The sequence below is a fragment of the Actinomyces bowdenii genome, from assembly GCF_017592395.1.
Lineage (GTDB): Bacteria > Actinomycetota > Actinomycetes > Actinomycetales > Actinomycetaceae > Actinomyces > Actinomyces bowdenii.
The window spans coordinates 57,083-105,660 of record NZ_JAGFOU010000009.1 but is presented as its reverse complement, the minus strand read 5'-3'; the positions used below and the strand labels follow the sequence as shown (position 1 = coordinate 105,660).

The 48,578-nt window shown below is 72.4% G+C and carries 35 protein-coding genes and 4 tRNA genes (1 of these 39 cut by a window edge); 26 read left to right on the top strand and 13 right to left on the bottom strand.

Annotation, left to right across the window (positions count from 1 at the left end; all coding sequences use genetic code 11):
- Positions 1–132, top strand: a 132-nt coding sequence (locus J5X07_RS05790) for an integrase core domain-containing protein (RefSeq protein ID WP_208478972.1), incomplete at its 5' end; no start/stop codon positions are given.
- On the opposite strand, the gene J5X07_RS05785 is transcribed toward J5X07_RS05790, so the two are convergent.
- Positions 129–2,816 (bottom strand): DEAD/DEAH box helicase, encoded by a 2,688-nt coding sequence (locus J5X07_RS05785; protein WP_208478960.1) that lies wholly within the window; start codon positions 2,814–2,816, stop codon positions 129–131. The two genes, J5X07_RS05790 and J5X07_RS05785, sit on opposite strands and share 4 nt — an antisense overlap.
- A gap of 104 nt (positions 2,817–2,920) precedes the next feature.
- On the opposite strand from J5X07_RS05785, the gene J5X07_RS05780 reads away from it, so the two are divergent.
- From J5X07_RS05780 to J5X07_RS05765, 4 genes are all read left to right on the top strand, one after another.
- Positions 2,921–4,411 carry an alanine/glycine:cation symporter family protein gene (locus J5X07_RS05780; RefSeq protein ID WP_124933442.1) on the top strand — a complete coding sequence of 497 codons (1,491 nt, stop codon included), beginning with the start codon at positions 2,921–2,923 and terminating at the stop codon, positions 4,409–4,411.
- Entirely contained in the window at positions 4,408–5,895 is a 1,488-nt protein-coding gene (locus J5X07_RS05775) for an alanine/glycine:cation symporter family protein (RefSeq protein ID WP_208478959.1), read from the top strand. Before J5X07_RS05780 ends, J5X07_RS05775 begins: the two co-directional genes overlap by 4 nt.
- Positions 5,896–5,949: 54 nt before the next feature.
- Positions 5,950–7,443 (top strand): alanine/glycine:cation symporter family protein, encoded by a 1,494-nt coding sequence (locus tag J5X07_RS05770; protein WP_208478958.1) that lies wholly within the window; start codon positions 5,950–5,952, stop codon positions 7,441–7,443.
- A 257-nt stretch (positions 7,444–7,700) separates the two neighbouring features.
- A complete protein-coding gene (locus J5X07_RS05765; protein WP_208478957.1) occupies positions 7,701–9,323 on the top strand; it encodes an alanine/glycine:cation symporter family protein in 1,623 nt (540 codons plus the stop codon).
- A gap of 442 nt (positions 9,324–9,765) precedes the next feature.
- Here the strand turns inward: J5X07_RS05765 and J5X07_RS05760 are convergent, their stop codons facing one another.
- Positions 9,766–10,455 (bottom strand): hypothetical protein, encoded by a 690-nt coding sequence (locus J5X07_RS05760; protein ID WP_208478956.1) that lies wholly within the window; start codon positions 10,453–10,455, stop codon positions 9,766–9,768.
- 444 nt (positions 10,456–10,899) lie between these two features.
- Here J5X07_RS05760 and J5X07_RS05755 point away from each other — a divergent pair, with 444 nt between their 5' ends.
- Both J5X07_RS05755 and J5X07_RS05750 read left to right on the top strand, forming a co-directional pair.
- On the top strand, positions 10,900–11,103 hold the full coding sequence (locus J5X07_RS05755) for a hypothetical protein (protein ID WP_208478955.1): 204 nt from the start codon (positions 10,900–10,902) through the stop codon (positions 11,101–11,103).
- A gap of 250 nt (positions 11,104–11,353) precedes the next feature.
- A complete protein-coding gene (locus J5X07_RS05750; protein ID WP_208478954.1) occupies positions 11,354–12,274 on the top strand; it encodes a fumarylacetoacetate hydrolase family protein in 921 nt (306 codons plus the stop codon).
- Positions 12,275–12,305: 31 nt separating this feature from the next.
- On the opposite strand, the gene J5X07_RS05745 is transcribed toward J5X07_RS05750, so the two are convergent.
- Together J5X07_RS05745 and J5X07_RS05740 are read right to left on the bottom strand one after the other, a co-directional pair.
- Positions 12,306–13,574 carry a MalY/PatB family protein gene (locus J5X07_RS05745; protein ID WP_208478953.1) on the bottom strand — a complete coding sequence of 423 codons (1,269 nt, stop codon included), beginning with the start codon at positions 13,572–13,574 and terminating at the stop codon, positions 12,306–12,308.
- A 79-nt stretch (positions 13,575–13,653) separates the two neighbouring features.
- Positions 13,654–14,448, bottom strand: coding sequence for a hypothetical protein (locus J5X07_RS05740; protein ID WP_208478952.1), 795 nt, complete (start codon positions 14,446–14,448; stop codon positions 13,654–13,656).
- Between the two features lie 143 nt (positions 14,449–14,591).
- Here J5X07_RS05740 and gltX point away from each other — a divergent pair, with 143 nt between their 5' ends.
- The gene (gene gltX, locus J5X07_RS05735; RefSeq protein ID WP_208478951.1) at positions 14,592–16,190 is read left to right on the top strand and encodes a glutamate--tRNA ligase; all 1,599 of its coding nucleotides are present in this window, start codon (positions 14,592–14,594) and stop codon (positions 16,188–16,190) included.
- Between the two features lie 57 nt (positions 16,191–16,247).
- Here gltX and J5X07_RS05730 read toward each other — a convergent pair whose 3' ends face one another.
- Positions 16,248–17,096, bottom strand: coding sequence for a hypothetical protein (locus J5X07_RS05730; RefSeq protein WP_208478950.1), 849 nt, complete (start codon positions 17,094–17,096; stop codon positions 16,248–16,250).
- Positions 17,097–17,302: 206 nt separating this feature from the next.
- Here J5X07_RS05730 and J5X07_RS05725 point away from each other — a divergent pair.
- From J5X07_RS05725 to J5X07_RS05695, 7 genes are all read left to right on the top strand, one after another.
- A tRNA-Gln gene (locus J5X07_RS05725) sits at positions 17,303–17,374 on the top strand.
- A gap of 24 nt (positions 17,375–17,398) precedes the next feature.
- A tRNA-Glu gene (locus tag J5X07_RS05720) sits at positions 17,399–17,471 on the top strand.
- Positions 17,472–17,512: 41 nt separating this feature from the next.
- Positions 17,513–17,585 (top strand) — tRNA-Glu (locus tag J5X07_RS05715).
- A 64-nt stretch (positions 17,586–17,649) separates the two neighbouring features.
- A tRNA-Glu gene (locus tag J5X07_RS05710) sits at positions 17,650–17,725 on the top strand.
- A 202-nt stretch (positions 17,726–17,927) separates the two neighbouring features.
- Positions 17,928–19,562: a ribonuclease J gene (locus J5X07_RS05705; protein ID WP_124933517.1), complete on the top strand. Its 1,635-nt coding sequence runs from the start codon at positions 17,928–17,930 to the stop codon at positions 19,560–19,562.
- Between the two features lie 13 nt (positions 19,563–19,575).
- Positions 19,576–20,502, top strand: coding sequence for a PfkB family carbohydrate kinase (locus J5X07_RS05700; RefSeq protein ID WP_208478949.1), 927 nt, complete (start codon positions 19,576–19,578; stop codon positions 20,500–20,502).
- 101 nt (positions 20,503–20,603) lie between these two features.
- Positions 20,604–23,483, top strand: a complete 2,880-nt coding sequence (locus J5X07_RS05695) for a DNA translocase FtsK (protein WP_208478948.1) — start codon at positions 20,604–20,606, stop codon at positions 23,481–23,483.
- 71 nt (positions 23,484–23,554) lie between these two features.
- On the opposite strand, the gene J5X07_RS05690 is transcribed toward J5X07_RS05695, so the two are convergent.
- Complete coding sequence (locus J5X07_RS05690; protein ID WP_341769417.1) at positions 23,555–25,000, bottom strand: CapA family protein; 1,446 nt, start codon at positions 24,998–25,000, stop codon at positions 23,555–23,557.
- Between the two features lie 134 nt (positions 25,001–25,134).
- Here J5X07_RS05690 and pgsA point away from each other — a divergent pair, with 134 nt between their 5' ends.
- The 7 genes from pgsA (at position 25,135) to J5X07_RS05655 (ending at position 31,156) form a co-directional block, all read left to right on the top strand.
- On the top strand, positions 25,135–25,746 hold the full coding sequence (pgsA, locus tag J5X07_RS05685) for a CDP-diacylglycerol--glycerol-3-phosphate 3-phosphatidyltransferase (protein ID WP_124933428.1): 612 nt from the start codon (positions 25,135–25,137) through the stop codon (positions 25,744–25,746).
- Between the two features lie 62 nt (positions 25,747–25,808).
- Complete coding sequence (locus J5X07_RS05680; protein WP_341769416.1) at positions 25,809–26,315, top strand: CinA family protein; 507 nt, start codon at positions 25,809–25,811, stop codon at positions 26,313–26,315.
- Between the two features lie 206 nt (positions 26,316–26,521).
- Positions 26,522–26,929 carry a helix-turn-helix domain-containing protein gene (locus J5X07_RS05675; protein ID WP_179899411.1) on the top strand — a complete coding sequence of 136 codons (408 nt, stop codon included), beginning with the start codon at positions 26,522–26,524 and terminating at the stop codon, positions 26,927–26,929.
- A gap of 155 nt (positions 26,930–27,084) precedes the next feature.
- Entirely contained in the window at positions 27,085–27,315 is a 231-nt protein-coding gene (locus J5X07_RS05670) for a DUF3046 domain-containing protein (protein ID WP_341769415.1), read from the top strand.
- A gap of 320 nt (positions 27,316–27,635) precedes the next feature.
- A complete protein-coding gene (recA, locus tag J5X07_RS05665) occupies positions 27,636–28,865 on the top strand; it encodes a recombinase RecA (RefSeq protein WP_124933424.1) in 1,230 nt (409 codons plus the stop codon).
- Positions 28,865–29,359, top strand: coding sequence for a regulatory protein RecX (locus J5X07_RS05660; RefSeq protein WP_208478944.1), 495 nt, complete (start codon positions 28,865–28,867; stop codon positions 29,357–29,359). The genes recA and J5X07_RS05660 overlap by 1 nt, the downstream gene beginning before the upstream one ends.
- A gap of 57 nt (positions 29,360–29,416) precedes the next feature.
- Positions 29,417–31,156: a formate--tetrahydrofolate ligase gene (locus J5X07_RS05655; RefSeq protein ID WP_208478943.1), complete on the top strand. Its 1,740-nt coding sequence runs from the start codon at positions 29,417–29,419 to the stop codon at positions 31,154–31,156.
- A 376-nt stretch (positions 31,157–31,532) separates the two neighbouring features.
- Here the strand turns inward: J5X07_RS05655 and J5X07_RS05650 are convergent, their stop codons facing one another.
- The 4 genes from J5X07_RS05650 to J5X07_RS05635 all read right to left on the bottom strand — a co-directional run bounded on the left by J5X07_RS05650 (position 31,533) and on the right by J5X07_RS05635 (position 37,182).
- Entirely contained in the window at positions 31,533–33,014 is a 1,482-nt protein-coding gene (locus J5X07_RS05650) for an ABC transporter substrate-binding protein (RefSeq protein ID WP_208478942.1), read from the bottom strand.
- A gap of 11 nt (positions 33,015–33,025) precedes the next feature.
- Entirely contained in the window at positions 33,026–33,979 is a 954-nt protein-coding gene (locus tag J5X07_RS05645) for a carbohydrate ABC transporter permease (RefSeq protein ID WP_208478941.1), read from the bottom strand.
- 12 nt (positions 33,980–33,991) lie between these two features.
- Positions 33,992–34,900, bottom strand: a complete 909-nt coding sequence (locus J5X07_RS05640) for a carbohydrate ABC transporter permease (protein ID WP_208478940.1) — start codon at positions 34,898–34,900, stop codon at positions 33,992–33,994.
- A gap of 83 nt (positions 34,901–34,983) precedes the next feature.
- Positions 34,984–37,182 (bottom strand): alpha-galactosidase, encoded by a 2,199-nt coding sequence (locus J5X07_RS05635; RefSeq protein ID WP_208478939.1) that lies wholly within the window; start codon positions 37,180–37,182, stop codon positions 34,984–34,986.
- Between the two features lie 258 nt (positions 37,183–37,440).
- Between J5X07_RS05635 and J5X07_RS05630 the strand changes: the two genes are divergently transcribed.
- Both J5X07_RS05630 and J5X07_RS05625 read left to right on the top strand, forming a co-directional pair.
- Complete coding sequence (locus J5X07_RS05630; RefSeq protein WP_280527795.1) at positions 37,441–38,601, top strand: ROK family protein; 1,161 nt, start codon at positions 37,441–37,443, stop codon at positions 38,599–38,601.
- 198 nt (positions 38,602–38,799) lie between these two features.
- The gene (locus tag J5X07_RS05625; protein WP_208478937.1) at positions 38,800–40,308 is read left to right on the top strand and encodes an NAD(P)/FAD-dependent oxidoreductase; all 1,509 of its coding nucleotides are present in this window, start codon (positions 38,800–38,802) and stop codon (positions 40,306–40,308) included.
- A 339-nt stretch (positions 40,309–40,647) separates the two neighbouring features.
- Here the strand turns inward: J5X07_RS05625 and gcvH are convergent, their stop codons facing one another.
- From gcvH to gcvP, 3 genes are all read right to left on the bottom strand, one after another.
- Positions 40,648–41,040: a glycine cleavage system protein GcvH gene (gcvH, locus tag J5X07_RS05620; protein WP_124933415.1), complete on the bottom strand. Its 393-nt coding sequence runs from the start codon at positions 41,038–41,040 to the stop codon at positions 40,648–40,650.
- 75 nt (positions 41,041–41,115) lie between these two features.
- A complete protein-coding gene (locus J5X07_RS05615; RefSeq protein WP_124933414.1) occupies positions 41,116–42,393 on the bottom strand; it encodes a glycine cleavage system aminomethyltransferase GcvT in 1,278 nt (425 codons plus the stop codon).
- Positions 42,394–42,401: 8 nt separating this feature from the next.
- Positions 42,402–45,470, bottom strand: coding sequence for an aminomethyl-transferring glycine dehydrogenase (gene gcvP / locus J5X07_RS05610; RefSeq protein ID WP_243896509.1), 3,069 nt, complete (start codon positions 45,468–45,470; stop codon positions 42,402–42,404).
- Positions 45,471–45,649: 179 nt separating this feature from the next.
- Here gcvP and miaB point away from each other — a divergent pair, with 179 nt between their 5' ends.
- Together miaB and nhaA are read left to right on the top strand one after the other, a co-directional pair.
- The gene (gene miaB, locus J5X07_RS05605) at positions 45,650–47,368 is read left to right on the top strand and encodes a tRNA (N6-isopentenyl adenosine(37)-C2)-methylthiotransferase MiaB (protein ID WP_208478936.1); all 1,719 of its coding nucleotides are present in this window, start codon (positions 45,650–45,652) and stop codon (positions 47,366–47,368) included.
- Between the two features lie 195 nt (positions 47,369–47,563).
- Positions 47,564–48,578 carry the 5' portion of a Na+/H+ antiporter NhaA gene (nhaA, locus tag J5X07_RS05600; protein WP_208478935.1) on the top strand. It continues 851 nt past the right edge of the window, so the window shows 1,015 of its 1,866 coding nt (coding positions 1–1,015); its start codon is at positions 47,564–47,566; its stop codon lies off the right edge, out of view.

Here is a 48,578-nt window from a genome sequence, read left to right as displayed (position 1 = left end):
ACCAGCGAGACCGAACGCGAACAGGCCTACGACCAGTGGCTCCACCACTACAATCACCACCGACCCCACACAGGCATCGCAGGCCAAACCCCCTCACAACGCGTTCACAACCTCACGAGGAAGAACAGCTAGGACTGCGGGCCGACGCTCAGCAGCCGCAGGACGGGCCGGTCCTCGCGATCCGAGGCCTCCAGGTCCACCAGGGCCACCAGCCTCCAGTCATGGTCGCCGTCGGGATCCTCGATGATCTGCGTGGCCAGCCACACCCTCCTGCCCTGGGAGGCCAGGGCCCCGCGCAGGCGCTCGGAGACCCCCGCTGCCGCCAGGGCCTGCTCGTCGGGCTCCTCATCCAGCGGCGCCAGGGAGGCCGCCCGGGCCGCGGTGTCCGTGCCGATCCAGTCGTACTCCTCCCAGTAGTCGCCCAGGGCCCCGTCCCAGCGCTCCTGCCCCCAGCCGGAGGAGGCGTCCAGGCGCCCCAGGGCCTCGACGTCGTCACGGGCCATGAGCTCGACGCGGCGGAACATCTCCCGGCGCACCGCCACCCGGAAGGCGTGCCGGTTGCGGGTCAGGGCCACCCGGCCCTCCTCATCGGCCCCGAAGGCCCGCTCCACGCCCAGGGAGTCGTCGGCGCCCGGGCGGTCGGCCCCCAGCAGCGCCGCACCCTCCTGGGCGCGGCCCGACTGCGCCGCGCCCAGGGCCTCCCACTCATCGAGCAGGGAGGAGTCCACCGCCCGCACCAGGCCACCCAGCCAGTCGATGAGCTCGACCACCTCGGGGGTGCGGTGCTCCTCGGGCACCACCTGGCGCAGCGCCCGGTAGGCGTCGGTGAGGTAGCGCAGGATGACGCCCTCACTGCGCCCCAGCTCATAGCGCGAGACCAGGTCGGAGAAGGTCATGGCGTTCTCCACCATCTCGCGCACCACTGACTTCGGGCTCAGCTCGTAGTCGGCCACCCAGGGGTTGGACTGCCGGTACATCTCCAGGGCCGGGGCCAGCAGCTCGGCCAGCGGCCGGGGCCAGGTGACCTCCTCCAGGGCCGCCATGCGCTCCTCGTAGTCCATGCCCTCGGCCTTCATCACGGCCACCGCCTCACCGCGCGCCGCCCTCTGCTGGGCGTAGAGCACCGGGCGCGGATCATCCAAGGTGGCCTCCACCACGCTGACCACATCGACGGTGTGCTCGGGGGAGTCCACGCCCAGCAGGTCCATGGCCGCCAGGGCGAAGGGCGCCAGCGGCTGGTTGAGGGCGAAGTCGTCGGGCAGGTCCACGGCCAGGCGCAGGCGGGGGCGGCCATCGGCGGCCGCGACGGCGGAGGAGACGTGCTCGACCACCCCCGCCGTGCGCAGGGAGCGGTAGATCTCCAGGGCCCGGCGCACCTGGGAGCGGCGCTCGGCCTGGGGCAGGTGGGCCCGCTCCAGCAGGCCGGCCATGTGGGCCACGGGGTCGCCCGGCCGCTCCATGAGGCTCAGGACCATGGTCGTGGTCACCTGGAACTGGCTGGTGAGGGTCTCGGGAGCGGCGTCGCGCAGGCGCTCGAAGGTCCTATCCGTCCAGTTGACCCGCCCCTCGGGGGCCTTCTTGCGCACGATCCTGCGGCGCTTGCGCTCATCATCCCCGGCCTTGGCCAGGGCCTTGGCGTTCTCGATGACGTGCTCGGGGGCCTGGACCTCCACGAAGCCCCGGGTGTCGAAGCCGGCGCGCCCGGCCCGGCCCGCGATCTGGTGGAACTCACGGGCCGTGAGATGGCGCTCCTTGGCGCCGTCGAACTTCACCAGGGAGGTGAGCACCACTGAGCGGATCGGCACATTGATCCCCACCCCCAGGGTGTCGGTCCCGCAGATGACGGCCAGCGCCCCCTGGCGCGCCAGGCGCTCCACGAGCCTGCGGTAGCGCGGCAGCATCCCGGCATGGTGCACCCCGATGCCCGAGCGCAGCAGTCGCGACAGGGTGGCGCCGAAGCCCCCGCCGAAGCGGAAGTCCCCCAGGGCGGCGGCGATCCCCTCCTTGCGGGACTTGGGGATCAGGTCCACGCTCAGCAGCGCCGTGGCCCGCTCAATGGCCTCCTTCTGGGAGAAGTGGACGACGTAGACCGGGGCCTTGTCCTGCCCCACCAGGCGCTGGAGCAGCTCGCCGATGGGCTCCACGCTGTAGTCCATCTCCAGGGGGACCGGCCGCACGGCGTCGTCGACGACGGCGACCTCGCGCCCGGTGCGCTCGCCCAGGTCCCGTGCGAGGAAGGCGACATCCCCCAGGGTCGCCGACATCAGGACCATCTGCGCCTGGGGCAGCTCCAGGAGCGGGACCTGCCAGGCCCAGCCGCGCTGGGGGTCGGCGTAGTAGTGGAACTCGTCCATGATCACGCAGTCCACGTCCATCGCCCCGCCCTCGCGCAGCGACTGGTTGGCCAGGATCTCCGCGGTGCAGCAGATGACGGGGGCGCCCGCATTGATCGAGGTGTCCCCAGTGACCATGCCGACGTTCCCCGCCCCGAACAGCCCCACCAGCTCGAAGAACTTCTCACTGACCAGGGCCTTGAGCGGGGCCGTGTAGTAGGAGCGGCCCCCGCGGGCCAGCGAGACGGTGTGGGCCGCCAGGGCGATCATCGACTTGCCCGAGCCGGTGGGGGTCGCGGCGATGACGTGGCGGCCCTGCAGGATCTCGCTGAGCGCCTCATCCTGATGGGGGTAGAGGGGGCGGCCGGTGTCCTGCGCCCACTGGGAGAAGGCCAGGTAGACATCCTCGGGCTCAGGGATCAGGCCGGGGTCATCGGCCGGGATGAGGGCGTCGAGCATCGCGTTGAGAGCCGGGGCGGTCATGGGCCCATCGTCTCACGGGCCACCATCCGGCCCTCTGGTGCGCGCCCGTCCCAACTCATGAGAGCATGCGGGGCGTTCCACGTATCCCATCGTGAAAGACCGCCATGGACGCCCTCGCCCAGCAGCTTCAGAGCATCTCCGACTGGATCACCCTGCACATCACCATGTGGGTGCTCGTGGGCACCGGCATCGTGCTGACCATCGCCACCCGCGGCGTCCAGCTGCGCCACCTGCCCGCCATGGTCCGCCAGGTGGCCGGCTCGCGCAGCGGCGCGGGCGGCGGCATCTCCTCCTTCCAGGCCTTCACCATCTCCCTGGCCGCCCGTGTGGGCATCGGGAACGTCTTCGGCGTGGCCGCGGCCCTCATCCTGGGAGGCCCCGGCGCCATCTTCTGGATGTGGATGGTGGCACTGGTGGGCATGGCCACCGCCTTCTTCGAGGCCACCCTGGCCCAGCTGTTCAAGACCCGCCACGCCGACGGCTCCTTCAGGGGCGGGCCCGCCTACTACATGGCCCGCGGCATGCGCTCGCGGCCCCTGGGCGTGGCCTTCGCGGCCCTGACGATCTTCACCTGCGGCTTCTCCATCATCATGGTCCAGGCCAACGCGGTGGCCGGGGTCATCGGCCCCGCCTCGCCCCTGGGCCTGTCGCAGGGGGCCGCCGCCGCGGTCCTGGTGGGGCTCTCGGCGCTGGTCATCCTGGGAGGGGTGCGGCGAGTGGCCCGCGTCACCGAATGGATGAGCCCGATCATGGCCCTCATCTACATGCTGCTGGCCCTGATCATCGTCTGCCTGCACCTGACCGAGCTCGGCGCCGTCCTGTGGACGATCATCACCTCGGCCTTCGGCCCCCAGCCCTTCGCCGGGGGAGTGACCGGGGGGATCCTGGCGGCCCTCATCAACGGCACCAAGCGCGGCCTGTTCTCCAACGAGGCCGGGCAGGGAACCGCGCCCTTCGCCGCGGCCACCGCCACGGTGGCCCACCCCGTCCAGCAGGGGCTCATCCAGTCCCTGGGGGTCTTCGTGGACACCATCGTCGTGTGCACGGCCACCGCCTTCATCATCCTGGTCTCGGGGGTCTACAGCCCGGCCGCCACCGCCGCCGGCACCCTGACCCCCGAGGCCGCCGCCACCCTGACCTCCGACGCCGTCGCCGCGGTCCTGGGCGGGTGGACGGCGGCGCCCATGGCGGTCCTCATCTTCGTGCTGGCCTACTCCTCGATCATCGCCGCCGCCACCTACTCGGAGGTCTCGATGACCTTCATCAGCCCCGACCCGCGCTGGCGCTGGCTGCCCCGCCTGGTCTCGGTGGCCTCCACCGGCCTGGGGGCGCTGGCCACCCTGACGGTGGTGTGGAACACCGTGGACATCACCATGGCGCTCATGACCGTGACCAACCTGGTGGCCCTGCTGGCCCTGGCCCGCTGGGGCGTGGGCGCCCTGCGGGACTGGGAGGCCCAGCGCCGGGCGGGCATCGCCGATCCGGTCCTCGTGTCCACCGACAACCCGTACCTCCCCGCTGATCTGCCCGGAGATGTCTGGGCCGCTGCGGGGCCGCCCGCTCAAGAGCCGACGACGATGGAGGCCCGCCCATGACCCTCACCAGCGTCCAGGACTGGCTCCTGCGCATCGATGACTGGTTCTACACCTACCTGCTGGCGGCCGTCCTGGTGGCCGTGGGCCTCTACCTGACTGCCCGCTCCGGGGCGGTCCAGGCGCGCCACTTCGGCTCCATGGTCCGCTCGATCACCACCTCGCGGGCCGGGGCCAACGGGGGGATCTCCTCCTTCCAGGCCTTCGCCGTGGGGCTGGCGGCCCGCGTGGGCATCGGCAACATCGCCGGGGTGGCCCTGGCGGTGGTCGCAGGCGGCCCCGGCGCCCTGTTCTGGATGTGGGTGGTGGCCCTCATCGGCATGGCCACCAGCTTCGTGGAGTCCACCCTGGCCCAGATCTTCAAGGAGCGCGGGCGCGACTTCACCTTCCGCGGCGGTCCGGCCTACTACATCAAGAACGGGCTGGGCTCGCGCGCCTGGGGCCGGGTCTTCGCCGCCATGTGCATCATCTCGGTGGGGGTGACCGTGGTGATGGTCCAGACCAATTCCCTGGCCGGCGTCATCACCGCCACGGTCAGCGACGTCAAGCCCTGGATGGTGGGGGTCTTCCTGGTGATGCTCACCGGGCCGGTGGTCCTGGGAGGATTGAAGTCGGTGGCCCGCGTCACCGAGTGGCTGGCGCCGATCATGGCCCTGGTCTACGTGCTGGCCACCGCGGTGATCCTCCTGCTGCACCTGGGGGATCTGCCCGGGGTTCTGCGCGACGTGGTCCTGGGCGCCTTCGGCGTTGACCAGGCCCTGTTCGGGGTTGCCGGCGGTGTCCTGGCCGCCGTCCTCAACGGCGTGCGCCGCGGCCTGTTCTCCAACGAGGCGGGCCTGGGCACCGTGCCCAACGCCGCGGGCACCGCCACGGTGGCCCATCCGGTGCGCCAGGGCCTCATCCAGTCCTTCGGCGTCTTCATCGACACGATCCTGGTGTGCACCGCCACCGGCCTGCTCATCCTGTTGGCCACTGACACCTACCAGCCCGGCAACGCCTCCCTGGAGGGGGCGGTCCTGACCCAGCAGGCGGTGGTGGAGCACCTGGGGGCCTGGACCACCTGGCCCATGGTGGTGCTCATCTTCGTCCTGGTCTTCTCCACGGTGCTGGGCTGCTACTCCTACGCCCAGGTCAACGTCAACTTCCTGGGCGGGGAGCACAGGGCCGAGCAGCTCTTCGGCCTGGTGCTCACCGCCGCGGCCTTCGCCGGCTGCGTGCTGAGCCTGCCGATCGTGTGGGCCCTGACCGATATCGCCCTGGGCCTGCTGGGCCTGCTCAACCTCGTGGTCATCGTGCGCCTGACGCCCTGGGTGCTCGGGGCGCTGCGGGACTTCGAGGCCCAGCGCTCCCGCGGCCAGGAGCCGGTCTTCGTCGGCCACTCCAACCCTCATCTGCCCGGCGACGTCGTCCCCGGCATCTGGGAGGCGGATGGGCAGCAGCCCGGTGCGCAGCAGGCGGCTCACCGGGGCGGCCCCGACCGCGGGTAGGGCCCCGGCACCGCGAGCCCACGACCACTGACCGCCACCCCTGCTGGAGCAGCCATGCCGTCTATCAGCGAGATCCTCACCACCGTCTCGGACATCCTGTTCTCCTGGGTGCTCGTCGTCCTGCTCATGGCGGCAGGCGCCTACCTGACCGTGCGCACCCGAACCGTCCAGCTCCGCCACGCGGCCGGCATCCTCAGCGCCGTGAGGGGCTCGCGCTCGGGGGCGCAGGGGGGCATCAGCTCCTTCCAGGCCTTCGCCGTCGGGCTGGCCAGCCGGGTGGGGACGGGCAATATCGTGGGGGTGGCCCTGGCCCTCATCCTGGGCGGCCCCGGAGCGGTGCTGTGGATGTGGCTGGTGGCCGTGGTGGGCACGGCCACGGCCTTCAGCGAGTCCACCCTCGCCCAGGTCTTCAAGGTCCGCCGCCCCGACGGCTCCTTCAGGGGAGGCCCCGCCTACTACATCGCCCGGGGGCTGCGCCTGCCCGCCCTGGGGACCGTCTTCGCCGTGGTCTTCATGGTGGCCAACGGGCTGGCCATGCCCATGGTGCAGGCCAATGCCATCACCGCCTCCCTGGGTGCCGCCGGGCATGTCAGCCCCGCCATGGGGGCGCTGCTCGTCGTGGCCCTCACGGCCCCCGTGCTGCTGGGCGGGCTGCGCACGATGGCCAGTGTGGCGGAGTATCTCGCACCGGTGATGGCCCTGGCCTACATGGCGCTCGTCCTGGTCATCCTGCTGACCCACCCGGCCCAGGCCGGGGAGGCCATGACATCCATCCTCGCCGGCGCCCTGGGCCTGCGCCCGGGCCTGGCCGGCCTGGCCGGGGGCCTGTTCGCCGCCATGCTCAACGGGGTGCGCCGCGGCCTGTTCTCCAATGAGGCCGGCCTGGGCGGGGCGGCCTGCGCCGCCGGGTCGGCCACGGTGTCCCACCCCGTCCAGCAGGGCTTCATCCAGGCCTTCGGGGTGGTGGTCGACACCCTCCTCATCTGCACCGCCACCGCCCTGGCGATCCTCGTGGCCGGGCCGGGCGTCTACGCCCCGGGCACGACCCCCGCCGAGGCCGCGGGCACCCTCACCCAGGACGCCATCGCCCATCTGGTGGGCCAGTGGAGCCGCTGGCCCATGGCGGTGCTCGTCGTGGTCCTGGCCTACACCACCATCATCGGCGCCTTCTCCTACGCCCAGGTCTGCCTGGACTACCTCACCGACCGGCCCTGGGCCTCCCGGGCCCTGCAGCTCTCGGCGGTGGCCTGCGCCGCCGTCGGCAGCCTCCAGGCTCTGACAACGGTGTGGACCCTGGCGGACATCCTGCTGGGCCTGGGCGCCATCCTCAACCTGGTGGCCATCCTGGTGCTCAGCAGGTGGGTGGTGGGGGCCCTGCGGGACTGGGAGGCGCAGACGCGGCGTGCCGCGCGGGGAGTGGGGGAGAGCGGCAGCGCTGAGGGCGCCAGGGCTCAGGTGAGGACTGAGGGCCCCGTCTTCCACGCCGACTCCCCCCACCTGCCCGCCGAGCTGAGCACCGAGGCCTGGCCGCGCAGCCACCGGCCCTGAGGGCGGGGCCGACGGGCCGCGGTGCGCGACGGCGTGGTGGCAGCCACCTGCGCGCCTGTGATCTCCACTGTCACCTCATCGAAACACGGCGGACCGTAGCCTGCTCGGGTTCCAGCGCTCGTGGTGTGATCCCTGGGCGTCTGCTGCTCACCGTGCCCGCACTGGCAGGCACGATGCTCCTGCTTCTCGCGGAGGAGGGCGGAGGCATGGAGGATCACGACGCGCGCATGCTTGTCCGACCCGGAGGCACGATGCCCATGACTCCCTCGAGCGCCCCCCAGACCCGTACCGGCGTCCTCGACCAGCTGACCGATGCGGTCGACTCGGTTCTCACCCCTGCGACCGAAGCGCTGGGCAGTTTCAGCGACAAGCTGTACGGGGGGCTGCTGGCCTGGCTGCTGGTCGCGATCGGCATCTACTTCACGGTCCGCACGGGCGGGGTCCAGCTGCGCCACTTCCCCAATATGGTCAGGACGATCCTGGTCTCCCGCTCTGCCGCCCATGAGGGGATCTCCCCCTTCCAGGCCTTCGCCGTGGGCATTGCCAGCCGCGTGGGGACCGGCAACATCATCGGCGTGGCGATCGCCATCACCATGGGCGGGCCCGGTGCCGTGTTCTGGATGTGGGTGGTGGCCCTGGTGGGCATGGCCACCGGCTTCGTGGAGTCCACCCTGGCCCAGATGTACAAGATCCCCAGCCCCGACGGCACCTTCCGCGGCGGGCCGGCCTACTACATCCTGCGGGGCCTGGGGTCCAAGGCGTGGGCGAGCATCTTCGCCGTCGTCATCACCTTCGTCTTCGGCTTCGCCTATGAGGCCACCCAGGCCAACGCCATCTCCACGGCGCTGAAGTCCACCTTCAACATCTCCCCCTGGATCACCGCCGTCTTCCTGGTCCTGATGACCGGCCCCATCATCTTCAACGGGATCCGGCTTGTGGCACGGGTCACCGAGTGGATGGCGCCGATCATGGCCATGGTCTACGCGCTCCTGGCGCTGGTGGTGCTGGTGCTCAACCTGGACGCCATCCCCGGGGCCCTGGTCTCGATCATCGAGGGCGCCCTCGGCATGGAGGAGGCCTTCTACGGCATCGCCGGGGGCCTTTACGCCGCGGCCATCAACGGCATCAAGAGGGGCCTTTTCTCCAATGAGGCGGGTCAGGGCTCCGTGCCCAACGTGGCCGCGACGGCCACCACCTCCCACCCCGTGCACCAGGGCTTCATCCAGTCCCTAGGAGTGTTCGTCGACACGATCATCGTGTGCACCGCGACGGCGCTCATCGTCCTGCTCTCCGGTGTCTACGACCCGGCGCGGGCCGCCCTGGATCCCTTGGCGGCCGAGGACGCTGCCGGCTCCCTGACCTCGACCTCGGTGGCCGAGGTCCTGGGGCCCTGGTCGGCCAACCTCATGGTGGCGGTCGTCTTCGTCTTCGCCTACTCCTCCCTGCTGGGCAACTTCACCTACGCCGAGATCAATATCGACTTCCTGCGCGGGGGAGCGGCGAGCCGGGCCTGGCACACCGGTCTGCGGGTGATGATCCTCGTGGCGGCCTTCGTCGGCTCCGTGGCCGAGCTGAAGTTCGTGTGGAACCTGTCGGATGTGGCCATGGGGCTCATGGCGATCATCAACATCGTGGCCATCGCCCTGCTGGGCAAGTGGGCCCTGGGCGCCCTGCGCGACTGGGAGGCCCAGAACCGGGCCGTGCGCGAGGGCCGTCAGAGCGAGATCCGCTTCATCGCCACCGACAACCCCTACCTGCCCGGAGCCCTGCCCGGCGATGTCTGGGCCGCCGACGGCGCCGCCCACCGCGGGGCCGCAGCGGCGAGCACCGCTGGGGCGGGCTCCACCGAGGGCGCCGGGGGAGAGGCCGCCCGGGCCTGAGCGCGGTTCCATCGCCGCCCGGGCCGCAGGGCTCCCGGGCGCATCCTCCAGTCGCCCACTGGCCCTCACGGCGCCGGCCCCTGGTATCCCAGCGCGCCCTGGGAGTGGGCCGCCGGATCGGTTGGGCCGGCTGGGCCGGGCCTGTGCTCGGGGGAGTGCCGTGCCCCGGGGGCAGTGCCCCAGGCTGGCAGTGGGCCAGGGCGGTGGTGGACTGCGATGCAGTTGGACGTCACTTCGCGACGGAGGCGTCACTTCGCGGAAAGAGCGACACCTACAAGTACCGTCCACGTCGCGAAGTGACGCGCTTGTCGCGAAGTGACGCCCGGCCTGCAGCCACACCGCCCTCCCGGCCCCTGGCCCTCCCGGAGCACCTGCTCCAGCCTGCCCTGGGCCCCACCGACCGGCCCCGTTGACGACGTCACGAGGACGGACAACTAGACAACTAGACCTGCCCGCCATGATCGCGGATGACGGCGCGGACCTTCTCGGTCTGGGCCGCGTTGTGCGCCAGGCGCGCGTCGACCTCCGCCTTGTGGCTCTCCAGGAAGGCGGCCTGCTGGTCCCAGGTGGCCTCATAGAGCAGGGAGGTCCAGCCCGAGGACTCCCGGCACTGGGCATCCGCGGTGGCGATCTCGATCTCCTCGGCACTGGGGGGCCAGAGGGCGTCTCCGGCGAACCTGGTCGCCAGCGATGCCGGCATGTCCTGTGAGAAGTACATGGGTGTCCAGGGCTGCTCCGGCAGGTCGGCGATCCCCTGCGGTGCCATGCATGAGTGCCACTGGGCAGCGGCGTCCTGGAGCTCGGGGCCCGAGGTATCGACCGTGAAGCCGCTGAGCCGAGCGTCCCAGTCGGCGTCGGACTCGCCACTGGAGAGCTCGGCATCCAGCTGGATCTGGCTGGTGACCGTGCAGTCGTTCCACTGCGCATGGAAGGCCTCGGGCTTGCTGTCGTAGATGCTGGGGTCACCACTGCCCGAGTCCTGCCGGAACCGCTTCCGGTACCCGTGCTCCTGGGCGATGGGGACGGTGAACGGCTCGATCCTGCCCTCGCTCTGGAATCCGGGAGGCGGCGAGGCCGGGGTGAGGATCTCGTAGTCCTCGAAGCCGGCATCGGACATGCACTGGTCGACCATGAGGTCCAGGGCATAGCTCTTCAGGTGCGCCAGCGAGGGGTCCTCGACCGCATCGAAGGGGACCGACCAGGTGGCCGGATCCCTGCTGACCCCCAGGACCGTCTCGGCCGCTGTGCTCGCCGAGGCAGCGGCCGAGGGCTGGGGGCCGTGCTGGCCGGTGCGGGGGTGGTGCCCGAGGCCGTTGCGCCGCTCTGACCGGAGGGAGCCGTCTGACTGCAGGCACAGGTCAGGGCAGCGGCCACGGCGATCGCGACGATCCCGCGCCTCTGTCGCCCATGGTGCTGATCGGGTGCTGATCGGGTGCTGTCATGGCGGGCCCTTCCAGGAGGCGGGGATGCTGCTGGCACTGAGCACCTACCTATGGTCTGGCCTCCAGAACAGCGTAGTGCGGATGCGGCCTGAGCGCCCCGGGATGAGGACGGGGAGAGATGGGGAGCCGGCCCCATGGGACCGCAGGCGCACCGCGCGATGGGCCGCCTGCCGGGGGCGGTGGAGCAGTGCGGCAGCGGTCAGGGAGCGCCCGCCCCGGGGGCGCGGCACTCCGGCCAGATGGCCTGCGGCGTTGAGGTCGCCAGGAGGTACCAGGCAGTGGAGGCCACCGAGCCGGCTGCGGTGGTCTCCTCAGCCGGATCATTCCTCAGCGTGTAGGGCCAGGAGCCATCCGCTGCCTGGGCGGGGAGGCTCCCTCGGCACTGATGCGGGCCTCGTCCCGCAGGCCCGCGGTGACCTGGGCGTGCGTCACCCCGAAGGTGCCCTCGAACCAGATGTTCCTGTCCAGACCCGGCTCGATGCGCGCGGTACAGCCCCGCACGGGTCCCTCGTCGTGGAGGAACCGCCGGGCGCGCCCAGGGCCGGGGCCCTCGGTCCCCTCCTCGGCGGCGGGGGATAGCCTTGCCCCATGAAGATCGCTCGCTTCTCCACCGGCGATGAGCCCCGCTACGGCATCGTCGAGCTCTCCGGGGCCAGCCCCACCGATCCCGCCTCCTTCAGCCCCGCGACCCCCGGCCCCACGCCTCCCGCCACCGGGACCGCCGTCGCCGCCGCCATCCCGGAGCCTCCCCTCCCCGGACCGGCCGGCCCGCCGCAGGGCCACATCCTCGTGCTCAAGGGCGACCCGCTCTTCACCCCGCCCCAGGCCACCGGTGAGGTCGTCGACCTGGCCGAGGCCCGCCTGCTCTCCCCCGTCATCCCCCGCTCCAAGGTGGTGGGCTTCGCCGGCACCTACCCCGACCCCGCAGGCGCGGCCCGCCCGGACGGGCCCCCGGACGAGCCCGTCGTCTTCCTCAAGCCCAACACCGCGGTCATCGGCCCCGACGCCCCCATCGTCCTGCCCCGCTGGAGCACCGAGGTCCACTACGAGGCCGAGCTCGCCGTGGTCATCAAGTCGCTGGCCAAGGACATCGCGCCCGAGCGGGTCGACGACGTCATCCTGGGCTACACCGTCGCCAATGACGTCTCCGCCCGCGACCGCCAGCGCAGCGAGCCCCAGTGGGTGCGGGGCAAGGCCTTCGACACCTCCTGCCCCCTGGGGCCCTGGCTGGAGATCCCCGAGCCCGGTGGCGCCCTCGCCTTCAACCCCGACGACGCCGTCGTGCGCGCCCACCTCGACGGCCGCCTGGTCCAGGAGGCCAGCACCCGCGACATGATCCGCCCCGTGGCCGAGCTCGTGTCCTACGCCTCCAGCATCTTCACCCTGCTGCCCGGGGACGTCATCCTCACCGGCACCCCCGCGGGCGCGGGCGAGCTGCGCCCCGGTCAGCGCATCGAGGTCGGCGTCGAGGGCATCGGCGCCTTCTCCAACCCCGTCGTGCGCCGCTGAGCCCGGCCCGGGCGCCCGTCTACCCGCCCGTCTACCGCTGAGCGGCCGCCCGGGCGCGGGCGGCCGCGACGATGCGCCGCAGGGTCTCCTCCTCGATGGCCCGGCCCGTGGCCAGGTTGAGCCGGCAGAAGCCCGACCAGTCCCGCCCGAAGGCCGCGCCCTCGTTCATCGCCACCCCGTGGTGCAGGAAGTACTCGCCCGGCTCCTCAAGCCCCAGGCCCCGGCAGTCCAGCCAGGCCAGGTAGGTGCCCTCGGGCGCCGTCATCTCCAGGCCCGTCACGTCGGCCAGCCCCTCATGCACGAGGTCGCGATTGGCGCGCAGGTAGGAGCGCACCTGCTCCAGCCAGCCCTGGCCCTCGCGCAGCGCGGCCACCGCGGCCATCGCCCCCAGGGCCGCCGCCTGCTCCGACAGGGCGGCGCTGAGGGCCTGCGCCTCCCAGGCCCGCCGCGCCCCGCCTGAGGCGATGAGCTGGGCGCACCTGAGCCCGGGGATGTTCCAGCCCTTGGAGACCGCCGTGGCCGTGAAGGTCAGGTCCGGATCCGCCGTCGGCCGCGAGGCGTAGGGGATATGCGCCAGGCCCGGCTCCAGGACCAGGGGGCCGTGGATCTCATCGGCGAAGACCGGCACCCCGTGGCGCTGCGACAGCGCCGCCACGGCGTCGAGCTCCGCCTCCGAGAGCACCCGGCCCACCGGGTTCCACGGGTTGCACAGCACCAGCAGGCCCGCCCCGGCCACCATCGCCGATTCGATGGCCTCCAGGTCCAGCTCCCAGCGCGGCGAGCCGTCCTCGCGGCCCACCCGGGCCGGGATCTGGAGGCACTCGCGCCCATGGCGCCCCGGGATCGACAGGAAGGGCATGTAGGCCGGGGTGGGGACGATGACCGGTGAGCCCGCGCGGGTGTGGTGGGCGATGATGGCGCCCAGGGCGGACAGGACGTCGGGCAGGAGGCTGACCTCCTCCACTGCCACGCGCCAGCCGAAGGCCCGCCCCTGGTAGCGGGCCGTCTCCTCACGGGCCTGCTGGGCCAGGCCGGGGGGCATGTAGCCCAGGGTCCCCTCGGCCACGGCGCGCTGGAGGACCCGGGTGATGGCGGGTGCCGTCCCCAGGTCCATCTCCGCCACCCAGGCCCCGATGACGTCGCCGGAGTGGCGGGTCCATTTCAGCGAGCCGCGCTCCCGCATGACCTCAGGCGTCAGGGCGTCGAAGGCCTGCGTGATCGCTGCGGGGGAGGGCGCCGCACCGCGCGCGCCAGGAGCGGGTGGGCCGCCGGCATCAGGGCTGGAGATGAGCTCGGGCATGCCGGGAGTCTAGGAGCCCGGGCCCGGTGATGCCATGAGCGGCGCGGCCGCCCTCGTGCTGCCCTCGTGCTGCGGGGCCCTAGGCCTGGCCATCCCCGGCCCCCGGGGGCGTGGCCGCAGGATCATCCATGTCCAGGGGCCAGGCGCCCGTCAGGGTGGTCTCCTTCAGCAGGCTGTCCATCTCGACCTGCGAGTAGGCCCCCACGGGGCAGGCGTACATCACCCGCATATCCGTGGGCGTCTGGCTGGCGGTGAAGACGCGCACCCACTGGGTCCCCTGGTAGTCCTGCCCGTTGACCGTGTAGGTCCAGTCCTTGCGGATCGTCTCGACCGGCTCCCCTCCCGGCGTCTTGATGGTGGTGGCGTCGTCCTCGGAGGTGAAGACGATATTCGTGGCCCCGGACTGCTGCTCGAAGGAGGACTCGATCCGCGCCGAGATCGCCTCGGTGTCCGCGCGGTCGCCGGCCGTGGGGCCATCGACGAGGTTCTGACCGACCGTGTAGAGGCACCCCGCATCATTGGTGAACTGGTTGACGCCGTTCTGGTCCCTGGTGGTGTAGCGCCACCCGGGGGCATTGATGGGGAAGGTCCAGGAGGCCGGGCCACTGGCCGAGGGGTCCTGCGAGGATCCCGGGGATGGGGACGACGCCGCCGAGGACGACGGCGATGACGGCGATGGCGCAGCCGTGGCCTCCTGGGCCCGGGTGGGGCTCGGCGCGGTCGCGGCGACCTCGCGGTCCTGGCAGGCGGCCAGGGCCGGGAGTGCCAGCGCCAGGCTCAGTCCCAGGGCGGCGCGCAGCGTCCGCGACGCCGCCGGGCGGATCGGCACGGGGCAGGGCAGGAGGGGGGAAGCGGTACGGGGCAGCGGCAGCATAGGAGCCTCCGGTCATCGGTGGGGTGCCGTGGGGAGCGGCACAGGGCGGTTGAGGACGGGATCACAGTAGTGCCATCACGCGCATGCTGCTCGGGATTGCGATGGGCACTCCTCCCCTGGGCCGCCGCTAGGCTGGGCGCATCATGAACGACGCCGCCCCTGCCACTGCCGCAGCCACCCAGACCGTCCCCGCCCCCGGCTCCAGCCCGATCCGGGTCCGCTTCTGCCCCTCGCCCACCGGGACCCCCCACGTGGGGCTCGTGCGCACCTGCCTGTTCAACTGGGCCTGGGCGCGCCACACCGGCGGCACCTTCGTCTTCCGCATCGAGGACACCGACGCCGCCCGCGATTCCGAGGAGTCCCTCCAGGCCATCATCGACTCCCTGACCTGGCTGGGCCTGGACTGGGACGAGGGCGTGGGCCGCGGCGGCCCGCATGAGCCCTACCGCCAGTCCCAGCGCATGGACCTCTACCGGCAGGTGGCCGACGAGCTCGTCGAGGCCGGCTACCTCTACGAGTCCTTCTCCACCCCCGAGGAGATCGAGGCCCGCCACCGCGCCGCCGGCCGCGACCCCAAGCTCGGCTATGACGGCCACGACCGCGACCTGACCCAGGAGCAGAAGGACGCCTACCGCGCCCAGGGCCGCCGGCCCGTGCTGCGCATGCGCATGCCCGATGAGGACATCACCTTCGACGACCTCGTGCGCGGGCCCATCACCTTCAAGGCCGGCTCGGTGCCCGACTACGTGGTGGTGCGCGCCGGCGGGGATCCGCTCTACACCCTGGTCAACCCCGTCGACGACGCCGCCATGGGCATCACCCACGTCCTGCGGGGCGAGGACCTGCTGTCCTCCACCCCGCGCCAGATCGCCCTGTACCGGGCGCTGATGGATATCGGCCGGGCGCAGGCCATCCCCGCCTTCGGGCACCTGCCCTACGTCATGGGGGAGGGCAACAGGAAGCTGTCCAAGCGCGATCCCGAGTCCAGCCTGCTCATCCACCGCTACCGCGGCATGATCCCCGAGGGCCTGCTCAACTACCTGGCCCTGCTGGGGTGGTCGCTCAGCGCCGACCGCGACGTCTTCTCCGGGGCGGAGATGATCGCCGCCTTCGACGTCCACGAGGTCAACCCCAACCCGGCGCGCTTCGACGCCAAGAAGTGCGAGGCCATCAATGCCGAGCAGATCCGCCTGCTGGGCCCCGAGGACTTCCGCGACCGCCTCGTGCCCTACCTGGCCGATGCCTTCCCCGACCCCAGCGGCCAGGCCGAGGCCGCCCCACTGGTGAGCGCGCCCGCCTACGACGGGCTGTCCGCCCGCGAGCAGGAGATCCTCCAGGCCGCCGCTCCCCTCATCCAGACCCGCATCCAGCTGCTGCGCGAGGCCCGCGACATGCTCGGGTTCCTCTTCGTCGACGATGCCGACCTCGTCCTCGACGAGCGGGCAGTCGGCAGGCTCAAGGACTCCGCGGCGGATGTCCTGGATGCGGGCATCGCCGCCCTGGAGGCGCTGGGCCCCCAGCAGTGGACCACCGCCCACCTGGAGGAGGCCCTGCGCCGGGCCATCGTCGAGGGGGAGGGCATGCCTGGGGGGCAGGGCATCAAGCCGCGCCTGGCCTTCGGGCCCCTGCGCGTGGCCGTCACCGGCAGGCAGGTCTCCCCGCCCCTGTTCGAGTCCATGGAGATCCTGGGCGCCTCCTCCGGCCTGGCCCGCCTGCGGGCCCTGCGCGAGCGCCTGGGCTGAGCGGGCCCGGGCCGGCCCGGCAGCCCGGGCTGCCGGGCCGGCACCTGCTTCCCCGGCCTACATCTCCTTGGCGTCGATGCCCTCCAGGCGCAGGCCGGCCAGCACCGTGTGCCACTGGTCCACCGTGAGGTTGTGCCCCGCCCGGCACAGGAGCATCACCTCGAACTGGAAGCCCGAGTCGCCCACGGTCCGGGCGAAGCGGTAGCCCTCCATCGCCTCGGTGGAGCCGTCGTCGTACTTCATGTTGGTGGTGAAGGCCAGCTCGTAGCCCGGCATGGTGCCGCCGTCGTCGCGCACGTAGTCGGCCCCCACGACCCCCTGGGCGCTGTAGTCGGAGAACACGTCCTGCTCGCGCTTGATGAGCACCGAGGACAGCATGGCGTCATCGCCCCGCAGGCTCCACACCCGCTCGCTGGCCTCGCGGCTGACGTAGCCGATGCACTGGCCGCTGTTGGTGCGGTAGCCCTCGAGATTGCCGGAGGAGTCGATGGCGTCGAGGTTGACCACGCCGTCGTCCTGGTACCAGATCGAGGTGTCCTCGTTGTAGAACTTGATGCTGGGCGCGGACCAGGTGGGGGAGGTCGTCGGGCTGGGGCTCGGGCTGGCCGCCTGGGTCTTCTCGGGGTCCTTGGGGTCCTTCGTCCTGACCCCGGTGCCGCTGCTCGCCGGGGCGCTCGCGGAGGGTGCGGGAGTGCCCTTGTCGGTGCGCTTGGCCACGGCGTTGCCGCCCGGCGATGAGGTGGAGGAGTTCGAGGAGCCCGAGGCGCCGCCCAGGGGGCCGCAGGCGCTCAGGGCCAGGGCGGTGGTCAGGCACACCGCGGCCGTCATCAGGCGCAGCGCGCCGGGGCGGCGGTGGCGGGCGGGGGTGGGTGTCGGCGGCTTCGAGGCGGTCGTCGAGGTGGTCATGGTCGCGTGGACCTCCGGGAGGGAAGGGTCGAGATGGGTGTCGTGAGGGATTCTAGGCGCGCAGGCCGGTGGGGGCCATCCGCCGGCCTCCGGGAGGCCCGGTGGCTGTGTCAGCACTCACGCCCTGAGGATTTGGCGGGGCGGGGTGGCGCGTGTAGATTATCTCCCGCTGCTTCCGGCGGGCATCCGTCCGGGGCTCATGCCATTGGGGTATGGTGTAATTGGCAACACGACTGATTCTGGTTCAGTTATTCTAGGTTCGAGTCCTGGTACCCCAGCGGAGAACAACTCCATCATATCTGGCCCCCATCGTTTAGCGGCCTAGGACACCGCCCTCTCACGGCGGCGGCGCCGGTTCGAATCCGGCTGGGGGTACGCAGGAGCGGGTGCGCCGTCAGGCGCCCGGCTCGTGTCAGGCCCCCATCGTTTAGCGGCCTAGGACACCGCCCTCTCACGGCGGCGGCGCCGGTTCGAATCCGGCTGGGGGTACGGATGGATGGCAGGCCCATCAGGGTAGTCCTCCCCATCAGTGGAGCGATCGCTCCCGCATCAGGCCCCCATCGTTTAGCGGCCTAGGACACCGCCCTCTCACGGCGGCGGCGCCGGTTCGAATCCGGCTGGGGGTACCATCTCGGGGCCCGAGCCATCACCGGCTCGGGCCCCGATCCGTGCTCCTGCTCCGGGACGCCCCGGGCCCTCCGCCGCGCCGCGGGCGCAGAGCGGCGCCCGATGCCGCGCGGGCGCGGCGGTCCGGCCCCCGTCACTGGTTAGACTGCCCGCGTGACGTACTTTCCCGCACTCAAGGCACCCGGGCCCCTCGCCGAGGGCACCATGCGCATCACCCCCCTGGGCGGGCTCGGGGAGGTGGGGCGCAACATGACCGTCTTCGAGCTGGACTCCCAGCTCCTCATCGTCGACTGCGGCGTCCTCTTCCCCGAGGAGCACCAGCCCGGCGTCGACCTCATCCTGCCCGACTTCTCCTCCATCGAGGACCGCATCGACGACGTCGTCGCCCTGGTCCTGACCCACGGGCACGAGGACCACATCGGCGCGGTCCCCTACCTGCTGCGGCTGCGCGAGGACATCCCCCTGGTGGGCAGCGGCCTGACCCTGGCCTTCGTGGAGGCCAAGCTCAAGGAGCACCGCATCACCCCCGTCCTGCGCCAGGTCACCGAGCACGAGAGGGTCGACTACGGGCCCTTCGACCTGGAGTTCGTGGCGGTCAACCACTCCATCCCCGACGCCATGGCCGTCATGATCCGCACCAGCGCCGGCAGCGTCCTGGCCACCGGCGACTTCAAGATGGACTCCCTGCCCATCGACGGGCGCATCACTGACCTGCGATCCTTCGCCCGCTTCGGCGAGGAGGGCGTGGACCTGTTCTGCGTGGACTCCACCAACGCCGAGGTCCCCGGCATGATCGGCCACGAGAGCAGGATCGGACCGGTGCTGGACCAGGTCTTCGCCGAGTCCGACGGGCAGATCGTCGTCGCCTCCTTCGCCAGCCACGTCCACCGCGTCCAGCAGGTGCTCGACGCCGCCGTCCTCCATGGCCGCCGCGTGGCCCTGGTGGGGCGCTCCATGGTGCGCAACATGGGCATCGCCGCCGAGCGCGGCCACCTCAAGGTGCCCGACGGCGTCCTCATCGACCCCCGCGACGTCACCTCCCTGCCGCCCGAGGAGCGCGTCCTCATGGTCACCGGCAGCCAGGGCGAGCCCATGGCGGCCCTCAGCCGCATGGCCCATTCCGAGCACCGCACGGTCACCATCGAGCCGGGCGACACGGTCATCTTCGCCTCCTCCCTCATCCCCGGCAACGAGAACTCCGTCTTCCGGGTCATCAACCAGCTCATGCGACTGGGCGCGCGCGTGGTCCACCAGGGCAACGCCACCGTGCATGTCTCGGGGCACGCCTCCTCCGAGGAGCTCCTGCACGTCTACAACATCGTCCAGCCCCGCAATGTCATGCCCATCCACGGCGAGATCCGCCACCTGGTGGCCAACGGCGCGCTGGCCGTCAAGACCGGGATCGACCCCGATCGCGTCGTGCTGTGCGAGGACGGCGTGGCCGTGGACCTCAAGGACGGGGTGGCCCGCATCGCCGGGCAGATCCCCTGCGGCTACATCTACGTCGACGGCGCCTCGGTGGGGGAGATCGACGAGAGCGAGCTCAAGGACCGGCGCATCCTGGCCGAGGAGGGCTTCGTCTCGGTCTACGCAGTGGTGGAGACCAAGACCGGCACCATCCTGGCCGGCCCCCACATCCAGGCCCGGGGCATGGCCGAGGACGACTCCGTCTTCGACGAGATCCTCCCCGAGGTCACCGAGTCGCTGGCCGCCGCCCTGGCCTCGGGCAACGCCGACTCCCACTCCCTGGCCCAGGTGATGCGCCGCACCCTGGGGCGCTACGTGGGCCGCAGGCTCAAGCGCCGCCCCATGATCGTGCCCGTCGTCATCGAGGCCTGAGGGCGGCCGCGCGATGACGCTCCACCGGCCCGCCTGCTTCATCTCCACCGGCTCGGTCCTCATCGACCTGCCGCTGCATGTGGGGCGGGTGCCCGCGCCGGGCGGCGCCATCACCGGGGTCTCCTCGGGCCCCGTCGTCGGCGGGGGCTACACGGTGGTCTCGGCGGTGGCCCGCCAGGGCCTGCCCGCCGCCCTGGCCGCCACCCTGGGCACCGGGCCCAACTCGGCCCGCGTGCGCGAGGCCATGCGCCAGGACGGCGTCGAGCTGCTCGTCGAGGAGCTCGTGGGCGACATCGGCACCTGCACCACCCTCATCGAGCCCACCGGCCGGCGCACCTTCATCACCACCGAGGGCGTGGAGGCCGAGCCCCAGCGCGAGGACCTCGAGCGCATCGACCTCATGGCGGGGGACTGGGTCTACGCCACCGGCTACGACCTGGCCCACCCCACCAGCTGCCCCGTCCTGTTCGAGTGGCTGCTGTCCATGCCCGAGGGCGTCGGGTTGGCCATCGACCTGGGCCCCGTCCAGCCCGACATCCCCGACGCCGTCCTCACCCCCCTGCTGCGCCGCTGCTCCCTGCTGACCGGCAACGACCTGGAGATGACCCGGCTCATCGCCCGGCTCGGCGGCTCCCGGGCGCTGCGGGACGCCTGCCCCCAGGCCCTGCTGGTGCGCCGCACCGGCATCCACGGCTGCGTGCTGGGGCAGGTGGACTCCCAGGCCGTTGAGGTCCCGGGCTTCGCCCGCGGGGTGGTGGACACCACGGGGGCGGGGGACACGCACACCGGCGTCCTCGTCGTCGGGCTCATGGACGGCCTGGACCCGGTGGCAGCCGCCCGCCGCGCCAATGCCGCCGCCTCGGAGGCCGTGGCCCGCATCGGCCCGGCGCGCGCCCCCAGCCGGGCCGAGATCGATGCGCTCCTGGCGGGCCGGTCCTGAGCCGCGCCCGCGCCCGCAGCCCACGACGTGACCTGTTCCTGTCCCGCCCCGGCGGCGTGGCAGGCCCCGGGCGGGGCAGAATCCGATAGTTTCAGGTCATCATGGCCAATCGTCGTCACACGCGAAGTCACTCCCCCTCCGCGGGGCCGTCCCGGGGCCGGGCGCAGGGCGCCCGCGGCTCCTCAGGGGCGCCCACCGCCACCCAGGGGCTGCCCGGATCCCGCTACCGCCGCACCGCCTGGGCCTTCGCCCTCATCGGCCTGGCCGGGATGCTGGGCCTGCGCGAGTGGTTCGGGATCTCCGGCGCCGCCGGGGGCGTCCTGCACCACATCGCCGCCGGCCCCGTCGGGGTCCTGGGCATCGTGGTGCCCCTGCTCCTGGGGGCACTGGGCGTGGCCATGCTGCGCGTGCACAGCCTGGGGGCGGTGCACGCCCGCGTGGCCGTGGGCTGCCTGGGCATCCTGGCCGCAGTCACCGGCATGATCCAGGTCGGCTCGGGCAACCCCCGCCTCACCGACGGCATCGAGGGCCTGGAGGATGCCGGGGGCCTGATGGGCTGGCTCGTGGGCTACCCCCTGGCCTCCCTGTTCTCCGCCGTCGGCGCCTTCATCCTCTTCCTGCTCCTGCTGGCCTTCTCCGCCCTGGTGCTCTCCGGGCTGACCATCGCCGAGCTGCGCGAGCGGGTCTCCCAGCGGCGCGCCGAGATGGCGGGGGAGGGCGGCCAGGACTCCCTGGCCCAGCGAGCCCTGGGGCGGATGCGCGGCAGCCGCGGGGCCGGGCCCGAGGCCCAGCGCACCACCGTGCTGGACTCCTACGACGGCGACGAGGCCTTCCGCTCCGCCCTGGAGACCGAGGACAAGCCCGCCCGGCCCCGGGGCAGTGGGCGGCGCAAGCGCTCGTCCCAGCGCGACCAGCTCCCGCTGGACCCCGCCCTCGACCTGGCCAGTGACGAGACCACCTCACTGCTGCCCGACGCCGATCCCTCGCAGTGGGGCGAGGACCCCCTGCCCGATCTGGGGCAGGAGGCGGCCGGCCCCGCCGTCGGCGCTGCGGCGCGCCCGCGCCAGCCGCGCCGCACCGGGCCCCGCAGCGCCCGCACCCCCGAGGCTCCCGCCGGGTCGCCCGGGCCCATCGAGCCGGCCGGGGGCAGCGACTTCGACGCCATCACGGCCGAGACCCCGCAGGTCGACCAGGACGGCCCGCAGGAGGCGGATTTCGCCGACCAGATCGCCCTGAGCGACATGTCCCTGCCCGACGGCTCGACCTATACCCTGCCCGAGGACGAGCTGCTGGGCCCCGGGCCCGCCCACTCCACGCGCACGCCCGCCAATGACGCCGTCGTCGAGGCCCTCCAGAACGTTTTCGCCGAGTTCAACGTCGATGCCACCGTCACCGGCTACACCCGCGGGCCCCAGGTCACCCGCTACGAGGTGGCCCGCGGGCGCGGCGTCAACGTCTCGCGCATCACCGGCCTGGAGAAGAACATCGCCTACGCGGTGGCCTCCGACGAGATCCGCCTGCTGACCCCCATCCCCGGCAAGAGCGCCATCGGCATCGAGATCCCCAACTCCGACCGCGAGATGGTCAAGCTCGGCGACGTCCTGCGCTCCCAGGCGGCCAAGAAGCAGGCCCACCCCCTGGTGGTGGGCCTGGGCAAGAACGTCGAGGGCGACTACGTGGTCACCAACCTGGCCAAGACCCCCCACCTCCTGGTGGCCGGCCAGACCGGTTCGGGGAAGTCCTCCTTCGTCAACTCCATGATCACCTCCATCATGATGCGCGCCACGCCCGAGGAGGTGCGCATGGTGCTGGTGGACCCCAAGCGCGTGGAGCTGACCATCTACGAGGGCATTCCCCATCTCATCACCCCCATCATCACCTCCCCGAAGAAGGCCGCCGAGGCCCTGGAGTGGGTGGTGCGGGAGATGGATGCCCGCTACGACGACCTGGCCTCCTTCGGCTACAAGCACATCGACGACTTCAACAAGGCGGTGCGCGCCGGGGAGGTCCAGCCCCTGCCCGGCTCCCAGCGGGAGATCAGCACCTACCCCTACCTGCTGGTCGTCGTCGACGAGCTCGCCGACCTCATGATGACCGCGCCCAAGGACGTCGAGGCCTCCATCCAGCGCATCACCCAGCTGGCCCGTGCCGCGGGCATCCACCTGGTCCTGGCCACCCAGCGGCCCGTGGCCCAGGTGGTCACCGGGCTCATCAAGTCCAATGTGCCCTCGCGCCTGGCCTTCGCCACCGCCTCCCAGCTGGACTCGCGCGTCATCCTGGACCAGAACGGGGCCGAGACCCTCACCGGCCAGGGCGACGCCCTCTACCTGGGGCCGGGCGCCTCGACGCCGGTGCGCATCCAGGGCTCGTGGGTCACCGAGACCGAGATCCGCTCTGTGGTCGAGCACGTCAAGGCACAGTTGACCCCCGAGTACCGCGAGGACGTGGTGGTCCCGGAGGTCAAGAAGCAGATCGATGAGGAGATCGGCGACGACATGGACCTGCTGCTGCAGGCCGCCGAGCTCATCATCTCCAGCCAGTTCGGCTCGACCTCGATGCTCCAGCGCAAGCTGCGGGTGGGCTTCGCCAAGGCGGGGCGCCTCATGGACCTCCTGGAGTCCCGGGAGGTGGTGGGCCCCTCGGAGGGCTCCAAGGCCCGTGACGTCCTGGTCCAGCCCGAGCAGCTGGAGGAGACCCTGGCCTGGATCAAGGGCGAGGGCGCCGCGCCCTCGGGCGCTCCGGACCGGGTTGAGGATGAGGCCGCGATGGTCGAGGGGCTCACGGGGGAGGAGGGCCCGGCGGCCGACGCCGACGGCGCCGCGGGGGTGCCGCGCACCGTCTCCCTTCCCTCCAACAGGTACGAGGCCGACCCCCTGGCCCAGGACCCCGGCCTGCCGGAGTCCGAGCCCTGGGAGGATGAGTCGGCCGAGGAGGACTCCCAGGACGCCTGGTCCCTCACCGGCCGCGGCCCCTCCTGGTAGCCCCTCGCCAGCGGGTGGCGTGGGTGTGGCAGCACGTGCCGGGGGATGGTTGCGGCGCAGCGGGCCCCTGATCAGCCCGCTTCCTCCGCCGGGGCGCTCGGCTCCGGGGACGCGGACGCCTGGGCGGCCCTGGAGCGGATCTGCTCCTCGGTGAGGACCACGGGCACCGGGCCCGACGGGGTTGCCGGGGCCTGGGCCATCGTGGCTGGATCCATGAACCCCATGAGCGCGCTCCAGCGGCGCTCGATCTCCTCCTCGCTGATCTGCAGCCCCTCGGGCCGCTGGCCCTCATGGAGCGCAGCCAGGTCTCGCACCAGATGGCCGGCCGCGGTATCCATGGTGAAGGGCCGCCAGTTCAGGCCATCGACCGTGACCGTCCCATCGGAATGGGCCGTGACATCGATCCACACGAAGAGCCCGACGTCGCTGAGCAGCCCCGCGGCCTCCTCATCCTGGTTGGAGATGTAGTTGCCCGCCGAGTAGGACACCCACATGCCCCGGCCCTCCACACCGCCCTCCAGCTTGACTGAGGGCTGGGGGACATGCGGGTGGGCGCCGAAGACCGCATCGATCTGCGCGGTGTTGGCCAGCGCCTGGGCGTAGTGGATCTGGTCGGGATGCGGGGTCGAGTCGTACTCCGGCCCCACCTGGGCGTGGGCGACCACCAGATCCGCCCCCGCCGCCCGCGCCCGGATCGCCGCCTGCTTGACCGCCTCGGCATCATTGATCCCCACCGAGGAGCCCGTGGGATCCTCATAGCCGTTGAGGTCATGGGTGGTGGCGATCTGGGCGATCGTGATGGTCCTGCCCCCGCGCTCGATGTCGTAGAGCTGGAACGGGGTCCCGGCGTCCTCGGCGGAGCGGAAGGTGCCCGCATGCCCCATGCCGTTGGCCTCCAGGGCATCGAGCGTTGCCTCCACGCCCTCCTGGCCCCGGTCCACGCTGTGGTTCGACGCCGTCGCGCAGCCGTCCCAGCCCGCGCCGGCCAGGGAGGTGACCACCTGCCCGGGCATGCCGAAGGAGGGGTAGCCCGAGTACATGCCATCGGGCGCCACGGGGACCTCCAGCCCGCACAGGGCCAGATCCACGCCCTCCACCCAGGGGGTCTGGGCCGCCACGAGGGAGGAGATGTCCCCCGAGCCCTGCGGGGTGGACTCCAGCACCGGCATGTGCATGAGCACATCCCCGGCGTAGCCGACCGAGAAGGACACCTCCGCAAGCGCCGGCGTCGTGGCCCTCTGAGCCAGGGGCGAGTGCAGGCTGGTATCCGATCCCCCGGGGCGGCCCGTGTGGAGGTGATCGGTCACGGCCCAGGCCGTCAGGGCGATGACCGCCAGGGCCGCGGTGGCCGCCGCCGCGCGGCGCCAGCGCCTCCGGTGAGGCACTGCGGTCGCCGAGGACAGGCGCCGGCCCCGGCTCGACTGGCCCGCGAGCACCGGCGCGGCGGTGGGTGGCGCGCCGTCGGCCTGGTGAGGATTGTCGGAACTGGGCTGGCCTGACGATGTGGAGGAGGACACACCCTCAGGGTAGGGCTGTGACCTGAGTAACCGGTGAAGGCGAGGCCCCCTCCAGCGATGGGCGCCCGGGGAGGCTCCCGGCTCGTCCCGCTCCTGCGCCCCAAGCGGCAGTGGAGCGACTACCATCGTGACTGATGAATGCCACAACTGTCCCTGGCGGGCCCGAGGAGAAGCAGCATGCGCCAGTGCTGAACATCGCCAACGCGCTGACCGTGCTGCGGCTCCTCCTCGTGCCCGTCTTCGTGTGGCTCATGCTCCAGCCCGGCAGCCTCATGCGCCTGGCCGCGGTGGTGGTCTTCGGCGGTGCGGCCCTGACCGACCGGCTCGACGGGCAGCTGGCGCGCTCGCGCAACCTGGTCACCGACTTCGGCAAGATCACCGACCCGATCGCCGACAAGGCCCTGACACTGTCCGCCTTCCTGCTGCTCAGCATCAACGGGCTCCTGTGGTGGTGGGTGACCATCATCATCATCGTGCGCGAGCTGGGGATCACAGTGCTGCGCTTCTTCATGCTGCGCCGCGCCGTCATGGCCGCCTCGCGCGGGGGCAAGCTCAAGACCGCCCTGCAGATGGCGGGCCTCGTGGGCCTGCTCACCCCCTGGGGCCTCATCCTGCCCGCAGGCCTGGCGCAGGTGCTCGTATGGGGCGCCTACCTCATCATCGCCGCCGCCCTGATCGTCACTGTGGTCACGGGCCTGGACTATGTCCGCGAGGCGCTGCGCCTGGCGCGCGGCAACGGCCGCTGAGCGGCCACCGACATGGCCGCTGCATGCCCTTGAACGATGCTGTCCCGCCACTGGGAGGCGCCGTGAACCGTCCGCAGGTCCTCGCCTCCCCATTGCGCGCACCGGCCGAGCGCGTCCTGGGCCTGGCCCGCCGCCGGGGCACGACCCTGGCCGTGGCCGAGTCCCTCACCGGTGGGATGGTGGCCTCCAGCCTGGTGGAGGTGCCCGGCTCCTCCGCCGTCCTCGTGGGGGCCGTCGTCGCCTATGCCACCCGCATCAAGGCCGAGGTCCTCGGCGTCGACGCCGCCCACCTGCAGCGCACCGGCCCGGTCGATGCGCTCGTGGCCCAGCAGATGGCCGCCGGGGCCGCCCGCCTCATGGGCGCCGAGGCGGCCGTGTCCACCACTGGCGTCGCGGGCCCCGGCCCCGCCGACGGGCACCGGGCGGGCACGGTCCACATCGCTGCCTGCGCCCCCTGGGCGCGGGGGCACCGCGAGCTCCTCCTGCCCGGTGGGCGCGATGAGGTCCGCATCGCTGCCGCCGAGGCCGCCCTGAGCCTCCTGGCTGAGATTCTTGACACACCTGCCTGAGCCGCCGGGGGGTGTGCGGGATCGGCACATGACCGCCGCGGGCGGGGGAGGGGCCGGGGCCCGCCGGGGGCTCAATGAGGACTGGGCGCGAACCTAGGAGGCTTCAAGGTTCCTTTCAGGGTTGTCGTTGAGGATCGCTTCAGCGCCGTTGGGGGCGGTCTCCAATGGCGGGAATGAATCCACGACGTGAATGGTTGTGCCAGACGATGAACAACGCGACTCACCCCCGCACCACCCGTCCGATCAACAGGATGCCAGTGCGTCAGGCGCCTGCCGCAGGGTATGGTGCCACCGTGGACACCACCAAGCACGAGAACGTTCTCCTGCGCCGAGAGATCGGCGAAGTCCTGCGCAGCGTCCGCCAGCACCAGGGGCGCACGCTCCGAGAGGTCTCCTCCCAGGCGCGCGTCTCCCTCGGATACCTCTCCGAGGTCGAGCGCGGGCAGAAGGAGGCCTCCTCCGAGTTGCTGGCCTCCATCTGCCAGGCCCTCGACGCGCCGCTGTCGATGGTCCTGCGCGAGGTCTCGGATCGGATCGCCCTCAACGAGGGCGTGGCGATCCCGGACACGGTCCCCGACGAGCTCATCCGCCAGCAGGGCATCGCCCTGCGCTGAGGCCCGGCGGGCCACCGCCACATCACCATGCATCCCCGGTCGTCCCCGACGTGCCGGGGATGCTGTCATCTCCGGCTCACCGGATCGCCGTGCTCCGGCATGGCCGGCACGGACGGCATGAAGAGCGCTCACGGCTCACAGGGGAGGCAGGTGCGGTGAAGCACTCGGAGTTCTGGCAGGCCGTGGACGAGGTCTTCGGCCCCGCCCACGGCAGGTCCCTGGTGCAGGACCTCGTCCTGGGGGCGCTGGGATCCACCGGCGCCCAGGCCCTTGAGGCGGGCATCGCCCCCCGGCGGGTGTGGAGCGCCCTGTGCGAGGAGACCGAGCTCTCGGAGGCTGAGCGCTGGGTCATCCGCCGTGACGGCGAGCGCCGCGCCAGGGGCTAGCGCGCCAGGGGCGGTGGGTCGTGGCGGTCGCGTCTGGTAGGAGGGCGGGCCGGTGATGCCGGCCGTCTCCTGCGCCCGCACGGGGCGTGACCGGGCTCATCTGACGCGCCGGGCGGCGATGATGCGGTCATCGAACAGGTGTTCGGGTACTGTTCCTCCCGGACGGCGGCGCTGCACCCCTCCTCCACAGGGCGGTCCGGGTGCGCGCGAATGTGTCAGTGGTCGGGCCTACCGTCGTCCCAGAGCCCCGGAGAGGGGGTCTGCTCCACGACCAGCCATGCCCACCGCGGCTGAGAGCCGCCCGAACCGGAGGTAGAGCAATGCCCGCAGCATCCCAGACCCAGGACCGGTCCCAGGCCCTGGCCACCGCCCTCGCACAGATCGACAAGAGCTTCGGCAAGGGCTCTGTCATGCGCCTGGGGGACGACACCCGCCCTCCGGTCGCCGTCATCCCCACCGGCTCGGTCGCCCTGGACGTGGCCCTGGGCATCGGCGGGCTCCCGCGCGGGCGCATCATCGAGGTCTATGGGCCGGAGTCCTCCGGCAAGACCACCGTGGCGCTCCACGCCGTGGCCAGCGCCCAGCGGGCCGGGGGCAACGCGGCCTTCATCGACGCCGAGCACGCCCTGGACCCGGTCTACGCCAAGGCCCTGGGGGTGGATATCGACAACCTCCTGGTCTCCCAGCCCGACACCGGGGAGCAGGCCCTGGAGATCACCGACATGCTCATCCGCTCCGGCGGCCTGGACATCATCGTCATCGACTCCGTGGCGGCCCTGGTGCCCAAGGCCGAGATCGAGGGGGAGATGGGGGACTCCCACGTCGGCCTCCAGGCGCGGCTGATGAGCCAGGCGCTGCGCAAGATCACCGGCGCCCTGTCCTCCACCGGCACCACGGCGATCTTCATCAACCAGCTGCGCGAGAAGATCGGCGTCTTCTTCGGCAACCCGGAGACGACCACGGGCGGCAAGGCCCTGAAGTTCTACTCCTCGGTCCGCCTGGATGTGCGGCGCACCGCCACCCTCAAGGACGGTGACCAGCCCGTGGGCAACCGCACCCGGGTCAAGATCGTCAAGAACAAGATGGCCCCGCCCTTCAAGCAGGCCGAGTTCGACATCCTCTACGGCCAGGGCATCTCCCGCGAGGGCAGCCTGCTGGACCTTGGGGTGGACAACGGCGTGGTGCGCAAGTCCGGCGCCTGGTTCACCTACGGGGAGGACCAGCTGGGCCAGGGCAAGGAGAACGCGCGCACCTTCCTCAAGGACAACCCGCAGCTGGCCGGGGAGATCGAGGAGAAGATCCTGGCCGCCCTGGGCATCGGCGAGCCCGGCCGCAGGGCCAAGGAGGAGGCGGAGGCGGCCGCCGCGGAGGCCGCTGTGGCCGCAGCGGCCACCCCGAGCGCCGATGCGGCGGCCGCGGGCGCCGTCAAGACGGCCCGGGCGCGGGGGCGCAAGACCTCCAAGGCCGCCAAGGACTCCGCGGGCAAGGCGGCCAAGGATGCCGCTGCGGAGGCCGACTCGATCTTCGGTGAGGACGCCGGTGGGTTCTGATGCCCTGGCTCGTCCCTGACGCTCATGCCCGGGCGGTCGAGGAAGCGCGGGAGATCGTCCTGCGCCGCCTCGACCGCTCCGCGGCCCCCCGGGCCGCCCTGGCCCAGCTCCTGGAGCGCAAGGAGGTGGACCCCGCCATCGCCGCGGAGGTCCTCGACCGCCTTGAGGAGGCCGGCCTTATCGACGACGCCGCCTACGCCTCCCGGCTGGCCCGCACCCGCTTCGCCGAGAAGGGCGCCGCGCGGCGCGCCATCGCCGAGGAGCTGCGCTGCAAGGGCCTGGGGGAGGAGGCCATCGCCTCGGCCCTGGAGCAGATCGGATCCCAGGACGAATCCGCAGCCGCCCTGGCCCTGGCCCGCAAGAGGCTCGCCTCCATGCACGCAGTGCCCCTTCAGGCGCGGCGCCGGCGCCTCCTGGCGATGCTGGGCCGCAAGGGCTACGGCCAGGAGGCCTCCCTGCGCGCCGTCGAGCAGGCCCTGGCCGGGCAGGATTGAGCGGGTGGAGCCGCTCCGGCCGCGCCAAGGCCGTCACGCGCCCCTAGGCTTGAGGCCATGAGCGACTCCGCCCCTGACAGCAGCGCGACCCCCGATGACGGCGATCTCCTCACCGGCCTGGCGGCCCGGGCCGGCATCGCCGCGCAGCACGTCATCCCCCACGGGCGCGACGTGGCCAAGATCGACCTGGGCGCCCTCACGGGCGCCGGTGAGGGCCGGGCGGGGGACGGCGCCGCGGAGGGGGCGAACTACGTCGTGGTCACCGCTATCACCCCCACGCCCTTCGGCGAGGGCAAGACCACCACCGCCATCGGGCTGGCCCAGGGACTGGCCGCCATCGGCGAGCAGGCCGTGCTCACCCTGCGCCAGGGCGCCATGGGGCCCACCTTCGGCATCAAGGGCGGGGCCGGCGGGTCCGGTCGGGCCCGGCTCCTGCCCGCGGACCGGGTGGGCCTGCATCTGACCGGCGACTTCCACGCCGTCACCGCCGCCCACAACCTCCTGTCGGCCATCATCGACAACCACCTCCACCACGGCAACGCCCTGGGCATCGAGGAGCGCTCGATCACCTGGCCCCGCGTCCTGGACGTCAACGACCGCGCCCTGCGGCACATCGTCACCGGCCTGGGTGCCAAGGCCGACGGCGTGACCCGCCAGGCCTCCTTCGACATCACCCCGGCCAGCGAGGTCATGGTCATCCTGTCCCTGGCCACGGACCTGGCCGACCTGCGCCAGCGCCTGGGGCGCATCGTCATCGGCCGCGACCGCCGGGGAGACTGGGTGAGCGCCGAGGACCTGGGCGCGGCCGGCGCCATGTGCGCGATCCTGCGCGAGGCCCTGGAGCCCAACCTCGTGCGCACCGCCGAGGGCATCCCCGTCCTGCTCCACACCGGGCCCTTCGGCAATATCGCCACCGGCTGCTCCTCGGTCATCGCCGACCGCCTGGCCGCCCACGGGATGCGCCGGGGCGGCTACGTGCTCACCGAGGCCGGCTTCGGGGCCGACATGGGCCTGGAGCGCTTCGTCGACCTCAAGTGCGCCGTCTCGGGCATGCGGCCCCGCGCCGCCGTCCTGGTGGTTAGCGTCCGGGCCCTCAAGGCCCACAGCGGCCGCCACCGCCTGGCCCCGGGCAAGGACCTGCCCGAGGGCATGCTCGACGAGAGCCCCCAGGAGGTGCGCGAGGGGGCGGACAACCTGCTCAAGCACCTGGGGATCGTGCGCGGCCTGGGCCTGAGCCCCGTGGTGGCCATCAACGTCTTCCCCACCGACCACGCCAGTGAGATCGCCGAGATCGAGGCCATCGCCCTCCGGGCCGGGGCTCGGGTGGCCGCCTGCCACCCGGTGGACCGGGGCGGGGCCGGCTGCACCGAGCTGGCCCGCGCCGTCGTCGAGGCCTGCCAGGAGGCCGCCGACGCCCCCACCGTGCTCCAGCCCCTGTACCGGCCGCAGGACGACCTGCGCACCAAGATCGGGTCCATCGCCGCCATGTACGGCGCCGACGGCGTGGACTTCACCCCGGCCGCCGCCCGGCTTCTGGATGCCTATGAGGCAGACGGCTTCGGGGGCCTGCCCGTGCTCGTGGCCAAGACGCCCCTGTCGCTGTCGGCCGAGCCCGGCCTCAAGGGCGCGCCCACCGGCTGGCGCCTGCCCGTGCGCGAGGTGCGCCTGGCCGCCGGCGCCGGCTACATCTACGCGATCTGCGGGAGCCTGTCCACCATGCCCGGTCTTCCCGCCCATCCGGCTGCCGAGCGCATCGACGTCGATACGGCCACCGGCGAGATCCTGGGCCTGCGCTGAAGAAGGCCCCGCTCAGAGCTGGAGATGGAGCCTGAGGGCCGCATCGATACGGTGCAGGCCTGCTCCAGGTCGGCGTCGTGCAGCCGGTTGACGGCGTGATGGATGACGGCCGAGCGTGAGGGCAGGCCGGCTGAGCGCGCATAGGCGTTACTGATCTCCACGTCGCGATCGGGCAGACTGGCACTGAGCTTCATGCCCTTATGCCACCGCGGTGGCACCACCGCTGGTTTGAGGGTGCCCACCGCCGTCGTCGATTGCGAGCCCGATAGTGGGCCCCGGCTCGCAGCGGGCGCGGATCGGCCTCCCTGGACGCAGAATCACCGTGCTGGACAGGGCGAATCCGCGTCCAGAAGGGGAAAAGCGCGGGGCTGCGCGCCTAATCGTGGGTGGAGGTCTCGAAGAGCAGATTGACCTGCTCGTTGTACCGGGTGAGCGTCGAGGCCGGGACCCGGTCCGCCCACAGCGCCTCGACGGCGGGCGTCATGATCGCCGTGACGTCAGCGCCGAAGTAGGTCAGTGGGAAGAAGAAGGTCGTCCCGTCCTCCACATGCCGGGTGAAGGGCTCAGTGGGAAGCCCCGTCCTGGCGAAGACCTCAATGGCCTTGTCGCTGGAGGAGGAGATCGCCGGGAAGACGATCCCGTGGGAGGCCACGATGTCCTGTGCCCTCGCAGTGCCCAGGAAGGCCACCCACTTCGAGGCCGCCTCGATCTTCGTGGACTGCTTGACGATGGAGTCGCCCAGCCCGTTGAACAGGGACTGACTGGTGCCGTTGGGGCCCCGGGGATTGGCCGCGACGCCGACATTGACCTCCAGGCCCGCGAAGGTGTTGAACATCCACGAGCCGTTGATGGCCATGGCCACGGCCCCCGAGCCGAGCTGGACGTCGGTGCTCGTGGCATCGGAGAAGGCACCGTTGGGGCACAGGAAGCCCTTGTCCACCAGTCCGAAGTACCAGTCCAGGGTGCGCTGGAAGTCGGGGTCGTCGTAGCGGTAGCGGGTGCCCCAGGTCTCCTGATCCGTGTAGCGCCATTCGCCCACAGAGCCGGTGAAGGGACTCCACTGGGTCTGCCCATCACCGGCCCCCGCGCTCTGGATGCCCAGGCCGTAGGTGGCCACATGCGCCGCATCGAATCCCGGCTCATCGCCGCGCACGCCATTGCGGTCCACGCTCAGGCGCGCCAGGATCCTCTCGAAGGTACCCCCGTCCTGGGGGTTCCACTCCCAGGTGGCCAGGTCCTGCTCGCTCAGCCCGGCCTGGGCCACCATGTCCTTGTTGTAGAACACCGCCTCGGTGTCCCAGTCCTTGGGGCATCCGTACTGGCGCCCGTCCTCGCCCTTCCACAGGTCGATCAGGCCCGGCTGGAAGGCGGACTGGTCGACGTCGGCCCAGGCGTCCTGCTCATCGAGGGGCACCAGCACCTCCAGGTCCACGAACTGGGCGAACTTGGCGATGTGATTGGTGAAGACATCCGGCCCGGTCCCGGCCACGAAGCCTGCGGTCAGCTTGGTCCAGTAGTCGTCCCAGCCGATCTGGGTGATGCGCACGGTGATGCCGCTCTCCTCCCGGAAGGCATCCGCGCAGGCCTGGTAGGCGGGAAGCTGACTGGCGTCCCACAGCCAGTAGTCGATGGTGTCGGCCCGCCCTTGGGAGGATCGCGGCGCGCAGGCGCCCAGGGTCAGTGCCGCCGCCGAGGCCGCCAGGGCGCCCAGGGTGCCCCGGCGGGTCAGGAGCGGGCCGCGCAGGCCACTAGCACCGGCGCCCGGTGCCGAGCCGGGGCCGGATCCCGGGGTGCCGGAGGCCCTCGCGGGCAGGACGGGGCGGGCCGGCCGGGAGTGGTTGAACAGTGCGGGGGTCATGGGGCTGCTCCTCACTTGATCCCGGTGAAACCGATGGAGTTGACAATGCGCCTGGCCGCCGCCATGAACAGCAGCAGCATGGGCAGAGCGGCCACGAGCGTGGCCGCCATGAGGCCCGACCAGTCCGGACCGGTCTGGGGCGCCTGGGACTTGAAGACCGCCAGGGCCACCGTCAGGACCCGGGAGGAGTCGGTGTAGGAGACCAGCAGGGGCCAGAAGTAGTCGTTCCAGGCCGTGATGTAGGTCAGGACCGCCAGGGTGGAGATCGGGGCCTTGGCCATGGGCAAGATGAGCTGGAAGAAGACCCGGATCTTCGAGGCGCCGTCGAGCAGCGCCGCCTCCTCCAGCTCGCGGGGGACGTTCATGAAGAACTGGCGCAGGAAGAACACCGCGAAGGGCGTCATGAACATGGTGGGCAGCGCCACCCCCAGCAGGGAGTCCACCAGGCCCAGCTCCTTGACCAGCACGAAGTTGGGCAGCAGGGTGAAGATCGTGGGCACCATGAGGGCCGCCAGGAAGACGCCGAAGATGGCATCGCGCCCCGGCCAGCGCAGGCGCGCGAAGGAATAGGCCGCCATGGCCGAGAAGAAGACCTGGCCCGCGGTCACCAGGGTGGAGACGATGACGGAGTTGCGCAGGTAGATCCAGAAGTTCAAGGAGGCCCCCGAGCCGCCGTCGGCGATGGCCTCCTCGGGGCTCTGCATGCCGAAGACCCGCTGGAAGCCGCGCAGGTTGGCGTCGACCGGCAGCAGGGAGGTGGGGTTGGAGGCCAGGCCCGCGTTGGACGACAGTGCCGTGCGCAGCACCCAGTAGAAGGGCAGGACGGTGACCACGATGATGAGGATCATCGCAGCCCAGGCCAGGATGCGGCCGACGTTGAGCCTGCGGACCCCGGGTGCGGCGCTCGCCCCGGAGGCCGGGGTGGTGCGGGTGGGCGTGATGGTGGCGCGTGATGCGGAGGTCATGGCCGTCTCCTCTCAGTCCAGGTCGGTCTGGCCGGCGCGGGTCAGCCGGTACTGCAGGGCGGTGATGAGGGCCAGGATCACCAGCAGCCCCACCGCCATGGCGGAGGCGTAGCCGAACTGGAAGCGGCCGAAGGCCATGTCGTAGATGTAGAACTGCAGGACCCGGGTGGCGTTGACCGGTCCGCCCTGGGTGGTCACCGAGACCGTGTCGAAGACCTGGAAGGAGCCGATCATCGTCATGATGAGCACCAGTGCCAGGATCGGGCGCAGCAGGGGGACGGTGATGCGCCAGAACATCGTCCACTCGCTGGCCCCATCGACCTTGCCCGCCTCGTAGACGGTGCCTGGGATCGCCTGGAGCCCGGCGAAGATGAGCAGGGCCGTGTAGCCCACGTGCCGCCACACATTGATCAGGGCGATGGTGGGGATGGCCAGTGTGGAGGACAAGAAGTTGACGCTCTCACCGGTGAGCGCCTCGATGAGCTCATTGGTAATGCCCAGGGTGTTGTCCAGGATCCACAGCCACAGCATCGCCACCACCACATTGGAGACCAGGTAGGGGGTCAGCACGATCGAGCGCACCAGCGTCGACTGGGTCAGGCGCTGCATGAGCACGGCGATGGCCAGGGCCAGGATCGTCTGGATGCCGATGTTGATGACCACGTACTGCACGGTCACCTTCACCGCGTTCCAGAAGATCGCATCGCGGAACATGCGCTCATAGTTGGCGGTCCCGGTGAAGACCTCCGGGGTCAGCAGGTTGTACTCGGTGACGGACAGGTACAGGCCGCGCAGCAGCGGCCAGATGTAGAAGGCGATGAGGCCGATCGCCGCGGGCAGGATGAAGGCCAGGCCCAGCGCCGTGTCGGTGCGGGGGCGCCGACCGGCGCTGGGCGCAGTCAAGGATGAGGACGTTGACATTGGGTCTCCAAAACGATAGTGACCAGGCGGAGACGGGTTGGGGAGGCGAGCATCTCGGGCGCGGGCGGGCAGTGCGGCACGGCTCAGTCTACGGCACTCAGGCGCAGCAGGATGAGGTGGTCGGGGTGCAGGACCGGCAGGGCCAGCCCGGTGGTCGACAGGTAGGAGCCCGGCAGGACCACCCCCTCGCCCTCCATCCACGGCGCCCGCAGCGCCAGCTCGGGGTAGGCGGGGGCCGCCAGGCGCACGCGGTAGCGGCGCCGCGGGTCCAGCCCCGGCAGGGGCCGAGCGCTGGTGGGCCAGGTGGGCAGCTGGCCCAGGCAGGCGATCTGGAACAGCGCCTGGGACCCGTCCTGGGCGACGACGCCCTCGATCCGCAGCACCTCGTCCTCGGGCAGGTCGGCATGGACGACATCCCCCTGGTGCAGCAGGGGCCGCAGCTCCTTGTGCAGGGCGATGATGCCGGCCAGGCGCTCGCGGGAGGCGGTGTCGGCCCGGGTCAGGTCCCACTCCACCCCCATGTGGCCCCAGATGGCCGTGCCAGCGCGGAAGTCCAGGTCCAGCTCGCGCAGCGTGGTGTGGGCGCGCCCGGCCCCCACATGGGTGCCCACCAGCTCGGGGGGCAGCAGCAGGCTGGTGCCGCGCTGGATGTCCTGGCGGTCGTGGGCATCGATGCAGTCCGAGGCCCATACGCGCTGGGTGCGCTCTAGGATGCCCAGGTCGATGCGCCCCCCGCCGCCCGCGCAGGACTCGATCTCCAGCTCCGGGAAGCGCTCATGCAGTGCGTCCAGGAGCCGGTAGAGCGCCAGGGTCTGGTCGTGGACGGCGCCCGCCCCCTGCCGCCCGCAGGTCGGCTCGGCGGCGGCATGGCCGGTGGCCAGCAGGGGGGAGTTGTGGTCCCACTTGATGTAGTCGATGCCCAGGCGCTCGACCAGGGAGGAGATCGACTCGTAGAGGTAGTCCCAGGCCCCGGGGGCGCACAGGTCCAGGACCCGCTGGTTGCGGTGCTCGGGGGCGCCGCCCGAGGCGTCGGACAGCACCCAGTCGGGGTGGGCGCGCGCCAGGTCGGAGTCGAGGTTGATCATCTCCGGCTCGAACCACAGGCCGAACTCCATGCCCAGGGAGTGCACGTGCTCCACCAGGGGCTCCAGGCCCTGGGGCCAGGCCTCGGGGGAGACCTGCCAGTCGCCCAGGCCGGAGGTGTCATCGCGCCGGGAGCCGAACCAGCCGTCGTCGAGCACGTAGCGCTCGATGCCCACCTGGGCGGCGGCGTCGGCCAGGGCCTTGAGCTTGTCCAGGTCGTGGTCGAAGTAGACCGCCTCCCAGGTGTTGAGCAGCACCGGGCGCGGGCGGGAGGGGTGGGAGGGCAGGGACCGCAGCCAGGCGTGGCTGCGGTGGGCCAGGGCGTCGAGCCCCTCGCCCCAGGAGAAGACCGCCCAGGGGGTGGTGTAGGTCTGGCCGGGGCCCAGGCGGACCTCCCCGGGCAGGAGCAGCTCGCCGGCCCCCAGGAGCTTGCGGCCCGAGGCGGTGTGGAGGGCCAGGTACCTGCCATTGCCCGACCAGGCCAGGTGGACGCCGTGGACGCGCCCGCTGCGCCACCCGAAGCCCGTGGTGCCTGCGGCCATCCACGTGGCGGCGTCGTGCCCGGGCCTGCCCTCCCAGGACTCGCGCAGCCTGGTGCCGGGGGTCAGCTGGGTGCGCTGGAGCGTGCGCTCCAGGCAGTGGTGACCGCTCATGTCGACCACCTCCTGGGCCTCCTGGGGCAGGGGCATGACCGGTGTGATCTCGCCGATGAGAAGGTCCGAGTCCGCGCCGGTGCCCGCTCCGTGCGGGCCGCCCTCGGGGCGGTCGTCGCGCACCCAGGCGCGCAGGCGCACCAGGCCGCTGGGCTCCAGGCGCAGCTCGGTTCCCAGGGTCAGCAGGTTGCCGGCATCCCGTCCGCTGGAGCGCAGGATGTGAGTGGTGCCCGCCGGGCCCTGCTCGGTGGTGCTCTCATGCTCGACGGCCTCGGGGTGGGGGGAGAAGGCCGAGGAGTCGGCGCGCGAGAGCAGCACCGAGGGCCGGGCGCTCCATCCCAGGTGGGCCAGGGGCAGGATCGGCAGGTCGTTGGTGAGCCAGTGGGCGTTGCGGCCGGCCGAGCTGGCGCCGGCCCGCTGGAGGTCGGCGAGGTCCTCCTCGGGGACGGGGCCCAGGTCCGGGCCCCAGTGGCGCACCACGGGGAGGCGGTCGGGCAGCAGGTCGAGCACCAGGGAGGTGCCTGCATGGCGCAGATGGATGGTCATCGTTGTCCTTCCAGGGAACGGCAGGGCGGGCCGTCATTTCTTGTCAAGTGAAAATAACTGATGGATCCGCGTGGCGCAAGACCCGTACTATTCGGAGGATCGCAGGGCACGGCTGCGCCGCCGTGCCGCTCCCGCTCATCCGCCGCGGCCGCTGGCCGGCGTGGGGCGGGGCCACCAGCGCATGAGGAGGGAGAAGCGGTGCCCGCAGGGTTGTCACAGGGCTCGCCGGTCGCAGTGCCGTCGGCATCACCGACCCCGGTGGGGACGCGGGGCGCCCGGCCCGTGCCCGGGCGCACCCGGGGCCTGGGCTCCCGGGCACTGCTGGCCCTGGTCGCACACGGCCCGATGAGCCGGGCCGATCTGGGGGAGCGCCTGGGTCTGTCCCCGCCGACGACGACCCGCACGGTGCGCCCCCTGCTCGAGGCGGGCCTGGTCGAGGAGCACCCCGCCCGGGTCCGCAACGGGCCCGGACGGCCCACCATGCTGCTGGCGCTGGCCCCCGCAAGCGCCACCTTCCTGGGCATCAAGCTCACCGCTGACCGGCTCTACGCGGTCCTGACCGACCCCCTGGGCACGGTCCTGGCCCAGGACGTCCTGCCCCTGGAGGACACCGACGCGGCCAGTGTCGTGGCCCTCATCGCCTCGGCCGTCACCCGCCTGGCCTCGCAGCGCCCCGCACCCCCCGAGGCCATCGGCATCTCCCTGGGCGGCTCGGTGGTGGACCGCAGCACCGTCAACCGCGCCGCCTTCCTGGGATGGCGCGAGGTCCCCCTGGCCGCCGGGGTCGAGGCCGCCACGGGGATCCCCTGCACCGTGGCCAATGATGTGCGCGCCTTCGCCTATGCCGAGGCCTGGTTCGGGGCGGGGCGGGACAAGGACCCCTTCGCCCTGGTCACCCTGGGGGCGGGCATCGGCTGCGGCATCGTGGTCGGCGGCCAGGTGGTCTCAGGGGCCCGGGGGGCCGCGGGCTCGGTCGGGCATCTGCCCGTGGCCGCCGAGGGTCCGAGCTGCGAGATGGGGCACTCCGGATGCGCCCGGGCCCTGGCCTCGACCCACGGCATCTGCGCCGCCCTGGCATCGGCCCTGGGGCGCGAGGTCGGCCTGGAGGAGGCCCTGAGCCCCCCGCTGAGAGAGGACCGCGAGGTCCAGGGCATTCTGAGGCGGGCCGCCCGCGCGGCGGGGGTCCTGGTCGGCACCCTCATCGCCTTCGTCGAGCCCGAGCTGACCGTGGTCTCGGGGGAGGCCGTCGGCGTGGTCGAGGCCCACCGCGAGGCCTTCGACGAGGAGGTCTCACGGCTGCGGCACTGGATGTCCCACCCGGCCCCTGTGAGGCTGCGCCCCTTCGAGTTCGATGAGTGGGCCCGGGGCGCCGCTGCCCTGGCCGTCGAGAGCTGGGCGGAGTCGGTGGGCGGGCGCTGAGCCGGTGCGCCTGACCGGGGAGGCGAGCGCCACCGGGCGCGGTTGGGTGCTGCCGGGCGGCGGTGGGCGATCCGGGGCACCACTGGGCGCCGTCGGGCCCGGTGTGCGCGGCGCTCCGACGGCGGTGTGACGCGAACCATGACTGGGGACCCAGGGCGCGGCTGTGGCAATCACTAAGGGTGCCCTTAGATTGTGCGCATGAGTCGTCGTACCGCCCTCGTGCTGTCGGCCGCCGGACTGCTGACCGCCGGTGCCGCCCTCGCCCTGGCCAACCGCCCCGCCCGCCCCGCCGTCAGCCACCTTCCCACCCGGGAGGGCGGCCACCGTCCCCCGCGCGTGGTCATCGCCGGCGGCGGCTACGTCGGCTTCTGCACCGCCCGCGCCCTGCGCGCGCGACTGGGCACCGACCAGATCGAGATCGCCGTCATCGACCCGCGCCCCTACATGACCTACCAGCCCTTCCTGCCCGAGGTGGCGGCCGGCTCCATCCAGCCCCGGCACATCATCGCCGCCCACCGCCGCTCCCTGGACGGCTGCACGATCCTCACCGGATCGGTCACCGGCATCGATCACGCCTCGCGGCGCATCACCATCACCCCGCCGATGCCCGAGTCGACTCATGAGGCCCCCGAGCCCTACACCATCGGCTACGACCACCTGGTGGTGGCCCTGGGCGCTGAGGCCCGCACCCTGCCCATCCCGGGCCTGGCCGAGCAGGCCCTGGGCTTCAAGCAGGTCGAGGAGGCCCTGGCCCTGCGCAACCGCGTGCTCTCCCGCATCGAGGACGCCGCCTCCACCTGGGATGAGGAGCGCCGTCGGCGCCTGCTGACCTTCGTCTTCGTCGGCGGGGGCTTCGCGGGCGTGGAAGCCATCGCCGAGCTGGAGGACATGGCCCGGGCCTTCGTGGCCTCCATCGACTCGGTGGAGCAGGAGGATGTGCGCTTCATCCTGGTGGAGGGCTCGCGCCGCATCCTGCCCGAGCTGACCGAGGAGCTCTCCGGCTATGGCCTGGAGCAGCTGCGCGAGCGCGACATCGACGTGCGCCTCAACACCTTCCTCAACTCCTGCGAGAACGGCCACGTGGTGCTGTCCGACGGCAGCGAGTTCGAGGCCGACACCATCGTGTGGACCGCCGGCGTCAAGGCCGCACCGGTCCTGGCCGACTCCGACCTGCCCATCGAGGCCCGCGGGCGCGTGACCACCCTGCCCACCCTGCAGATCGCGCGCGACGGCGTCGTGATCCCCGGGGCCTGGGCGGCCGGTGACTGCGCCGCCGTGCCCGACATCACCAGCGACCAGGAGGGCGCCACCTGCGCCCCCACCGCCCAGCACGCGGTGCGCCAGGCCCGGCTCCTGGCCGACAACCTCGTGGCCACCCTGACGGCCCCCGATGACCAGGAGCCCGCGCTGACCGCCTACGCCCATGAGAACCTGGGCACGGTGGCCTCCTTGGGCATCGGCAAGGGCGTGGCCCGGATCATGGGCCGCAACCTGCGCGGATTCACCGCCTGGACCGCTCATCGGGGCTACCACGTCTATGCGATGCCCACGGTCAACCGCAAGGTGCGCATCATGATGGACTGGTTCGCCGCGGTCGTCTTCCGCCGTGACCTGGCGTCCTTCGGATCGGTGGCCCGGCCGGGGGCGGCCTTCGCCCAGGCGGCCCAGAATGACGCCAGGATCGCCGAGCGCCGTAAGGGCGCCTGAGCGGCGGTGCTGGTGGCGGGCGCTGGTTGGCCGCCCGGTCTGTGCTGCACATCTTCAAGGATGGTCCGGCTGGTGGATCCGCGTGATTCCGCGGTTGCGCTGGCCGGGGACGGCTTGGACGGGTCTGAAGATGTGCAGCGGAGGTCGGTGGCACATCTCCAGGCCGGCCCCGATGGGGAGGCGGCGTGGGGTGTGTGCGCAGAACGCGGGCATGTCTGCGGATTGCAGGGGATGTCTGCACAATAGTGGTCTCCCAGGGGTCCGAACTGCTGACAATCCCTGCGAACTGCAGACGATTCTGCGAAGCACGGGCGGGCCCGGCGAGCTGCGCGAGCCGCCTCAGTCGGCCAGGACCTCGGCGTCGAAGCGCTCGGCGTAGTCCTCGGCGCTGAGCAGCTCGCCCTCGCCGCTGACCTCGACGGTGAACAGCCAGCCGGCCCCGTAGGGGTCGGTGTTGATGACGGAGGGGTCCTCCTCCAGGGCCTCGTTGACGGCGACGACGGTGCCGTTCACCGGGGAGTAGAGGTCCGAGACGGCCTTGGTCGACTCCAGCTCGCCGCAGGCCTGCCCCGCGCTGACCTGACTGCCCGCCTCGGGCAGCTCGGCGAAGACCACCTCGCCCAGTGCATCGGCGGCCACGGCGGTGATCCCCACGCGGGCGGGGGAGGAGGAGTCGATCCACTCGTGCTCCTCGGAGTAGCGCAGATCGGGTCGAACGGTTTGACGCGCCATGGCGGGTGTCCTTCCAGTCGGTTGAGTCGGGCTTCCAGGAATGGGAGGGCCGGGGCCGGGCCCCATCGGGGCCGGTCAGCGCGGGCGCCTGTAGAAGGGCGCGGCGACGACGCTCATGGGCATGAGACGGCCGCGCACCTCCACGCTCAGCTCGGTGCCCACCGGCCAGGCGGGCTCCTTCGGGGAGTGCGGCGCCAGGCGGGCCAGGGCGATGGGGCGGCCCAGGGTGGGGGAGAGCAGGCCGGAGGTGACCGTGCCCAGGCGCCTGCCCGAGTCGTCCAGCACCGGGCACCCGGCCCGGGCGGCCCGCCGCCCCTGGCCCTCCAGGGCCACGAGCACCTCGGTGCCCTCCTGCCCCTCCCGCTCCTTGCGCTCCTCCAGGGCCGCGCGGCCCACGAAGCCGGGCCGGTCCAGGACCACCATGGCGCCCAGGGAGGCATCGAAGGGCGTGATGGTGCGCTCCAACTCGTGTCCGTACAGGGGCATGCCCGCCTCCAGGCGCAGGGAGTCGCGTGAGGCCAGCCCGCAGGGGGTGAGCACCGGCAGGCCGCCATCGTCCTGGGAGCCGCCGGTCGGGGACGCCTCCAGCCCCTGGGCGCTGGCGGTGATGACGCGCCACAGGTCCTCGGCGTCCTCCGCCCCGCAGAACAGCTCGAAGCCGTCCTCCCCGGTGTACCCGGTGCGGGCCAGCAGGATCGAGTGCCCGGCGGCCGTTGCGCGCACGGCCGCGTAGTAGCGCAGGCGCGCCAGGATCCCCGGCCCGCACAGCACGTCGGCCCCGCAGTCCTCATCCTGGGACTGCCCGGGCTCGGGCCTCAGGGCGGCCGGGATCCCGGCGCCCGACTCCACCACGCCCCGCAGGACCTCCTCGGCGCGCGGGCCCTGGACCGCCAGGAGCGCCGTGCTCAGGGAGATGTCGGAGACAGCGGCCTCGAAACCGGCGCAGCGCGCCGCCAGCTCGGCGGCCACCTGCTCCCGATTGGCGGCATTGGGCACCACGAGGAACTCCTCATCGCCCACGTGGTAGACGATGAGGTCGTCGATGATGCCGCCCTGGTCGGTGACCATCATCGAGTAGCGGGCCCGCCCCACCGCCACCGCGGAGATGCGGCCCACCAGGGCGTGGTCCAGGGCCTGGTCGGCGCCCGGGCCCTCGACCTTGACCTCGCCCATATGGGACAGGTCGAACAGGCCCGCGCTGGTGCGCACCGCCCGGTGCTCGGCCAGGTCCGAGCCGTAGCGCAGGGGCATCTCCCAGCCACCGAAGTCGGTGAAGACCGCCTCCAGCTCGCGGTGGACGGAGTGCAGGGGCGTGCGGCGGGGCTCGGGGCTCATCGGGGCTGGGTCGCTCATCTCTCTCCTCAGGTGTGGGCGCCGTCGTCGAAGGCCTGGGGCGGCGGGCAGGTGCAGGCCAGGTTGCGATCCCCGTAGGCGTTGTCGATACGGGCCACCGGGGCGAAGTACTTGTCGCGCTGCATGCCCTCCAGGGGGAAGGCCGCCTGACTGCGGGGGTAGGGGCGCTCCCACTCATCGGCCGCCACCTGGGCCAGGGTGTGGGGGCTGCGGCGCAGCACCGAGTCCTCCAGGGCCATCTGCCCCGAGCCCACCTGGTCGATCTCGGCGCGGATGGAGCGCATGGCGGCGATGAAGCGGTCGATCTCCGCCTTGGGCTCGGACTCGGTGGGCTCGACCATGAGCGTGCCCGCCACGGGGAAGGCCAGGGTCGGGGCGTGGATGCCGTAGTCGATGAGCCGCTTGGCCACATCCTCGGCGCTCACCCCGGTGGAGGCGGTCAGCCCGCGCAGGTCCAGGATGCACTCGTGGGCCACCCAGCCCCCGGGGCCGGTGTACAGGGTGGGGAAGCAGTCCTCAAGCTCCCGGGAGATGTAGTTGGCATGCGCGATCGCGCTCAGGGAGGCCCGGCGCAGATCGGCGTCGTCCATGAGGGCCAGGTAGGACCAGGCCAGGGGCATCACCCCCGCAGAGCCGAAGCGGGCCCCGGCCATGGGCGCTCCCTGGAACCCGGCGTCGGGGTCGCCCGGCTCGGCCGGCGCACTGCCCCGGGGGCCGGCGGGCAGGAAGGGGGCCAGGTGCTCCTTGACCGCCACCGGCCCCACCCCGGGGCCGCCGCCGCCGTGGGGGATGGCGAAGGTCTTGTGCAGGTTGAGGTGGGAGACGTCCCCGCCCAGGTCGCCGGGGCGCAGGAGCCCGCACATGGCGTTGAGATTGGCTCCGTCGATGTAGACCTGGCCCCCGGCGTCGTGCACCATCCGGGCCACCTGGGAGACCTGGGGCTCGAAGACCCCGTGGGTGGAGGGGTAGGTGAGCATGATGGCCGCCACCCGCCCCTCATTGGCCTCCAGCGTGGCGCGCAGGTCGTCGACGTCGATGGAGCCGTCGGCGGCCGTGGCCACGACGACGACGCGCATCCCGGCCCCCGCCGCGGAGGCCGCGTTGGTCCCGTGGGCCGAGGCCGGCACCAGGCAGGTGTCGCGCCGGCCCTGGCCGATGGACTCCAGGTAGCCGGCGATGGCCAGCAGCCCGGTGAGCTCGCCCTGCGCTCCCGAGGCCGGCTGGAGGCTGATCCGGTCATAGCCGGCCAGGCCCGCCAGGCGCTCGGAGAGCTGGGCGAGCAGGAGCCTCCACCCCCGGGTCTGGTCGGCCGGGGCGCAGGGGTGGATGCCCGCCAGGGCCGGCTCCAGCCACAGCGCGGACTCCGCGGCGGCATTGAGCTTGAGGGTGCACGAGCCCAGGGGGATCATCGTGCGGTCCAGGGCCAGGTCGCGGTCGGCCAGGCGCCGCAGGTAGCGCACCAGGGCGGCCTCGGAGCGGTAGAGGTGGAAGGAGGGGTGGGTCAGGCAGTCCCCCTGGCGCTCCAGGCCCGCGGGAAGGGGCAGGGCCCCGGCCGCCTCGGCCTCATCGGGGGACGCTCCCACCGCCCGGCCCTCCGCCCGCCCCGCTCCCGGGCCGTCCTGGCCGGTGAGAAGGGCGAGGAGCTCCTCGACGTGCTGCCCGGTGGTGGTCTCATTGGTGGACAGGCCCAGGTGGTCGGCGTCCAGCAGCCGCAGGTTGTACCCGCCCGCCGCGGCCCGCTCCAGGACCCGGGCGGCCCGGCCCGGCAGGCGGATGCTCAGAGTGTCGAAGAAGTCCTCGTGCTCCAGCTCCAGCCCGGCGCGCTGCAGCCCCAGGGCGATCTGGGCGGCCCGGGCGTGGACCCGCTGGGCGATGGCCCGCAGGCCCTCGGGGCCGTGGTGGACGGCGTACATGGCCGCCACCACCGCCAGCAGGGCCTGGGCGGTGCAGATATTGGAGGTGGCCCTCTCCCGGCGGATGTGCTGCTCGCGGGTCTGCAGGGCCAGCCGGTAGGCCGGGGCGCCCTCGGCGTCGCGCGAGACCCCGACGATGCGCCCGGGCAGCTGGCGCTGGAGGCGCTGGCTGACGGCCATGTACCCGGGGTGGGGGCCGCCGAAGAGCAGGGGCACACCCAGGCGCTGGGCCGAGCCGACGGCGATATCGGCGCCGATGTGCCCGGGGGCGCTGAGCACCGTCAGCGCCAGGGGGTCGGCGTCGACGGCCACCAGGCCGCCGCGCTCGTGGACGGCCTCCACCGCGGCGGCCAGATCCTGGATCGCTCCGCGCGTGGTGGTGTGGGCCAGGACGGCCCCCAGCAGGGGCGGTGCGGCCGGGGAGTCCAGCAGGCCGCCGGTGATCCGCTCGACGTCGGCGAGCACGCAGTCCAGGCCCAGGGCCCGGCAGCGGGCCCGGGCCACCTGGAGGCACTGGGGGTGCAGCCCGGCGTCGAGCACCACGGTGCCCTCCGCACGGCGCGAGGCCCGGGCCATGAGCATGGCCGCCTCGGCCACGGCCGTGGCCTCATCGAGCAGGGAGGCGCAGGCCACCGGCAGGGCGGTCAGTTCGCTGATGACGGTCTGGAAGAGCAGCTGGGCCTCCAGGCGCCCCTGGGAGATCTCCGCCTGGTAGGGCGTGTAGGCGGTGGTCCAGGCCGGGTTGCCCAGGATGTCGCGGGCGATGACGGCGGGGGTGTGGCAGGGGTGGTAGCCCTGGCCGATCATCTCGATGTGGGGGTCGTTGAGGGCGGCCAGCCCGCGCAGGGCCTGGACGGCCTCCGGCTCGCTCAGGCCGCCGCTGCCCGCATTGGCCGGGTGGGCGCGCCCGGGGGGATCCAGCACCGCCAGGCCCGCGGGGATGACGGCCGCGGCCAGGGCCTCCAGGCCGGCCTCGGAGCCCGCCCCGCCGGCCCTCCCCGCGTCCGCCGCCTCAGCCCGCCCAGGGCGGTCCTGGATGCCGAGGCGCTGGAGGATCGCGGCCATCTCCGGGCCCGCCGTGCCCAGGTGGCGGGAGACGAAGGGGGCCGGGGCGGTGGCGCCCCGATCGGCACGTCGATGGGCCATGAGAACCTCCGGGGTCATGAGACGCCTGTCATCATAAACGCAGATCCGCCGGCCCGGGGATCACGTGGGGGAGCGTGGCTGCCGGGACGGCGGGCGCTCCTGGGGCTGGACCCGCCGTCCCGGGCAGCCCGTGCCTCCGGTCACGAGTGGGGCGGCCCGCTGGGCTGATCGTGCCCGCGGCCCTAGAATCGCGCGCGATGACGATCACCCCCTCCGCAGCCCCACCGGCCCCGCAGGCCCCCGGCGCTGCCAGCGCGCCCCTCCTCGACGCCCGTGCCGCCGGCGGCCCGGGCGGGCCCGCCCGCACCTACCACGTGCGCACCCTGGGCTGCCAGATGAATGTCCACGACTCCGAGCGCATGGCCGGCCTTCTGGAGGCCGCCGGATACCGGCGCGCCGAGGAGGTGCCCGAGGCCGCCGCCCGGGCCACCCGCGCCGGCGACGGGGGAGCCGACGTCGTCATCCTCAACACCTGCTCGGTGCGCGAGAACGCCGCCAACCGCCTGTTCGGCAACCTGGGCCAGCTCGCCGCGGTCAAGCGCGAGCGCCCCGGCATGCAGATCGCCGTGGCCGGCTGCCTGGCCCAGCAGATGGGGCAGGGGATCGTCGAGCGCGCCCCCTGGGTGGACGTGGTCTTCGGCACCCACAACCTCGATGTGCTCCCCGCCCTGCTGGAGCGGGCCCGCCACAACGCCGAGGCCGCCGTCGAGCTGGAGGAGTCCCTCAAGGTCTTCCCCTCCACCCTGCCCACCCGCCGCGAGTCCGCCTACGCCGCCTGGGTCTCGGTGGCCGTGGGCTGCAACAACACCTGCACCTTCTGCATCGTGCCCTCCCTGAGGGGCCGCCAGCGCGACCGGCGCCCCGGCGAGGTCCTGGCCGAGATCGAGGCGGTGGCCGCCCAGGGCGCCATCGAGGTCACCCTCCTGGGGCAGAACGTCAACTCCTACGGCGTGGGCTTCGGGGACCGCGGCGCCTTCGCCAAGCTCCTGCGGGCCGCCGGCGCCGTGGAGGGCATCGAGCGGGTGCGCTTCACCAGCCCCCACCCGGCGGCCTTCACCGACGACGTCATCGAGGCCATGGCCACCACCCCCGCGGTCATGCCCAGCCTCCACATGCCCCTGCAGTCCGGCTCCGACGCCGTCCTGCGGGCCATGCGCCGCTCCTACCGCTCCGAGCGCTTCCTGGGGATCCTGGAGCGGGTGCGCGCCCGCCTGCCCCACGCGGCCATCACCACCGACATCATCGTCGGCTTCCCCGGGGAGAGCGAGGAGGACTTCGAGGACACCCTGCGGGTGGTCGAGCAGGCCCGCTTCGCCTCGGCCTTCACCTTCGAGTACTCCCCGCGCCCGGGGACGCCCGCGGCGGATCGCCAGGACCAGGTGCCGCTGGAGGTCGTCAAGGAGCGCTACCGCCGCCTGGACGAGCTCGTGCGCCGGATCACCCACGAGGAGAACGCGGCCCAGGAGGGGCGCGTCGTCGAGGTGCTCGTGGCCGAGGGGGAGGGGCGCCGCGATGCCACGACCTGCCGGATCTCGGGGCGAGCCGAGGACAACCGCCTGGTGCACCTGGCCCTGCCCCCGGGGCTGGACCCCCGGGACCACGCCGGGGGCGCCCCCCGCCCGGGCGACATGGTCAGCGTGCGCGTGACCCACGGCGCCCCCCACCACCTCATCGCCGACTCGGCCCTGTGCGGCGCCGGGGGACCCGTGGGCGCCGCCGGCACCGCGGGATCACCCGGGGACCGCCTGTGGCTCGACGACGGCCCGGCCCTGTTCCAGGTGCGCCGCACCCGGGCCGGGGAGGCCTGGCAGCGCCGGCAGGCCGAGGCCTGCTCCACCCCGGAGCCCGACACCGCGCCGGTGGCCATCGGCATGCCGGCCATCCGCGTGGGCGCCCCGGCGGGCCGGGGCCGCTGAGCCGGCCGGGCCCGCCGTCGGCGGTGAGCGCCACCACTGCCGCGTGCTGCGGGGCACGCGGATCGGGCCTGCTCAGGCGCTGGAGCGGCCACATGAGGGGTCCCGGAGCGCCTACCATCATGGCTACTCGTCCCGGGCCGCGGCTGGTGGGTGCGCTGCCAGACGCCGCAGGCCGTCCGCCAGGAAGGAGCGCAGGTGAACTCTGCTGCACGGTCCGGCTCCGCAAGCCTCGCCGAGTCCGTTGACGCCTATCTGCGTCGTCGCCGCCGCTGGCGGGACGTCCTCACCAGCGAGACCCACGCCGCCGCGGCGCTGGCCCTGGCCACGCTCGCGGCCCTGGTGTGGGCCAATGCCGGTGAGAGCTATCACGCCTTCTGGGGCACGCGCCTGTCCCTGAGCGTCGGCCCCCTGGGCGTGGACCTCACCGCCCACGAGTGGGTCAACGAGGGGCTGATGACCGTCTTCTTCTTCCTCGTGGGCCTCGATGTCAGAAGGGACTTGACCCTGGGGGAGATGCGCCTGCCGGGGCGCGCCCTGCTGCCCGCGGCGGCCGCCGTGGGGGGCCTGGTGGTGCCCGCCTTCATCTACCTCATCATCGCCATGGGCACACCCGGTCTGGGCGCCTGGGGATCGGTGATCTCCACCGACACGGCCTTCGCCCTGGGCATGCTGGCGCTCATCGGCCCCAAGCGGGCCCCGCGCCTGCGCCTGTTCCTCCTGGCCTTCGCCGTCATCGACGACATCGGCGCCCTGGTGGTCATCGCGCTGTTCTACACCGCCTCCCTCGACCTGATCGCCCTGGCAGTGGCGGCCCTCGGCCTGGCGGGCGTGTGGGCCCTGGCCCGCTGCGGCGCATGGCGCGCGCCCCTCTACCTGGTCCTGGCCGGGGTCATCTGGTACGCCCTCCACCGCTCCGGGGTGCACCCGACCCTGGCGGGCGTCCTCATCGCCATGCTCCTGCCGGTCTACTCCGTGCGCAGTGAGGACGTCAACGGCGCCGGTGAGCTCGCCCGGCTCTACCGGCAGTCCCCGGCCCCGGGCACCGCCGCGCTGCTGCGCGAGGCGCTGGCCTACTCCATGCCCATGAACCAGCGGATGTCCTTCCTGCTGCTGCCCTACGTCAACTACGTCGTCGTGCCCCTGTTCGCCCTGGCCAATGCCGGGGTCACACTGAGTGCGCAGTCCCTGGACGCCGCTTTCGCCTCGCGCA

Bases quoted from the DNA above. Each gene is read 5' to 3' on its own strand.
- J5X07_RS05785 (WP_208478960.1), bottom strand. From the start codon at position 2,816: ATGACCGCCCCGGCTCTCAACGCGATGCTCGACGCCCTCATCCCGGCC.
- J5X07_RS05780 (WP_124933442.1), top strand. From the start codon at position 2,921: ATGGACGCCCTCGCCCAGCAGCTTCAGAGCATCTCCGACTGGATCACC.
- J5X07_RS05775 (WP_208478959.1), top strand. From the start codon at position 4,408: ATGACCCTCACCAGCGTCCAGGACTGGCTCCTGCGCATCGATGACTGG.
- J5X07_RS05770 (WP_208478958.1), top strand. From the start codon at position 5,950: ATGCCGTCTATCAGCGAGATCCTCACCACCGTCTCGGACATCCTGTTC.
- J5X07_RS05765 (WP_208478957.1), top strand. From the start codon at position 7,701: ATGACTCCCTCGAGCGCCCCCCAGACCCGTACCGGCGTCCTCGACCAG.
- J5X07_RS05760 (WP_208478956.1), bottom strand. From the start codon at position 10,455: ATGGTCGACCAGTGCATGTCCGATGCCGGCTTCGAGGACTACGAGATC.
- J5X07_RS05755 (WP_208478955.1), top strand. From the start codon at position 10,900: ATGGGACCGCAGGCGCACCGCGCGATGGGCCGCCTGCCGGGGGCGGTG.
- J5X07_RS05750 (WP_208478954.1), top strand. From the start codon at position 11,354: ATGAAGATCGCTCGCTTCTCCACCGGCGATGAGCCCCGCTACGGCATC.
- J5X07_RS05745 (WP_208478953.1), bottom strand. From the start codon at position 13,574: ATGCCCGAGCTCATCTCCAGCCCTGATGCCGGCGGCCCACCCGCTCCT.
- J5X07_RS05740 (WP_208478952.1), bottom strand. From the start codon at position 14,448: ATGCTGCCGCTGCCCCGTACCGCTTCCCCCCTCCTGCCCTGCCCCGTG.
- gltX (WP_208478951.1), top strand. From the start codon at position 14,592: ATGAACGACGCCGCCCCTGCCACTGCCGCAGCCACCCAGACCGTCCCC.
- J5X07_RS05730 (WP_208478950.1), bottom strand. From the start codon at position 17,096: ATGACCACCTCGACGACCGCCTCGAAGCCGCCGACACCCACCCCCGCC.
- J5X07_RS05705 (WP_124933517.1), top strand. From the start codon at position 17,928: ATGCGCATCACCCCCCTGGGCGGGCTCGGGGAGGTGGGGCGCAACATG.
- J5X07_RS05700 (WP_208478949.1), top strand. From the start codon at position 19,576: ATGACGCTCCACCGGCCCGCCTGCTTCATCTCCACCGGCTCGGTCCTC.
- J5X07_RS05695 (WP_208478948.1), top strand. From the start codon at position 20,604: ATGGCCAATCGTCGTCACACGCGAAGTCACTCCCCCTCCGCGGGGCCG.
- pgsA (WP_124933428.1), top strand. From the start codon at position 25,135: ATGAATGCCACAACTGTCCCTGGCGGGCCCGAGGAGAAGCAGCATGCG.
- J5X07_RS05675 (WP_179899411.1), top strand. From the start codon at position 26,522: ATGAACAACGCGACTCACCCCCGCACCACCCGTCCGATCAACAGGATG.
- recA (WP_124933424.1), top strand. From the start codon at position 27,636: ATGCCCGCAGCATCCCAGACCCAGGACCGGTCCCAGGCCCTGGCCACC.
- J5X07_RS05660 (WP_208478944.1), top strand. From the start codon at position 28,865: ATGCCCTGGCTCGTCCCTGACGCTCATGCCCGGGCGGTCGAGGAAGCG.
- J5X07_RS05655 (WP_208478943.1), top strand. From the start codon at position 29,417: ATGAGCGACTCCGCCCCTGACAGCAGCGCGACCCCCGATGACGGCGAT.
- J5X07_RS05650 (WP_208478942.1), bottom strand. From the start codon at position 33,014: ATGACCCCCGCACTGTTCAACCACTCCCGGCCGGCCCGCCCCGTCCTG.
- J5X07_RS05645 (WP_208478941.1), bottom strand. From the start codon at position 33,979: ATGACCTCCGCATCACGCGCCACCATCACGCCCACCCGCACCACCCCG.
- J5X07_RS05640 (WP_208478940.1), bottom strand. From the start codon at position 34,900: ATGTCAACGTCCTCATCCTTGACTGCGCCCAGCGCCGGTCGGCGCCCC.
- J5X07_RS05635 (WP_208478939.1), bottom strand. From the start codon at position 37,182: ATGACCATCCATCTGCGCCATGCAGGCACCTCCCTGGTGCTCGACCTG.
- J5X07_RS05625 (WP_208478937.1), top strand. From the start codon at position 38,800: ATGAGTCGTCGTACCGCCCTCGTGCTGTCGGCCGCCGGACTGCTGACC.
- gcvH (WP_124933415.1), bottom strand. From the start codon at position 41,040: ATGGCGCGTCAAACCGTTCGACCCGATCTGCGCTACTCCGAGGAGCAC.
- J5X07_RS05615 (WP_124933414.1), bottom strand. From the start codon at position 42,393: ATGAGCGACCCAGCCCCGATGAGCCCCGAGCCCCGCCGCACGCCCCTG.
- gcvP (WP_243896509.1), bottom strand. From the start codon at position 45,470: ATGACCCCGGAGGTTCTCATGGCCCATCGACGTGCCGATCGGGGCGCC.
- miaB (WP_208478936.1), top strand. From the start codon at position 45,650: ATGACGATCACCCCCTCCGCAGCCCCACCGGCCCCGCAGGCCCCCGGC.